56 protein-coding genes (1 of these 56 cut by a window edge) are annotated in these 57523 nt (G+C 66.6%); 19 read left to right on the forward strand and 37 right to left on the reverse strand.

Annotated elements, in window-relative coordinates:
- Positions 1-326: 326 nt before the first annotated feature.
- The 6 genes from hisH to ACIBW7_RS26730 form a co-directional block, all read right to left on the reverse strand.
- On the reverse strand, positions 327-962 hold the full coding sequence (gene hisH, locus ACIBW7_RS26705; protein ID WP_397050849.1) for an imidazole glycerol phosphate synthase subunit HisH: 636 nt from the start codon (positions 960-962) through the stop codon (positions 327-329).
- Entirely contained in the window at positions 959-1573 is a 615-nt protein-coding gene (hisB, locus tag ACIBW7_RS26710; RefSeq protein ID WP_397050852.1) for an imidazoleglycerol-phosphate dehydratase HisB, read from the reverse strand. Before hisB ends, hisH begins: the two co-directional genes overlap by 4 nt.
- A gap of 23 nt (positions 1574-1596) precedes the next feature.
- On the reverse strand, positions 1597-2730 hold the full coding sequence (locus tag ACIBW7_RS26715; protein WP_397050854.1) for a histidinol-phosphate transaminase: 1134 nt from the start codon (positions 2728-2730) through the stop codon (positions 1597-1599).
- A complete protein-coding gene (gene hisD, locus ACIBW7_RS26720) occupies positions 2727-4064 on the reverse strand; it encodes a histidinol dehydrogenase (RefSeq protein ID WP_397050856.1) in 1338 nt (445 codons plus the stop codon). The genes ACIBW7_RS26715 and hisD overlap by 4 nt, the downstream gene beginning before the upstream one ends.
- Positions 4065-4253: 189 nt before the next feature.
- Entirely contained in the window at positions 4254-4541 is a 288-nt protein-coding gene (locus ACIBW7_RS26725) for a putative quinol monooxygenase (protein WP_327096948.1), read from the reverse strand.
- 16 nt (positions 4542-4557) lie between these two features.
- Complete coding sequence (locus tag ACIBW7_RS26730; protein ID WP_397050859.1) at positions 4558-5598, reverse strand: aldo/keto reductase; 1041 nt, start codon at positions 5596-5598, stop codon at positions 4558-4560.
- 143 nt (positions 5599-5741) lie between these two features.
- Here ACIBW7_RS26730 and ACIBW7_RS26735 point away from each other — a divergent pair, with 143 nt between their 5' ends.
- Positions 5742-6599 (forward strand): helix-turn-helix transcriptional regulator, encoded by an 858-nt coding sequence (locus ACIBW7_RS26735; RefSeq protein ID WP_397050861.1) that lies wholly within the window; start codon positions 5742-5744, stop codon positions 6597-6599.
- 22 nt (positions 6600-6621) lie between these two features.
- Here the strand turns inward: ACIBW7_RS26735 and ACIBW7_RS26740 are convergent, their stop codons facing one another.
- The 5 genes from ACIBW7_RS26740 to ACIBW7_RS26760 all read right to left on the reverse strand — a co-directional run bounded on the left by ACIBW7_RS26740 (position 6622) and on the right by ACIBW7_RS26760 (position 13337).
- Entirely contained in the window at positions 6622-8274 is a 1653-nt protein-coding gene (locus ACIBW7_RS26740; protein WP_397050863.1) for a protein kinase, read from the reverse strand.
- Positions 8275-8389: 115 nt separating this feature from the next.
- Entirely contained in the window at positions 8390-10132 is a 1743-nt protein-coding gene (locus ACIBW7_RS26745) for a penicillin-binding transpeptidase domain-containing protein (protein WP_397050865.1), read from the reverse strand.
- Positions 10133-10191: 59 nt separating this feature from the next.
- The gene (locus ACIBW7_RS26750; RefSeq protein ID WP_397050867.1) at positions 10192-11049 is read right to left on the reverse strand and encodes an arylamine N-acetyltransferase; all 858 of its coding nucleotides are present in this window, start codon (positions 11047-11049) and stop codon (positions 10192-10194) included.
- A 60-nt stretch (positions 11050-11109) separates the two neighbouring features.
- Positions 11110-12105, reverse strand: a complete 996-nt coding sequence (locus ACIBW7_RS26755; protein WP_397050869.1) for an alpha/beta hydrolase family protein — start codon at positions 12103-12105, stop codon at positions 11110-11112.
- A 20-nt stretch (positions 12106-12125) separates the two neighbouring features.
- Positions 12126-13337 carry an MFS transporter gene (locus ACIBW7_RS26760; RefSeq protein ID WP_397050871.1) on the reverse strand — a complete coding sequence of 404 codons (1212 nt, stop codon included), beginning with the start codon at positions 13335-13337 and terminating at the stop codon, positions 12126-12128.
- Positions 13338-13445: 108 nt separating this feature from the next.
- Between ACIBW7_RS26760 and ACIBW7_RS26765 the strand changes: the two genes are divergently transcribed.
- From ACIBW7_RS26765 to ACIBW7_RS26775, 3 genes are all read left to right on the forward strand, one after another.
- Positions 13446-13778: an ArsR/SmtB family transcription factor gene (locus ACIBW7_RS26765; RefSeq protein WP_397050873.1), complete on the forward strand. Its 333-nt coding sequence runs from the start codon at positions 13446-13448 to the stop codon at positions 13776-13778.
- Between the two features lie 163 nt (positions 13779-13941).
- A complete protein-coding gene (locus ACIBW7_RS26770; protein ID WP_397051622.1) occupies positions 13942-14385 on the forward strand; it encodes a tellurite resistance TerB family protein in 444 nt (147 codons plus the stop codon).
- A 16-nt stretch (positions 14386-14401) separates the two neighbouring features.
- Positions 14402-15580 (forward strand): winged helix DNA-binding domain-containing protein, encoded by a 1179-nt coding sequence (locus ACIBW7_RS26775; RefSeq protein ID WP_397050875.1) that lies wholly within the window; start codon positions 14402-14404, stop codon positions 15578-15580.
- A 3-nt stretch (positions 15581-15583) separates the two neighbouring features.
- On the opposite strand, the gene nadC is transcribed toward ACIBW7_RS26775, so the two are convergent.
- From nadC to nadA, 3 genes are all read right to left on the reverse strand, one after another.
- Positions 15584-16444 (reverse strand): carboxylating nicotinate-nucleotide diphosphorylase, encoded by an 861-nt coding sequence (nadC, locus tag ACIBW7_RS26780; RefSeq protein WP_397050877.1) that lies wholly within the window; start codon positions 16442-16444, stop codon positions 15584-15586.
- Between the two features lie 42 nt (positions 16445-16486).
- Positions 16487-18256 (reverse strand): L-aspartate oxidase, encoded by a 1770-nt coding sequence (locus ACIBW7_RS26785; protein ID WP_397050879.1) that lies wholly within the window; start codon positions 18254-18256, stop codon positions 16487-16489.
- A 114-nt stretch (positions 18257-18370) separates the two neighbouring features.
- On the reverse strand, positions 18371-19414 hold the full coding sequence (gene nadA, locus ACIBW7_RS26790; RefSeq protein WP_397050881.1) for a quinolinate synthase NadA: 1044 nt from the start codon (positions 19412-19414) through the stop codon (positions 18371-18373).
- 92 nt (positions 19415-19506) lie between these two features.
- Between nadA and ACIBW7_RS26795 the strand changes: the two genes are divergently transcribed.
- Positions 19507-20265 (forward strand): NrtR DNA-binding winged helix domain-containing protein, encoded by a 759-nt coding sequence (locus ACIBW7_RS26795; RefSeq protein WP_397050883.1) that lies wholly within the window; start codon positions 19507-19509, stop codon positions 20263-20265.
- Positions 20266-20971: 706 nt separating this feature from the next.
- Here the strand turns inward: ACIBW7_RS26795 and ACIBW7_RS26800 are convergent.
- The 5 genes from ACIBW7_RS26800 to bioB form a co-directional block, all read right to left on the reverse strand.
- On the reverse strand, positions 20972-21160 hold the full coding sequence (locus ACIBW7_RS26800; protein ID WP_397050885.1) for a hypothetical protein: 189 nt from the start codon (positions 21158-21160) through the stop codon (positions 20972-20974).
- 598 nt (positions 21161-21758) lie between these two features.
- Positions 21759-22292 carry a DUF1353 domain-containing protein gene (locus ACIBW7_RS26805; RefSeq protein ID WP_397050887.1) on the reverse strand — a complete coding sequence of 178 codons (534 nt, stop codon included), beginning with the start codon at positions 22290-22292 and terminating at the stop codon, positions 21759-21761.
- A gap of 92 nt (positions 22293-22384) precedes the next feature.
- A complete protein-coding gene (locus ACIBW7_RS26810) occupies positions 22385-23107 on the reverse strand; it encodes a DUF2567 domain-containing protein (RefSeq protein WP_397050889.1) in 723 nt (240 codons plus the stop codon).
- Positions 23108-23109: 2 nt separating this feature from the next.
- A complete protein-coding gene (locus ACIBW7_RS26815) occupies positions 23110-23325 on the reverse strand; it encodes a hypothetical protein (protein ID WP_174415049.1) in 216 nt (71 codons plus the stop codon).
- A gap of 37 nt (positions 23326-23362) precedes the next feature.
- Positions 23363-24376, reverse strand: a complete 1014-nt coding sequence (gene bioB / locus ACIBW7_RS26820) for a biotin synthase BioB (RefSeq protein ID WP_397050891.1) — start codon at positions 24374-24376, stop codon at positions 23363-23365.
- Positions 24377-24481: 105 nt separating this feature from the next.
- Between bioB and ACIBW7_RS26825 the strand changes: the two genes are divergently transcribed.
- Together ACIBW7_RS26825 and ACIBW7_RS26830 are read left to right on the forward strand one after the other, a co-directional pair.
- On the forward strand, positions 24482-25066 hold the full coding sequence (locus ACIBW7_RS26825) for a TetR/AcrR family transcriptional regulator C-terminal domain-containing protein (protein ID WP_397050893.1): 585 nt from the start codon (positions 24482-24484) through the stop codon (positions 25064-25066).
- A gap of 38 nt (positions 25067-25104) precedes the next feature.
- The gene (locus ACIBW7_RS26830) at positions 25105-25764 is read left to right on the forward strand and encodes a nucleotidyltransferase domain-containing protein (protein WP_397050895.1); all 660 of its coding nucleotides are present in this window, start codon (positions 25105-25107) and stop codon (positions 25762-25764) included.
- Positions 25765-25779: 15 nt separating this feature from the next.
- On the opposite strand, the gene ACIBW7_RS26835 is transcribed toward ACIBW7_RS26830, so the two are convergent.
- Entirely contained in the window at positions 25780-27198 is a 1419-nt protein-coding gene (locus ACIBW7_RS26835; protein ID WP_397050897.1) for a DHA2 family efflux MFS transporter permease subunit, read from the reverse strand.
- Between the two features lie 157 nt (positions 27199-27355).
- On the opposite strand from ACIBW7_RS26835, the gene ACIBW7_RS26840 reads away from it, so the two are divergent.
- The 3 genes from ACIBW7_RS26840 to ACIBW7_RS26850 are packed head-to-tail and all read left to right on the forward strand — an operon-like array spanning position 27356 to position 29044.
- Positions 27356-28330, forward strand: a complete 975-nt coding sequence (locus tag ACIBW7_RS26840) for a sigma-70 family RNA polymerase sigma factor (protein ID WP_397050899.1) — start codon at positions 27356-27358, stop codon at positions 28328-28330.
- The gene (locus tag ACIBW7_RS26845) at positions 28327-28875 is read left to right on the forward strand and encodes a maleylpyruvate isomerase family mycothiol-dependent enzyme (protein WP_397050901.1); all 549 of its coding nucleotides are present in this window, start codon (positions 28327-28329) and stop codon (positions 28873-28875) included. Before ACIBW7_RS26840 ends, ACIBW7_RS26845 begins: the two co-directional genes overlap by 4 nt.
- Before the next feature lies 1 nt (position 28876).
- Positions 28877-29044 carry a hypothetical protein gene (locus ACIBW7_RS26850; RefSeq protein ID WP_397050903.1) on the forward strand — a complete coding sequence of 56 codons (168 nt, stop codon included), beginning with the start codon at positions 28877-28879 and terminating at the stop codon, positions 29042-29044.
- A gap of 67 nt (positions 29045-29111) precedes the next feature.
- On the opposite strand, the gene ACIBW7_RS26855 is transcribed toward ACIBW7_RS26850, so the two are convergent.
- The 11 genes from ACIBW7_RS26855 to ACIBW7_RS26905 all read right to left on the reverse strand — a co-directional run bounded on the left by ACIBW7_RS26855 (position 29112) and on the right by ACIBW7_RS26905 (position 39163).
- Positions 29112-30341 (reverse strand): MFS transporter, encoded by a 1230-nt coding sequence (locus tag ACIBW7_RS26855; RefSeq protein ID WP_397050905.1) that lies wholly within the window; start codon positions 30339-30341, stop codon positions 29112-29114.
- A 247-nt stretch (positions 30342-30588) separates the two neighbouring features.
- Complete coding sequence (locus ACIBW7_RS26860; RefSeq protein ID WP_397050907.1) at positions 30589-30729, reverse strand: ATP-binding cassette domain-containing protein; 141 nt, start codon at positions 30727-30729, stop codon at positions 30589-30591.
- Positions 30730-32073 carry an LLM class flavin-dependent oxidoreductase gene (locus tag ACIBW7_RS26865; protein ID WP_397050909.1) on the reverse strand — a complete coding sequence of 448 codons (1344 nt, stop codon included), beginning with the start codon at positions 32071-32073 and terminating at the stop codon, positions 30730-30732. It abuts the gene before it with no gap.
- Positions 32070-32819: an ABC transporter ATP-binding protein gene (locus ACIBW7_RS26870; RefSeq protein WP_397050911.1), complete on the reverse strand. Its 750-nt coding sequence runs from the start codon at positions 32817-32819 to the stop codon at positions 32070-32072. The genes ACIBW7_RS26865 and ACIBW7_RS26870 overlap by 4 nt, the downstream gene beginning before the upstream one ends.
- Positions 32795-33661, reverse strand: a complete 867-nt coding sequence (locus ACIBW7_RS26875) for an ABC transporter permease (RefSeq protein WP_397050913.1) — start codon at positions 33659-33661, stop codon at positions 32795-32797. Before ACIBW7_RS26875 ends, ACIBW7_RS26870 begins: the two co-directional genes overlap by 25 nt.
- A 2-nt stretch (positions 33662-33663) precedes the next feature.
- Positions 33664-34752, reverse strand: a complete 1089-nt coding sequence (locus tag ACIBW7_RS26880; protein WP_397050915.1) for an ABC transporter substrate-binding protein — start codon at positions 34750-34752, stop codon at positions 33664-33666.
- 111 nt (positions 34753-34863) lie between these two features.
- Positions 34864-36030, reverse strand: coding sequence for an alpha/beta fold hydrolase (locus tag ACIBW7_RS26885; protein ID WP_397051624.1), 1167 nt, complete (start codon positions 36028-36030; stop codon positions 34864-34866).
- 116 nt (positions 36031-36146) lie between these two features.
- Positions 36147-36758: a helix-turn-helix domain-containing protein gene (locus tag ACIBW7_RS26890; protein ID WP_397051626.1), complete on the reverse strand. Its 612-nt coding sequence runs from the start codon at positions 36756-36758 to the stop codon at positions 36147-36149.
- Complete coding sequence (locus tag ACIBW7_RS26895; protein WP_397050917.1) at positions 36701-37168, reverse strand: SRPBCC family protein; 468 nt, start codon at positions 37166-37168, stop codon at positions 36701-36703. Before ACIBW7_RS26895 ends, ACIBW7_RS26890 begins: the two co-directional genes overlap by 58 nt.
- A 172-nt stretch (positions 37169-37340) precedes the next feature.
- Positions 37341-38018, reverse strand: a complete 678-nt coding sequence (gene bioD, locus ACIBW7_RS26900; RefSeq protein ID WP_397050919.1) for a dethiobiotin synthase — start codon at positions 38016-38018, stop codon at positions 37341-37343.
- Positions 38015-39163 (reverse strand): 8-amino-7-oxononanoate synthase, encoded by a 1149-nt coding sequence (locus tag ACIBW7_RS26905; protein WP_397050921.1) that lies wholly within the window; start codon positions 39161-39163, stop codon positions 38015-38017. The genes bioD and ACIBW7_RS26905 overlap by 4 nt, the downstream gene beginning before the upstream one ends.
- A 133-nt stretch (positions 39164-39296) precedes the next feature.
- Here ACIBW7_RS26905 and ACIBW7_RS26910 point away from each other — a divergent pair, with 133 nt between their 5' ends.
- Positions 39297-39617, forward strand: coding sequence for a hypothetical protein (locus ACIBW7_RS26910; protein ID WP_397050923.1), 321 nt, complete (start codon positions 39297-39299; stop codon positions 39615-39617).
- Between the two features lie 4 nt (positions 39618-39621).
- Here ACIBW7_RS26910 and ACIBW7_RS26915 read toward each other — a convergent pair whose 3' ends face one another.
- Positions 39622-40932: an adenosylmethionine--8-amino-7-oxononanoate transaminase gene (locus tag ACIBW7_RS26915; protein WP_397050925.1), complete on the reverse strand. Its 1311-nt coding sequence runs from the start codon at positions 40930-40932 to the stop codon at positions 39622-39624.
- 150 nt (positions 40933-41082) lie between these two features.
- Between ACIBW7_RS26915 and ACIBW7_RS26920 the strand changes: the two genes are divergently transcribed.
- Entirely contained in the window at positions 41083-42015 is a 933-nt protein-coding gene (locus ACIBW7_RS26920; RefSeq protein ID WP_397050927.1) for a GNAT family N-acetyltransferase, read from the forward strand.
- Positions 42016-42055: 40 nt separating this feature from the next.
- On the opposite strand, the gene ACIBW7_RS26925 is transcribed toward ACIBW7_RS26920, so the two are convergent.
- Positions 42056-42499 (reverse strand): MarR family winged helix-turn-helix transcriptional regulator, encoded by a 444-nt coding sequence (locus ACIBW7_RS26925; protein WP_397050929.1) that lies wholly within the window; start codon positions 42497-42499, stop codon positions 42056-42058.
- A 30-nt stretch (positions 42500-42529) separates the two neighbouring features.
- Between ACIBW7_RS26925 and ACIBW7_RS26930 the strand changes: the two genes are divergently transcribed.
- The 3 genes from ACIBW7_RS26930 to treY are packed head-to-tail and all read left to right on the forward strand — an operon-like array spanning position 42530 to position 47721.
- Positions 42530-43075, forward strand: a complete 546-nt coding sequence (locus ACIBW7_RS26930; RefSeq protein WP_397050931.1) for a cupin domain-containing protein — start codon at positions 42530-42532, stop codon at positions 43073-43075.
- 59 nt (positions 43076-43134) lie between these two features.
- Positions 43135-45255, forward strand: a complete 2121-nt coding sequence (gene glgX / locus ACIBW7_RS26935; RefSeq protein ID WP_397050933.1) for a glycogen debranching protein GlgX — start codon at positions 43135-43137, stop codon at positions 45253-45255.
- 51 nt (positions 45256-45306) lie between these two features.
- Positions 45307-47721, forward strand: coding sequence for a malto-oligosyltrehalose synthase (gene treY / locus ACIBW7_RS26940; RefSeq protein ID WP_397051629.1), 2415 nt, complete (start codon positions 45307-45309; stop codon positions 47719-47721).
- Here treY and ACIBW7_RS26945 read toward each other — a convergent pair.
- Positions 47707-48891, reverse strand: a complete 1185-nt coding sequence (locus ACIBW7_RS26945; RefSeq protein ID WP_397050935.1) for a DUF2235 domain-containing protein — start codon at positions 48889-48891, stop codon at positions 47707-47709. The genes treY and ACIBW7_RS26945 overlap by 15 nt on opposite strands.
- Before the next feature lie 193 nt (positions 48892-49084).
- On the opposite strand from ACIBW7_RS26945, the gene ACIBW7_RS26950 reads away from it, so the two are divergent.
- Positions 49085-51826, forward strand: coding sequence for an ATP-binding protein (locus tag ACIBW7_RS26950; RefSeq protein WP_397050937.1), 2742 nt, complete (start codon positions 49085-49087; stop codon positions 51824-51826).
- A 164-nt stretch (positions 51827-51990) separates the two neighbouring features.
- On the opposite strand, the gene ACIBW7_RS26955 is transcribed toward ACIBW7_RS26950, so the two are convergent.
- The gene (locus tag ACIBW7_RS26955; RefSeq protein WP_397050939.1) at positions 51991-52206 is read right to left on the reverse strand and encodes a hypothetical protein; all 216 of its coding nucleotides are present in this window, start codon (positions 52204-52206) and stop codon (positions 51991-51993) included.
- A gap of 85 nt (positions 52207-52291) precedes the next feature.
- Between ACIBW7_RS26955 and ACIBW7_RS26960 the strand changes: the two genes are divergently transcribed.
- Positions 52292-52726 (forward strand): nitroreductase family deazaflavin-dependent oxidoreductase, encoded by a 435-nt coding sequence (locus ACIBW7_RS26960; protein WP_397050941.1) that lies wholly within the window; start codon positions 52292-52294, stop codon positions 52724-52726.
- 75 nt (positions 52727-52801) lie between these two features.
- Complete coding sequence (gene ilvA / locus ACIBW7_RS26965) at positions 52802-54160, forward strand: threonine ammonia-lyase IlvA (protein WP_397050943.1); 1359 nt, start codon at positions 52802-52804, stop codon at positions 54158-54160.
- 59 nt (positions 54161-54219) lie between these two features.
- On the opposite strand, the gene ACIBW7_RS26970 is transcribed toward ilvA, so the two are convergent.
- Positions 54220-55470, reverse strand: a complete 1251-nt coding sequence (locus tag ACIBW7_RS26970) for a serine hydrolase domain-containing protein (RefSeq protein ID WP_397050945.1) — start codon at positions 55468-55470, stop codon at positions 54220-54222.
- Between the two features lie 99 nt (positions 55471-55569).
- Entirely contained in the window at positions 55570-57294 is a 1725-nt protein-coding gene (gene treZ / locus ACIBW7_RS26975) for a malto-oligosyltrehalose trehalohydrolase (protein ID WP_397050947.1), read from the reverse strand.
- Between the two features lie 108 nt (positions 57295-57402).
- Here treZ and ACIBW7_RS26980 point away from each other — a divergent pair, with 108 nt between their 5' ends.
- Positions 57403-57523: the 5' portion of a class I SAM-dependent methyltransferase gene (locus tag ACIBW7_RS26980; protein ID WP_397051631.1), read on the forward strand. 494 nt of this gene lie beyond the right edge of the window; 121 of the gene's 615 nt are visible here — the first part of the coding sequence; its start codon is at positions 57403-57405; its stop codon lies beyond the right edge, outside the window.

Consider the following 57523-nt stretch of genomic DNA (forward strand, 5'->3'; position numbering starts at 1 on the left):
ACCCAAACGGGGGTTTGAGGAGCCGGAACCAAAATAATATTTGGCACTGACATTCATCGACACACTATTGAGTTCTCAAAGAACACACGCACACACATTCACTCCGGAGTAAATCCGGGGCTTCAGTGAGGCAACTTGGTGAAGCTTAGCCCAGCCGACTCCCGACACAAAATCAGGAACCTTCCGAACCAGTGTGATCGCCAGGCGCTCCTCGTACTACCTCGTTTCCCAGGCCTTTCGGCTCCGGGTCGGTGTCCGTGTCGCTCTGACTTGGATAAAGTTACTTACCGCCGTGCACGATGTCAAATCGCCTGGCCAGCGGGTGTTTACAGCGAGTTCACCCAATTGCGGAGCAGCTGCGCCCCCGCATCACCGGACTTTTCGGGATGAAACTGCGTCGCCGACAGCGGACCGTTCTCGACGGCCGCCAGGAATGGGACTCCGTGTTCGGCCCAAGTGAGCTTCGGCGCGGCGAAGTGTTCGCTCGGTGGCAGGTCCCAGGTCTGTGCGGCATAGGAGTGCACGAAATAGAAACGGGTATCGCTGGCCATTCCGGCGAACAAGACACTGTCGGTAGGAGCCGACACCGTGTTCCAGCCCATGTGCGGGAGCACAGGTGCGGACAGGCGCTCGACCACGCCCGGCCATTCCGCGCACCCGTCGGTTTCCACACCGAATTCCACCCCGCGCTCGAACAGGATCTGCATGCCGACGCATATGCCGAGCACCGGACGACCGCCGGCCAGCCGCTGACCGATGATGCGCTCCCCTTTCACCTCGCGCAGCCCGGCCATACACGCGGCGAACGCACCGACGCCGGGAACGACGAGGCCATCGGCGGCAAGCGCGGTATCGGCATCGGCGGTCACCTCGACGTTCGCGCCTGCGCGAATCAGCGCGCGGTGCGCGGAGTGCAGATTGCCGGAGCCGTAGTCGAGCAGAGCGACGGATTTCGTTGTCACAACGTCCCCTTCGTCGACGGCACACCGCTCACCCGCGGATCCAGTTCGACGGCGCCGCGCAATGCCCGCGCGACCGCCTTGAATTCGGCCTCGGTGATGTGGTGCTGGTCGCGGCCGTACAGCACGCGCACGTGCAGGGCGATACGGGCGTTCAGCGCGATCGACTCGAAGACATGCCGGTTGAGCACTGTCGAATACGGGGCACCAGGTCCGGAACCCGGAATCACCGCGTGCAGCAGGTGATCAGGTTCGCCGGTGTGCACGCAGTACGGGCGGCCGGAGACATCTACCGCAGCGTGCGCCATGGTCTCGTCCATCGGAATGAACGCATCGCCGAAGCGACGGATGCCGGACTTGTCGCCCAATGCCTTACCCAGTGCCTGGCCGAAGACGATGGCGGTGTCCTCGACGGTGTGGTGCGCCTCGATCTCGATATCGCCCTCGGCGCGCACCGTCAGATCGAAGCTCGCGTGTGCGCCGAGCGCGGTCAGCATGTGGTCGTAGAACGGGACACCGGTGGAGATGTCGGTCTTGCCGGTGCCGTCGAGGTCCAGTTCGACGACGATATTCGATTCCTTGGTGACGCGCTCCACCCGCGCGGTGCGATTCATCTTTGCTTCCTCCACAGGCGGATTCATCGGATGGTGAGGTCGGTGTCGGCCAATATGCCGCTGACGCGCAGGAATTCGTCGTTCTCGGCGGCGAGACCGATGGTGGCGCGCAGATATCCCGGAATGCCGACATCGCGGATCAGCACGCCGCGGTCCAGATAGTGCTGCCAGGCGCGGGGGGCGTCGGTGAAGCGACCGAAGAGCAGGAAGTTGGCGTCGCTGGGGATCACCTCGAAACCCATGGCGGCCAGCGCTTCCGCGACCCGGTCCCGCTGTGCCGCAAGTTCGGCGACGCTGCCGAGGGTTTCGTCGGCGTGGCGCAGGGCCGCCCGGGCGGCGGCCTGGGTGACCACCGACAGGTGATACGGCAGTCGCACCAGCAGCATCGCGTCGATCACCGCGGGGGCGGCGACCAGATAGCCGAGGCGGCCGCCCGCGAAGGCGAAGGCCTTGCTCATGGTGCGGCTGACCACGAGTTTCGTCGGAAACCGATCGATCAGGGCGATCGCGCTCGGCTCGGCGGAGAATTCGCCGTATGCCTCGTCGACGACCACGATGCCCGGTGCGGCGGCCAGGATCCGGGCCAGGTCGGCCTGCGGAATGCTGTGTCCGGTCGGGTTGTTGGGGCTGGTCACGAAGACCACATCGGGTCGGCGCTCGGCGATGACGGTGAGCGCGTAGTCGATATCGAGGGAGAAGTCGGCATTGCGCTTGGCCTCGACCCATTCGGTATCGATGCCCTCGGAGATGATCGGGTGCATCGAGTACGACGGCACGAAACCCAGTGCGCTGCGGCCGGGTCCGCCGAAGGCCTGCAGCAGTTGCTGCAGGATTTCGTTGGAGCCGTTGGCCGCCCAGACATTGGCGGTGTGCACCGCGGTGCCGGTCTGGCGAGTCAGGTATTCGGCCAGGTCGCTGCGCAGGGCGACGGCGTCGCGGTCCGGGTAGCGGTGCAGGTCGGTGGCGGCGGCGCGAATGGATTCGGCGACGTCGTCGACGAGGGCCCGGCTCGGCGGGTGCGGGTTCTCATTGGTGTTCAGCTGCACCGGCACCGTCAATTGTGGTGCGCCGTAAGGCTTTTTGCCGCGCAGATTCTCGCGCAGCGGCAGGTCGTCCAGGCTGACGCCGGAGCCGGGCACGGTGATCTCGGGGGTCATGCCAGTGCCTCGAATCGCGCTTGTACGGCCTGGCCGTGTGCGGGCAGGTCCTCGGCATTGGCCAGTGCGACCACGTGACCGGCGACATCTTTGAGTGCGGCCTCGGTGTATTCGACGACGTGGATCCCGCGCAGGAAGGTCTGCACGCTGAGGCCCGAGGAGTGTCGCGCGCAACCTGCGGTCGGGAGTACGTGGTTGGAGCCCGCGCAGTAGTCGCCCAGGCTGACCGGGGCGTACGCACCGACGAAGATCGCGCCGGCACTGCGCACTCGGGCCGCGACGGCAGGCGCATCGGCGGTCTGGATCTCCAGGTGTTCGGCGGCATAGGCATTCACCACCCGCAGGCCCTGCTCGAGATCGTCGACGAGCACGGTGCCGGATTGCTTACCGGACAATGCCTCTCGCACCCGGTGCGCGTGCTTGACCACCGTCATCTGGGTGGTGAGCGCGGCGTCCACCGCATCGGCGAGTTCGACGCTGTCGGTGACGAGCACGCTGGCGGCGAGCACATCGTGTTCGGCCTGGCTGATCAGATCGGCGGCGACGTGGACCGGATCGGCGGTGGCGTCGGCCAGGATCGCGATCTCGGTGGGGCCCGCCTCGGCATCGATGCCGACCAGGCCGCGGCACAGACGCTTGGCGGCGGTCACGAAGATATTGCCGGGACCGGTGATCAGGTCGACCGGCTCGAGCTGCGCTCCATCGGTATCGATACCGCCGTAGGACAGCAGCGCGACAGCCTGCGCACCACCGACGGCCCACACTTCCTCGACCCCGAGCAGCTTCGCGGCAGCCAGGATGGTCGGGTGCGGCAGCCCGCCGTGCTGCGCCTGCGGCGGCGAGGCCACCACCAGCGAGTCGACACCGGCCGCCTGGGCGGGCACCACATTCATCACGACGCTCGACGGGTAGACGGCATTGCCACCGGGCACGTAGAGCCCCACCCGCTCGACCGGAACCCACCGCTCGGTCACCGTGCCGCCGGGCACGACCTCGGTGGTGGTATCGGTGCGTCGCTGATCGGCGTGGACCTTGCGAGTCCGTTCGATCGCGACCTCGAGTGCGCTACGCACGGCCGGATCCAACTTCTCCAATGCGGCTTCCAACTCGGCCGCGGGCACTCGCACGCTCGCCGGAATCACGCCGTCGAACTGCTCGCTGAACTCCAGCGCCGCGGCGACCCCGCGATCCCGGATCGCCTCCACGACCGGTCGCACCTGATGCAGCACCGAGTCCACGTCGACTCCCCCGCGCGGCAGCGCGGTGCGCAGCTCGGCAGCGGAGGGAGTACGGCCGCGCAGATCGACGCGGGCGAGCTCGATGCGGGATGTCATGAGGTCTGCGATCCTGTCTGTCCTGATCCTTGGACGCCGTGCCCGACGCCGAGCGGTCGGTATTCTCCGCTCCGCTCCAGCTACCAGCCTATCGGTCCGGTGCCACCCGTTATCCGCTGCGGTCGCCGGATGTGGCGCGGAGTACGGCCGCCTGCCCCGGTCCGATAGTGAACCGGGGCGGGGCGGGTGTCAGGCCGAGACGAGTCGCTTGATGATCATCGGTTCGGCGAGGATCTGGTCGAGTACGTCGCGCACATGGAAGAAATGTGGCGTCGTGAAATGTTCGTCGAGTGCTTCCGGAGTGGTCCACTCCTCGACGAGCACCATGTGGGAAGGGTCGTTGGGGTCGGTGTAGGGGTGGTAGGTCAGGCAGCCGGGCTCGGCCAGGGACGGTTCGATCATTGCCTCGAGCGCCGTGCGTAGGCGGTCTTCGCGGCCCGAGTCGGCGCGGAATTCGGCGACGACGTGCAGTGTCATGGTGGTTCCTCAGAAATTACGCGCGGGCGGGGCCGATGCCCGCGCCGGTCGTGGTGATGGCGATCTCGATTGCGGCGAGATCATCGGTGCTGAGCGCCAGGTCACGGGCGCCGAGCCAGCCGTCGATCTGCGTGGCGTTACGTGCGCCGACGATCGCGCCGGTGATGCCGGGCCATGCGGTCGCCCAGGCCAGGGCCACCTCGGCGACGGTCACGCCGTGGCGGGCCGCGATCGGGCGCATGGCTTCGACGAGGGCGAGCTTGGCGGACAGGCCGGTGGTGAAGTCCGGATGCGAACCGCGCCAGTCCTCGTCGGGCAGATTGCGCAGGCGTTCCTCGGTGAATGTGCCGGTGAGCAGGCCTGATTGCAGTGGTGAGTAGACGATCACGCCGGTGCCGTTCTCGTGTGCCCAGGCGATATCGGCCGCGGCCGAGCGATTGATCGCCGAGAATGGCGGCTGGATCGCATCGACATGGGCGATGGATTCGGCGACCGCCAGTTGGGCCGCGTCGTGGTTGGACAGGCCGATGGCGCGGACCTTGCCTTCCTTCTTCAGATCGGCCATGACCTGCCAGTACTCCGCGAGCGGAGTCGCCTGGTCATTGGCTTCACCCTCGGCGCCGTAGACGAACACGGCACCGGTGTCCGGCCAGTGCACCAGGTAGAGGTCGATCTGCTCGGCGCGCAGCCGACGCAACGAATCCTCGATTTCCTTGCGCACCACATCCGGGCGCATGATCCGACGCGGCGGCCCGGCACGGTCGTCGCCTTCTTCCCAGATCAGGCCGGTTTTGGTGACGAGGAAGGGCCGCTCGGCTTCCGGGATGTCGGCGAGCGCGCGGCCGACCAGATCCTCGGCGTGGCCGACGCCGTAGGCGGCTGCCGTATCGATCCAGTTGATTCCGCCGTGCACTGCATGCCGAATAGCGGCGATCGAGTCGGCGTCATCGGTGGCGCCCCATGAGTACTGCCAACCGGATCCGCCGAAGATCCAGGTGCCGAAGCCGAGCGGGGAGATGTCCATGCCGGTGTCGCCGAGCGGGCGGGTGTTGCTCATTGTGTCCGTCTCCGTTCACTGCCGGAACTGTTCCGGCGGTGATCACTACTTTCGGCGCGGACAGCGGCGGTAGACAGCGCCGCGCGAGCCTGGGCACAGCATGACCAGGATGCGCCCCGGCAACCGCCTGGATACTGGACGACGTGAGTCTGGATCGACGTGCCGAACTCGGCGAATTCCTGCGTTCCCGGCGGGCGCGACTGAGCCCGGAGGAGGTCGGCCTGCCCGACTACGGCAGCCGCCGCCGGGTACCCGGTCTGCGGCGCGAGGAGCTGGCCATGGTGGCCGGGGTCAGTGTCGATCACTATGTGCGTCTGGAACAGGGCCGCACCCTGCACTTCTCGGAGTCGGTGCTGGATGCCGTCGCGCAGGCGCTGCGGCTGAACCCGGTGGAACGCGCGCATCTGTATCGACTGGCGCGGCCGTGGTCCGGCGAGGAGCCGCCGGCCGAACAGGAAGTTCGTCCCGGATTGCGCAGGCTGCTCGACGCGGCCGCAGACGTACCCGCCTACATCGTGGGCCGCGGCACCAATGTGCTCGCCTGGAATTCCCTTGCCGCCGCGCTCATCACCGATTTCGGCGCTCTACCGCCTCGTGAACGCAATCTCGCTCGACTGGTCTTCCTCGACGAGGGGATGCGCGAACTGTACGAGGATTGGACGGCCAAGGCCGCCGATGTCGTCGCGTATCTGCGCCTGGATATGGCGCGCAATCCCGGCGATGCCGGAATCGCTTCGCTCATCGAGGAATTGAGCGCGAACTCCGCCGACTTCGGCGCCATGTGGCAGCGTCACGAACTCAAGGACAAGACGCACGGGCGGTACATATACCTGCACCCGGCGGTCGGCCGACTCGATCTGGGCTTCGAAACGCTACGCCTACCCGACGATCCGGATCAGGCGCTGATCATGCACACCACCGAACCGGATTCGCCGAGCGCCACCGCCCTTGCGCTGCTTGCGAATTGGGCGCAGACCTCGGTGCGGTCCGTTGCCCGGTAGCGCACCGCCCCCGCCGCCGTGACTAGCGCGCGTCGCCGCTGCGGGTGTCGCTGTCAATAAGTGGGGCGCCGCTGCCAGGGTTGATCAATCGCAGCGTCACCGACCTGTTCCGGCCCGCATAGGTCACGCTGGCCACATTGATATCCACCGAACCGTCTGGGTTGGTGCCTGTACCACCACCGGCCGCATCAACCGTGTTGAAGGCCGTGACCCGATTCTGCGTCCAGTAATCCTGGAAGGCTGACTGACTGCCGTAGACGCGCTGGGCAGCGGGAGTCAACTGTTTCCATGCAGCCGCGAAACTCATATAGGTGAGGTTGTTGTAGAAGTCCACCACTTGATCGATGGATTGCCGCGAGTCTGTCGTGCCGACGCTCTTCGTTTGCCCCGGCGAGCCCGCGGCAGCCGTGGAAGTGGTCCCCTTGGACACGGACGACGAAGGCGGACTCGCTTGCACCGACGGCGTATTGGTGCCCGACTGATTCAGCGCACCGATCAGGATGGCCGCGACGGCCACCACCGCACCGATGGTCGCACCGACCAGTACGGCCTTGCGCTTACCACCGGATTTGCGCGGCGCCGGACGCGGCTGCGTCGCGGTCCGCGGATGCGCTGCGGTTGTCGGATGCGACGCACTGGAGTTGGCGGGACGGACGGAGTTTCGCGGCGGCGGCGTCGGACGTGGTTGCCGCGCGGTCGGCTGGTGCTCCGGTGTCGGATTCGCGGGTGGCCGCAGCGCACGGGTCGCGGATTCGCCACGGCGACCGAAAGCCTCACTGGCCGGGACGAATCCGGCGGGCACCGGTCCGGAATCGGCGAGTGCGGAAAGATGTTCGCGGGCCGCACGCATGGTCGGCCGGTCGGCCGGGTCCGGGCTGAGCAGATCCAGCAGGAAGTCGGTCGCTGGCCCGGCGTGGCGAGGTTCGCTCACTTGGCCGTTCGCCGCGGCGTAGAGCACGGCGAGCGGGTTGGCGCTGGCACCGTACGGCGGTTCACCCTCGAGGGCGTGGAAAAGCGTTGCGCCCAAGGCGAATACGTCGGCGGCCGGTGTCGGGTCGGCGCCGCGCGCGACCTCCGGCGCGAGATAGGCGGCGGTACCGCAGATCAGACCGGTCTCGGTGAGGGTGACGTCACCGGTGGCGCGGGAGATGCCGAAGTCGGTGATCTTCACCGTGCCGGTGTCGTCGAGCAGGATATTGCCCGGCTTGACATCGCGGTGCACGATTCCGGCGTGATGTGCGGCGATGAGCGCCGCGGCAACCTGTTCGCCGATCCGCGCGACCTGGGTCAGCGGCAGCATCCCCTGCGCGGAGATCACTCCCGCCAGACTCTTCGACTTCAGATACTCCATCACCAGGCACGGGTCGCCGTTGTGCTCGGTGATATCGAAGACGACGATCGCATTCGGGTGCTGGAAACGCGCCGCATTGCGGGCCTCGCGGATCGCGCGCTGTCGCACCACATCGCGCTCGGCTTCGGGCAGGCTGGGCTTGATGTGGATCTGCTTCACCGCGACCGAGCGCTGCAGGCGTTCGTCGACGGCACGCCAGACCACACCCGTGCCGCCGCTACCAATCCGCTCGACCAGGCGGTAGTGCTCCGCGATCAATTGACCGGTATCGATGGCGCCTACTCCGAACCTTCTCGAAATCGTGACATCACGCGTATTGACCATCAACGCGTTCCGCCGACGAGTGTAGCGGGGCACAATCCTCGGCACGCGGCTGCGGGGGTATATTCGCCGCCCACACGCGCCGAAGGCTAGTACCGTGCTGATTCGACAGTGTCGCTCAATGTCGTGCACGCAGCATACGGCCTGCGGCCTCCACGGCCGGACCCGAGCTGTTCGCATCGCTGACGAAGACGGCGAAGGCCAGGTCACCGTCGATTCCGACGAACCAGCCATGGGCGTGCTTGTCATCGATGTACTCGGCGGTGCCGGTTTTGCCGATCAGTCCCGGGATGTCACGCAACGCGGTGGCGGTGCCGCCGGTAATGGTTTCGCGCATCATGGTTTTCAGCTGCTCGTCGGTGGTCGGCGGCAGCGGCGCCGGGGTGTGATCGGCCACGCCGGGCTGCCCGTCGACGACCATCGGCAGCGGCATCGATCCGCGCGCGATGGATGCGGCGACCAGCGCCATACCGAACGGTGAGGCCGTCACCTTGCCCTGGCCGATGCCGGACTCCACCCGCTGTGCCGGGGTGTCCGCGGTCGGCACCTTGCCGGTGACGGTGGTCAGACCGGGTGTGACGAAGTCGATGCCGAGGCCGAGTTGTGCCGCGGCATCGGTCAGGCCGTTCGGTGCGAGATTCACCGCGAGTTGCCCCATGGTGGTGTTGCAGGACTGAGCGAAGGCGGTGTGCAGGGCGACGTTGCCGAGGTCGAAGTTGTTGTCGTTGGGGATGCGGCGACCCTCGATATTCGCGGTGGCCGGGCACGGCAGCACGGTGTCGGGTGTCACCGTGCCGGATTGCAGAGCGGCCGAGACCGTGACGGTCTTGAAGGTCGACCCCGGCGGATACAGGCCGGTGAGCGCGATCGGTCCCTGGGCGTCGGCGGCCGCGTTCTGCGCGACGGCGAGCACCTTTCCGGTGGAGGGTTGCATTGCGACGATCGCGGCGGGCTGGGTGATCGGCGTCAATGCCCTCTCCGCGTAGCGCAGCAGATCGGTGTCGAGTGTGGTCACGATATCCGCGGTGGGTTTCGGATCCTGACCGGCGACGCGTTCGGTGCCGTCGGCGGTCTGCGCCCGCACCGCCCAGCCTGCCGCAGCGTCGGCGGAGCTCTGCCACCGGTCGGCGAGGCCGGACAGCACCGGTGACGCGAGGGATTTGTCGGTGGCGAGCAGGCGGGTCTGCGGCGCGAGGGTGACGCCCGGGACTGCGGCCAACGCCGTTTGGATCGGGGCGATATCGGCGTCGCGCAGGGTGACCGCCGTGATCGGCTTGCCCTGGGCCGCAGCCAGATCCGATTGCAGCGACTGTGCGGTGATGTCGGCGGCGACGGGGGCGAGCACCGCGGCGAGCGCGGCGGTATCGGCACCGGGCGCGACGTTCACCAGGGTGACCACCTGCTCGGTCATCAACTCACCGCCCGATGACTCCAGAATCCGCGCGGGCTTCGGATAGGTGCTGGCATAGCTCAGTGGGCCGAGGGCGAGACCGGGCGCGATGGCATCGGGGTCCCATTTGATCTTCCAGCCGTCGCCGGAATCGCCGGCGGAACCGTTGGTGGTGTAGCTCCACTCGTTCTTACCGAACTTCCAGGTGGCGGCGAGGGTGAAGGAGTTCTTATCCGCGCTGCGGACCTCGTATTTCACATCCTTGCCGAGCCCGTCGTAGAGCTTGCCCAGCACATTCGATGCCGTGGTCGGGTCGTCGGTGAGTGCGGCGGCCGCGGCGATATCGTCGCGGCTGAGCGCATCGGCGAACTGCCCGGCGACGGTGTCGGGCTGGTCCGGCCCTGAGCTGCAACCACTCAGGGCCAGGGCGGAGGCTGCGAACAGAACGAGAAGATTCCGGTAAGCACGCACCCGGCCGACTCTAGTGCGGGACGGCAACGAGCCTGGGTAAACCGCACGGAGAGCGGATTTCAGGCGAGCCAGGGCCCCTGGGCGAGGGCGGTGGCGTCGGGTTCGGACAGGTCGATGTCGAAGACCTCGGTGAGGATTTTCGGAAGTTCGGCGAGTTCGAGTTCGCGGGTTTCGCTGGAGCCGTTCGGATATTCGGTGATGAGGGTGAGGTTGTCCAGTACGTGGTGGACGTCCGGGAGGAAGCGCTGCACGAACGGCCGGGCGGTGAACGGTGAGCGCGGCGAGGTGGAGACGAAGTGGTTGCCGACCGCGAAATCGATACGGTACTGCGGATTCAGCGTGAAGGTGTAGCGGTCGATCCAGCCGTCGCGGCCGAATTGGTGCAGCACCCACAGGTCGCTGTCGAGTTCGCCGGTGGTGTGTTCGAGCCGGAAGCGCCAGTCACCGAGGGTGAATTCACCGCCCTCGACCAGTTCATAGGGCGCGAGCGGTCCGGAGCCGAAGCCGACATCGCAGATCCAGACGCGATCGTCATCGCTGGTGGTGACGCGCAGCAGGGCGTGGGTGGCCGGGCGCAGACCGTCGGACACGCCCATGGTGACCCGGCCGCTGAGACCGGTCACCCCGAAGCCGAGCTGTTCCAGCGCGGCGGCGAACAGGCCGACGTTCTCATAGCAGTAGCCGCCGCGCCGGTGCCGGATCATCTTGTCCTGCAACGATTCCAGATCCAGCGGAACGGGGCGCCCGAGAATGGACTCCAGATTCTCGAACGGGATCGTGGTGGTGTGGGCATAGACGAGGGCACTCAGGGTGGCCGGCGTCGGGGTGCGGTCGCCGGTGTAGCCGATGCGGGCCAAGTACGCGTCGAGGTCCAATTCCGCGCCGCTCCAGTGGTAAGCGGGGTCATTCGGCTTCATCGCACCTCTCCTTCTGTCCGGTCTTGCCCGAATGAACCACACCGCACCGACAGGTGTTCCCTAGGCGGCGCATTTGGCGGTCGGCGGGGCCGGGGGCGCGGTCACGATGCCGCGGGCGACGTCGACCAGATAGTCGCGGTCGGGTCCGTCGACGGGCTCGGTGCCGAGCAGCAGGCGCTCGACCACGCAGCCGCCCTCGAAATACGCGGGACCGACGCTGTGATCGCCGGGGACCACGGCGCCGTTCAGGTCGCGGCCGGTGACGATGGTGTACATCGAGGTGGGTTTGCCCGCGGCGAGCAGCCCGGCTCGCATTTCCAGGGTCGCCGGGTACGGCACCACATCGTCACCGGTGCCGTGGATCAGGAAGGCGCGTTTCATGCTCATCCGGGCGGCAAGGAGAACGGGCGAACGTTCGGCATAGGCCTGCAGGCAGACCGTCGGGGCGCAGCCGCCCGCATCGCGTTCGATCTGAGCGGGCAGTGCGGGATCGACGCCCGCCGACGCGAGCCACATGGTGAAATCGTCCGCGGGACCGTAATTGTCGACCCAGTAGTCGAACAGCCCTTGCGGACCATGCGCCACCGCGAGTCCGCTCATGGTGCCGCCCTGACTCCAGCCCCACAGCACGGTTCGGCCGATCGTCGGATGCTCGTTCTTGTACCACTGGGTGGCGGTGATGATATCGCGCCGGCCAGCCCACAGATTCCAGTCGCCGGTGCGCCAGACGCTGGTCGCGCTGCGGGCGTCCATGGACAGGATCGGGGTCGCGGTGCGGCGGGCGATCGAGGTCAGATATCCGGCGTAATCGGCGGAGGTGCCGTCGTGGCCGTGAACCGCGACGACCAGATCACGCGGCGCCGGATCGCCCGCCGCGCAGCGATACGGTTCGTATACCCGGCCGGTGGCGTCCTCGCCGTCTACTGTCAGGGTCACGGGCCGCACGTCGACTTGGACCGCGCATTCCGGTTCGGCCGAAACAGGCGGTGCGACAAGACTTGTCGTCGACACCGCGGCGAACAGCGCACAGCCGAGCGTCAGCAGTAGGTGTCTCATGCCGGAATGATGACATGCGGCTATCGCAGTCCGGTCGCGGTGCCGAGGCGAGTCGCGACGAATACCGCGCCGAGCACCGCGGCGGCGCCGACGGTGCCGGCGAAGGTGGTCGCGCCCGCTGGCAAACCGATTGCGTCACTGAGGAATCCGGCCGACAGCGGGAGTACTGCGGCGGGCAGGTATCCGCCGATGTTCTGGGCGGCATTGGCCTCGGCGAGCCGATCGGCGGGCACGCTAGTGCTGATGGCCGTGAGACCGCCGAACTGGCCCATGCCCTGGCCGATGCCCGCGAGGATCGCCGCGGCGGCGAAGAACGCGATCGATGACAGTCGCAGCGCCGCGACCAGAGTGATCATGCTGAGCAGGGTGGCCGCCGTACCGCCCAGCAGGATCGTGCGCAAGCGCATCCGCCGCACCGCGAATTGAATGCCGGTGGCGCCGAGGAACATGACGAAGGCCAAGCCGCCCGCGAGCACTCGGTTGGTGGCGCCCAAGAGATTCGACAGCAGCGAGGGGCCGAGCGAGAGCACGAATGATGTCGCGGTGATACCTGGCGCGAACACCGCGATGCCGAGCAGCACGGCCGTGCGTCCGCCCGGTGCGACCGCGGGGATGCGAATCCACGGGCCACGTCCGCGAGCGCCCTTGGGCAGGTCGAGCCGCGCGACGACCGCGAAAGCCGTAGCAAGCAAGACGATTTCGACGACGAAAATAGTGACGGTCGGGCCGGGAACGAGCTGTGACAGCAGACCGGCCAGCAACGGACCGAAGCCCGCCCCGAGCACCATGGCCGATGAGGCCGCGAGTGCGGCAAGGCGTTTGCGCTCCGGGCCGCCTATATCGGTTACCGCCGCCATCCCCGCCGAGACGGCCGCACCGACCGCTATTCCGGTGAGCAGACGCGCGATCGCCAGCATCGCGACCGAATTCGCGGTGGCGAAAAGGACGCAGGCGAGCATCGCGAGGAGCACCGCGGGTAGCAGTACCGGCTTGCGGCCGATGCGGTCCGAGACCACGCCCGCGACCAGCAGCGCGCCGAGCAATCCGGCTATGTAGCAGGCGAATACGGCGGTCAGTGTGCCCGAGGAGAAGCCCAGCCGGTGCTGCCACACGATATAGAGCGGGGTCGGCGCATTCGAGAGCACGAATACCGCGAGCACCGGCCAGGCCGCCAGCCACACCGCACCGTCGCGTCGCGTCGCGGTTTCCGGTTTCGCCAAGAGCGTCGTCATGCCAACCTCCATAGTTCGAACTAACTCGTACTGGTACGACGAGAGTCGAACTTAACATCTAGTACGATAGAAGTCGAACTAAGGATTGGCTGATCCGCAGGAGACCCGATGCCATCGACCGACACCCCGGCAACGCTGCCCGAGCCGACGCGCGCCGAACTGCGGCTCGAGGATGTGCTCGGCGTGCTCAGCGATCCGCTGCGGCTGAGCATGGTGCAGAAACTGCTGCTCGAATCCCCGGAGACCGATCGCTCCTGCGGCTGGTTCGATATCGATCGGCCGAAATCGACACTGACACACCATTTCCGGGTGCTGCGCGAGGCCGGCGTCACCCGTCAGCGGCAGTACGGACTGGAGCGCCGCAGCCGGGTGCGGATCGACGATCTCGACGCGCGTTTTCCGGGGTTGCTCGATCTGGTTCGCGCCTGGCAGCCGACGTAATTCGGCGGTGTTTCGGGGGCAGGCGTGTCTCGGTGGGTTCTGCTACCGTCCGCGATAGTCGATCCAGAGTTCGGGCCCGTCTGTCGTCCGAACCTCGTTCCGGGGAGTTTCCATGGCCTTCTTGAACCGTCTCATCAGCAATGCGACCAATATCAGCCGCCTGATGGATCTGATGGACAAGGCCCCGCAGTGGCGAGCGCAATTGCTGGCCAAGAAGAACGAGCTGCGCGGCGGCACATTCCGGGATGCGAGCATGGGCATGTGCGCGCTCGTCGCGGCGGCCGACGGCACCATCGATCCGGCCGAGCGCATGCGGGTGGCCGGACTCATCGGCTCCGATCCGGTGCTGCAGAACTTCCCGACCGATGAATTGCGCGACCTGTTCGAGAACAACTGCAACCGGCTGGTCGGCGATCCGGCATTCGGGCGGGCATATGTGCTGCAGCAGATCGGCAAGGCGGCGGGGAAGCCGACCGAGGCGCACGCGGTCGTCCAGATCGGCATCATGATCGGCAATGCGGACGGGAATTTCGATCAGAACGAGATCGCCGCGGTACGGGAGGCATGCCAGGCGCTAGGGGTGGATCCGCAGCAGTTCGGCATCTGACCGCTACTATTCGCATATGCGTTCGATTGATGCGGCGGAGCGGCGGGCCCGGCTGGCGCGGCGACATCGGCTGACACCAGCGTGTCGCACCGATGACGTTGCCGATATCGTCCGATCCCTAGTGGTACTGCATGCGACCGATCCGGCGACGGTGTACCTGTCGGTGGGCGCGCGCAGTCTCACCGCTGAGCCCGCACATGTCGAGAAGGCACTGTACGAGGATCGGACGCTGCTGCGCCTGCTGGCGATGCGGCGCACGATGTTCATCGCACCGGTCGAATTGCTGCCGGTATTGCAGGCATCGTGCGCGGATGCGTTGGCGGAGAAGCAACGTCGCACCTACGGCAGGTTCATCGAGCAGGCCGGTGTTGTCGACGGGGATGTGCGCGCGTGGCTGGCCGACGTCGAAGACGAAACGCACAAGGCGCTGATGGCGCGTGGGGCGGCGACCGGCGCACAGCTGAGCAAGGACGTGCCCCGGCTGCGCACGCAGGTGAATACCGCTCCGGACAAGGCATATTCGCGTCCCAACAGCATCACCACCTGGGTGCTTGTGATCCTCGGTGTGGAGGGGCGCATCGTGCGCGGTCGACCGAACGGAAGCTGGACGAGCAGCCAATACACCTGGTCCCCGGTCGAAACCTGGCTGCCGCAAGGTGTTCCGACCATGCCCGCCGATGCGGCCCGCGCCGAACTCGTCCGGCAGTGGCTCTACGCCTTCGGCCCCGCGCCCGTCACCGATATCAAGTGGTGGACCGGCTGGACGCTCGCGGAGGTTCGCAAGGCCCTCGCCCAACTCGATGTGGTGGAGGTCGATCTCGACGGCACCACCGGTCTGCTACTCGCCGACGATCAGGACCCGACCCCCGAGCCCGAACCCTGGGCCGCCCTACTCCCCGCACTCGACCCGACCCCCATGGGCTGGCAGTCTCGCGACTGGTACCTCGGCCCCCACGCTTCAACCCTGTTCGATCGCAACGGAAACGTCGGTCCCACCATCTGGTGGAACGGGCGCATAGTCGGCGGCTGGGCCCAGCGCAAAGACGGCGAAATCGTCTACCGCCTACTGGAAGACATCGGCTCCGAACCGGAATCTCTCATCGAAGCCGAAGCCGCCCGCAGCGCCACCTGGTACGGCGAAGTTCGCGCCATCCCCCGATTCCGCACGCCGTTGGAACGCGAACTCACTGCCTGACGATTACATGTCCAGGCCGAGGTCGAGGACGCGCACCGAGTGGGTCAGTGCGCCGACGGCCAGGTAGTCGACGCCGGTACGAGCGTAGTCGGCTGCGTCGGCGAGGGCCAGGCCGCCGGAGGATTCGAGTTCGGTGGTGGGGGCCTGGGCATTGCGGCGTTGGACGGCGGCTTGGGTTTGCCAAAGAGGGAAGTTGTCGAGCAGGACCAGTTCGACGTTTTCGGCCAGGACGGCGTCTAGTTGTTCGAGGCTGTCCACTTCGACCTCGCAGGCGATATCGGGGGCCAGCTCGCGCACCGCGCGCAGGGCCGCGACCACCGAACCCGCGGCTACCACGTGATTGTCCTTGATCAAGGCGGCGTCGCCGAGACCCATGCGGTGGTTGACGCCACCGCCGACGCGGACCGCGTATTTCTGCAGGGCACGCAGGCCGGGCAAGGTTTTGCGGCTGTCGCGGATGCGGCAGTCGGTGCCCGCGACCTCGTCGACCCAGGCGGCAGTCGCGGTCGCGATGCCGGACAGGTGGCAGACCAGGTTGAGCATGGTGCGTTCGGCGGTGAGCAGACCGCGAGTCGGCGCGACCAGCCCGAGCACGGACTGCCCCGGCTCGACCCGGGTGCCGTCGGCGACCCGATCGGTGATTTCGTAGTTGCCCGCACCGATCACCTCGTCGAGCACGAGCAGACCGATATCGAGTCCGGCCACCGTGCCCGGCTGACGCGAAACCACCGATGCCTTCACCGCCGCATCGGCGGGAACCGTTGCCGCCGTGGTGATATCGGGGCCGTAGCGCAGATCCTCATCCAGCGCGGTGCGAATCAGGGCCAGCACCTCGTCACGATCCAGGCCGGTATCCAGTCCCATCAGTGCACTCCTTCGTCCTACTGTTCTCGTGCATTGCCGCGGTCATGAGGCGCTGGGAATGACGTCCTGGGTCCAGGTGGTGAGGTCGAGGCCGTCGGGGGCGGGGACGGGGTGACCCTCTGGGCCCAGACGTACTGCGCGACTGCGGCGTTGGTGGTCGTCGGGGGTCGGGTAGTCGGAGCGGGTGTGCGAGCCGCGGCTTTCCGTGCGGGCTGCGGCGGAGAGCAGGAGGACCTGAGCGGTGAGGGTGAGAGCCGCGTCCTCGAACGCGGTGATGCGTTGTGCCGCAGCCGCGGCCGCACCGTTGAGATCTGCGGTCTCCTCCGATGCCCCACCCGTATTCACCGCCCCGCTGCCGTTCAGTGCGCCGCTCAGCTCCGAGAGCTCGATCGCCGCGTCCGTCGATCCCGCGAATCGCTGATTGGCCCTGGTCAACTCGGCACGCAAGCGACTTGCGGCACTGTGCGACACCGCATCACGCAACCGCGCGGCCGCCTCCACAAGCCCGACGGCATCGCGTACCACGGAGGCATGCAGTGTCATCGACTGCTGCACCAGGGCGCGGGCCGCGCGCGGAATGGTGTGGAAGGACACGTCCGTGACGTGCGCTTCCTCGTCGAGACGTTCGGCGGCGGCCACCCCGGCGCGCTCACCGACCACCAAGCCCTCGAGCAGACTGTTCGAGGCCAGCCGGTTGGCACCGTGCAGCCCGGTCCGCGCCACCTCACCCGCGGCATACAGACCGGGAACCGCGGTCCGGCCGTGGGTGTCGGTGACGACCCCGCCGCATTGGTAGTGCGCGGCGGGTGCGACCGGAATGAGATCGGTATGCGGATCGATCCCGGCGGCCAGGCAGGATGCGGTGATCGTCGGAAAACGTTGCGGGAAGCTGTCGATCGCGCGGGCATCGAGATAGACGTGATCGGCGCCGAGGGCGCGCATCCGTGCGGCGATTGCACGTGACACCACATCGCGCGGTGCCAGATCACCACGCGGGTGCACACCCGCGGTGACCGAATTCCCTTCGGAATCAACCAGTATCGCGCCTTCGCCGCGGACGGCCTCGCTGATCAAGGGCCGTCTGCCGAGTCCACCGGGGGTGTAGAGCACCGTCGGATGGAACTGCACGAATTCGAGATCGGCCACCGTCGCACCGGCCCACAGCGCAAGGGCGATACCGTCGGCGGTCGCGCCCGGCGGATTCGTGCTCAACGCGTACAGCTGACCGAGTCCGCCAGTGGCCAGCAGCACCGCAGGCGCGTGCACGACCCCGAATCCGTTCTCGGACACCGCGATCACGCCCTGGACTCCGGTCCGCCCGGTGACAACTTCCAGTGCCGCGGCACCGAACAGGACCGGCAGTCCGGCCGCGTTCAGCGCGCGCTGCACCTCGGCACCCGTGGCGTCACCTCCGGCATGGATGATCCGCCGCGTGCTGTGCCCGCCTTCGCGGGTGCGCGAGATCTGACCGTCGCGCGCGAGATCGAAGACCGCACCCAGATCGGTCAGCGCGGCGACGGCGGCCTGACCGCCCTCGACGATCGACCGCACCGCCGCCTCGTCACACAGTCCGGCACCGGCCTCGACCGTGTCACGCACATGTGATTCCACCGAATCCTCATGCGGCGCAACAACAGCGATACCACCCTGGGCGTACTGGGTCGCGGTATCGGTCGGGCCGCCCTTGCTGAGGATAAGCACTCGCAGACCGCGCAGCGATGCCGTGCGTGCCGCGGTCAACCCGGCGACGCCGCCGCCGATCACGACCAGATCGGCGGCGGCTTCCCAGTCGATCCGCGGCGCGATGCTCATGCGCCCCTGCCCTTCTCGACCGGGTCGGCAGCGCAACCGCTACCGACCGCCCCGGCGATCATTCCGCACCGCCACTCCGGACGAGCGCGCACATTGCGCTCCGATCGCAGCGGTTCATTCGCCACCGCCCGGATTGCCGATTTCGATCATGCGCTGCACCGAATTGCGGGCCAGTGCGGCGGTTTCCAGGTCGACGTGCACCTCATCGGTGTTCTCCACGAGCGAGCGCAGCAATGCCGCCGGGGTGATCATCTTCATGTACTTGCAGGACGCACGGTCGTTCACGGCTTGGAAGTCGATGCCGGGGGCGGCCTTGCGCAGCTGGTGCAGCATGCCGACCTCGGTGGCGACCAGGACCTGATTCGACTTCGCGGCCTTGGCGGCGTCGATCATCCCGCCGGTCGAGAGAATGTGCACCCGGTCGGCCGGGAACGAGCCCTCGCCCGCGAGGTACAACGCCGAAGTGGCACAACCGCATTCGGGGTGCACGAACAGTTCGGCATCGGGGTGGGTGCGGGCCTGTTCGGTCAGCTCGTCACCGTTGATCCCGGCGTGCACGTGGCATTCGCCCGCCCAGATGTGCATATTCTCGCGCCCGGTGACCCGCTTGACGTGCGCGCCGAGGAACTGATCCGGCAGGAACAGCACCTCGCGGTCGGGATCGATGGAGGCGACCACATCGACGGCATTCGAGGAGGTGCAGCAGATATCGGTGAGCGCCTTCACCGCGGCGGTGGTGTTCACATACGAGACGACCACCGCATTCGGGAATTCGGCCTTCCAGGCCCCCAATTCGTCGGCGGTGATGGAATCGGCCAGGGAACAGCCCGCCCGCTGGTCCGGAATGAGCACGGTCTTCTCGGGGCTGAGGATCTTGGCCGTTTCGGCCATGAAGTGCACTCCGCAGAACACGATGGTGTCCTCGGGCGCCTCGGCCGCGATACGGGACAGCGCCAGCGAGTCACCGACATGGTCGGCCACGTCCTGGATCTCGGGCAACTGGTAGTTGTGCGCGAGAATCGTCGCGTTGCGCTCCCTGGCGAGGCGCTTGACCTCGGCTGCCCACTCCGGTGTGGCCTCGACACCGGCGAATCCGGTCGGACCATCGACTACCTGTCCCATCAGCGGGGGCGCCAGCTTCACACCCATCGTCGCCATGATGGCTCCTCTCCTCGTGCGATCGGAGCTTGTGCCTATTCACATGGCAGCCGATTCACACCTAACCAGGTTTTCGACTTATAATCGAAAACGTGCCCCATAGTAACACCATCCACGAAACGCTCACCGCGGTGTTCCAGGTTCGGCGCTTCCCTCACGACATCACCGCAGGTAGCAGCCCTGCACGCATGACAGATGAGCTGATTCGGCCATGTCCGCCCGGTCAGCGGACCGAACTCGCGGTGCTGCTGTGGGAGCGCGCACTCGACCCGCAGAAGGACACCTGGTCGCTACCCGGCGGACGACTGCGCGACGACGAAGACCTCAATGTCTCGGCCCGGCGCCAGCTCGCCGAGAAGGTCGATGTGCGTGAGCTGGCGCATCTGGAGCAGCTGTCGGTATTCAGCAATCCGGACCGGGTGCCCGCGCCGCGGCGGATCGCCTCGGCCTATCTGGGGCTGGTGCCGTTGACCGCGGACCCGCAACTGCCCTCGGACACCACGTGGCATCCGGTTTCCCACCTGCCGCGCATGTCGTTCGATCACGGTACGGTCGTCGAACACGCGCGCACCCGGCTCGCCGCGAAGCTCTCCTACACCAATATCGCCTTCGCGCTGGCACCCGAGCGGTTCACCATGTCCACGCTGCGCGAAATCTATTGCGCCGCACTCGGTTACGAGGTCGACACAACGAATCTGCAGCGAGTTCTCACACGCCGCAAGGTGATCACGCCGACCGGCGCGACCGCATCCCCCGGCCGGGCGGGCGGGCGCCCCGCGGCGGTCTATCGGTTCACCGACTCCGAAATCCGAGTCACCGACGAATTCGCCGCGCTGCGCCCACCCACCTGACCTCCCGCGATCGCCTGCCCCACGATCGCCCCTCCCAGTTCGGCAACCGCACCCCCGAAGCGATCGCCGAGCTCGAAATGGACTGTGCCGTGGCCACTGCCGTAGGGGCCACGGCATCCGAGCGTGCCCTCGTCACCATCGACCAGGGCACTCCCCTTCTACTCGGACAGCCCGCCGGGCACACCCAGGTGCCCGGAGCTCACAACGCACACCGGCCAGAGGCACGCCGAACGCGGACTCGGCTCCCGCCGACACCCGATACACCGATTTCCAGGACATTGCTCTCCCCTCCGAATCGCTGAATCCTTCCGGTGATTCGCGGAGTCGAGACCGAAATCCGGCTCCACAGTTCGAACAACTCACACGGTAGGGATCGATCGCTCCGAGCGGTACGAAGCAGTGCGCAGAGTCGCCGAATATGGCTGGTCACAGTCGGATACGAGTCATCCGGACCGGACGCCGGTCGCCTGTTCATCGTTCCGGAGTGGATGGATGCTCGTGCCGATGGGCAGCGAAAGACCTGTGGCAGAACTACTTTCGTACCTATCGATGCCCTCGCCAGGAACCGGTTGCTCACCGGATGCGCACGGCCGGTATCGGACTCCGAGAGGCATCATCTCGTCCGATCCGTGTTCCCGCCAACAACAGAAAAACCCCGCCTCCACATGCCTTGGCACGTGAAAACGGGGTCACACGGGACGCGACCTCAATCCCGCTCCCGCCCCTTATGTTTCGCTTTCCGCCGATACCGCCGCGCACTGGGAATCGGCTGCGCAGCACTGGACCGGCGCAACGCATCCCGCCGCCGCCACGCCACCAGATCCGCCCGCTCCGACTTCCCGGCCTCCGGAACCAGCACCGTCTGCCCATGCCTGGTCAACACATCCTCGCTCATCGCCACCTCCTTCCCATCGCTCGGCTCGACCTTGTGCGCCAACGGTATCCGCGCGATCGGCAGCGCGACTACTGATTTTCCGCCAGCTATTCGCACGTCTGCTGATATGGCAGCCCGCCAGGTGTTCCTGCCACACTTCCCGACTCAGCATCGGCTGGACTACGTCGCAGACGCGGTCGATCGCCTGGTGTGGATCCAGATCCCACAGCCGGGAGTCCTCCCCCACCCGCCGCGGCCAGGTACTCGCCGCTTCGAATCGCGCGGGCACGTTGCGTCCGGATTTCCAGTCGCTGATGCGCTGGACCGAGGCTCCGCTCTTCTGGCCGGCCGCGCCGCCCGCATCCGCGCCTGCGCTGCGATCGCCACCCGACGCAACGTCGGATTGCCCGCGGCCTCGAACAGCGCGGCGAATTGTTGTGCGAAAACGGTTCTCGGTGACGGTCGCAGACGCGATTCCATCTGTCCTCCTGCACGTTCCGATCGCGGGAGCGACCCCCCCGGCGGGCAACGAGATTAAGCCGGGTCGCGAACGCAAACCTCGATCAGGACATACGAATACACAGGTGGGACGGGAGAAAGAGGGTTACGGACCGGACGGTCAGGCGGTCTTCATCTGAGGTTGTGGTGGTGGTGCCTCAGTGCGCTGTCCCACGCGTGCCGCGGCCCAGAACACCAACTCCATCACCCAGAACAGCCACAGGAATACCTGCACCACGACGACGGGGATCGCCAGGAACAGGATCGAGGGGATCGCGACGAGTAGAAAGCGTGCGATATCGCCCAGTGTGGCGCCGCGCAGCCCGCTGCCCAAACGCACTGCGGCCCACATCATCCACCGACGCGGTACCGATACCGCGAACTCGTGCAGGCAGCGGCGGAACAGGCCGTCCGCGTCGGCGGTGCTCACCTCGTGCGAGCTCCGCAAATAGTCGTGCAGGATGGCGGCGCGAGTGTAGGCGCCGTACCGGGGTATCAGCCAGACCAATGCCCGTGGCACCGACGCGAAGTCGGTGCGGAAGCCCGCTGGGATGACGAATTCCTGTGTGGCACCGTGATAGACGAGCGGCTCGACGACCCGCCAGAATTTCGCGTCGAGTTCTTCGACCACTGGTCCGCTACCGACGAACGCCATGATCCGTTCCTCTCTGAACGCACAGCGTGTCCCACAATTCTAGGCCGTTCTGGGACGTCTGTGCCGCCGCGCGGGCAACGGTTCGGATAACGTCAGCGCGGGCTACCCGAACCGGGCGGCCCGAAGCCGCCATACGGCACACCGTAGGGCACCGGCCCGCCGTTCGCAGCGCCACGATACGAATCTGCATGGTCGACGGACGCGAATCCGCTTGCCGCAGTGAAGTATGGCCGCGAATCGCCGAGCGGTCCGCTGAAGCCGGTGCCGAGATCCTCTGTCGGACTGAGCGCAGCGAGGAACAGCACCATCAGTGCGGCGAGCAGCGGCTGCACGATCAACGCCAGCCAACTGCCGACCTCCACCGGCAGCCGAACGATCTGGCCGACCGCGGGATCGTAGGGCATCGGATGCTGCCACTGCATGATCTGCTCGCCGACCTTCGACATCACGTAAGCGCCTGCGCCGGAACCGATCAGCAGCCCCAGTTGCAGCAGAGGTCCGCGCACGCGACGCCAACGCCATGCGCCGATCGCCGTCAGCACACCCAGCACCGCGCCGATACAGACGAAGATCGCCAGCGCGTCGAACTGGTGCACACTCTCCCCGGTCAGGGCCGCGCCCTTGGCCGGTACCGCGTCGGCGCGCGCCTTGACCACCAGATACTGCTCGATGGGCGCGACGAAGGCCCACACCACACCGCCGAGCACACTGAGCAGCATCACCCCGACCGCGATCAGCGCGGACGCCCGCAGCTCACGCCGCACGCCCACCAGCCGCCCGGCCGGCGCGGTGACGACGTCGCCGTATTCGGCCACCACTAGCGGTGTTCCAGATTCTTCGAATCCAGCACCCCGTGCCGCGAGCACTTCGCCCACCAGCCGTCCGGGCTGACCTGCACGATCATGCGCCGGCCGCACTGCTCGCAGAAGCGCGGCGGCTCCAGTCCCAGTGCCGCGGCGGCCGGGACCGGATCGTCGAGCCCCGGCACGATGCGTTTTCCGGTGAACGGGTTGTAGCGCTCGTCCATATCCATGACAGTACTCACGGCGCCAGCCTCTTTCGTGACCGATTCAGAGTGTTTCGTTGAGCGCCTTGATCGGCATCTTCAGCTCACCGAGCAGATCCAGGTCCGCTTCGGCGGGCCGACCGAGCGTGGTCAGGTAGTTGCCGACGATGACGGCGTTGATACCGCCGAGGATGCCCTGCTTGGCGCCGAGGTCGCCGAGGGTGATCTCGCGACCGCCCGCGAAACGCAGGATGGTGCGGGGCAGCGCGAGCCGGAATGCGGCGACGGCACGCAGTGCGTCGGCGGCGGGCAGCACCTCGAGGTCGCCGAACGGGGTGCCGGGACGCGGGTTGAGGAAGTTCAGCGGCACCTCGTCCGGCTCGAGCTCGGCCAGGTTCGCCGCGAATTCCGCACGCTGCTCCAGGGTTTCGCCCATGCCGAGGATGCCGCCGCAGCAGACCTCCATACCGGCCTCGCGCACCATGCGCAGGGTGTCCCAGCGCTCTTCCCAGGTGTGCGTGGTGACGACGTTCGGGAAGTGCGAACGGGAGGTCTCCAGGTTGTGGTTGTAGCGGTGCACGCCCATGGCGGCGAGCTGGTCGACCTGCTCCTGGGTGAGCATGCCGAGCGAACACGCGACCTGGATGTCGACCTCGTTGCGGATGGCCTCGACACCGGCGGCGACCTGCGCCATCAGCCGCTCGTCCGGACCGCGCACGGCCGCGACGATGCAGAACTCGGTGGCGCCGGTCTTGGCGGTCTGCTTGGCGGCTTCGACCAGACTGGGGATATCGAGCCAGGCGGCGCGCACCGGCGACTGGAACAGACCCGACTGCGAGCAGAAGTGGCAGTCCTCGGGGCAGCCGCCGGTTTTGAGGCTGATGATGCCCTCGACCTCGACCTCGGGACCGCACCACTTCATGCGCACCTCGTGCGCGAGGGCGAGCAGATCCTCCAGCCGGTCGTCGCCGAGCCGGAGCACCTCTAGGGTCTGTTCCTGCGTCAGGCCTTCACCACGCTCGAGCACCTGCTCGCGGGCGGTCGCCAGAATGTCGGTTTGGACGGGTGCCTGGGTCACTGCACGAATCCCTTCGTCCGGCCGAGGTGGCCGTGCAACTTGAACGGTGTTCAGGCTAGGGTAGCGGTAACAAGTGAGTCAAAACACCTCGGGGAAGGAAACAGCGTGCAGCTGCACCGCGCGGACGTGGTCGACGGCGCCATCGCCATTCTCGACCAGTACGGTCTCGCCGACCTGACCATGCGCAGGCTCGCCGGTTCACTGCAGGTCCAGCCCGGTGCGCTGTACTGGCACTTCCCCAATAAGCAGGCACTGCTCGGCGCGGTCGCCGACCGGATTCTGGCCCCGATGGAGGATCCGATCGAGGCCGAGGACTGGTCGGGCCAGATCACCGAATTGGCGCATCGGTTGCGCAGTTGCCTGCTCGCCTATCGTGACGGCGCCGAATTGGTCTCGGCGACCTATGCCTCCCGACTCACCACGAGCAAGGGCCGGGAACGACTCGTGGGCGCGGCGATCCGAGGCGGGATGCCGCGGCCGGAAGCGGAACTCGCGGCGTACACGCTGCTGTACTACGTGCTCGGACAAACCGTGGACGAACAGTCCAGGATGCAGATGGATTCGGCCGGTGCGCTGACCGACGACGCCTCACCACTCGACGAAACCCCGGACGCGACAGCACGTTTCGACTTCGGTCTACAACTGTTCGTCGGCGGCGTGCGTCACCTGCTCGGCACCCGCGTACGCTGAATCCTTCATCGGCGCACACGCCTGGAAGGAGCATCCCGATGCCCATCTCCGATCCCGATGCGGCAGGGTCATCCGAGGTGGCCGGGCGTGTGGTTTCGGCGGAGGAATGCGAAAAGCTGTGGGCGGCGTGGACGCCCGCTGAAGTCGCGGAGCGGTTGTCGGATGTCACGGTTCCGTGGTGCGTCACCGCGGGGTGGGCGCTGGATCTGTTCACCGGAGGCGGGGCCCGGGAACACGGCGACCTCGAAATCGGCATCCCGCAAGGCAGATTCAGCGAGTTGGCCGCTGCTTTCCCCGGCTTCGAGTGGGATGTCATCGGTGACGAACGAATCTGGCCGTTTCCGGCGAAGTCCGCAGAGTTCCATCAGACCTGGCTTCGCGAACCCGCGACCGGGCGCTATCGGCTCGACGTGTTCCGCGAACCGCACGTCGGTGATCGATGGGTGTGCCGCCGCGACCCATCGATCACCCTGCCCTACGAAGATCTGATTCGCCATACCAGCGAGGGCATTCCATACGCGACTCCCGAGGTCGCACTCCTGTTCAAGGCAAAGGCGCGCCGCGACAAGGACGAAGCCGATTTCCGTCGTGCGCTACCCATGATGGACCGCTCCCAAAGGTCCCGGCTGTCCGAGTGGCTGTCGCGGGTGCACCCCGATCACCCATGGCTGGAAAGCGTTTCGACCCACCACGATTGAGGGGTTCGTCAGGACTCAGATGGATACTGTCGCCGCCTCGAGATCTACTGCCGCGGCCGCCCTGCGCCCGGGCAGTGCGAGTGCGACAACCGCGCCCAACAGGGCGAGTGCCGCACCGACTTCGATCGCCGGACCGAATCCGGCGGTGAATTCAGCTACTGAACCGTATCCGCCGGTTGCGGCGAAAATCGCTGCCGCGATGGCGATTCCGAAGACGCCGCCCAGCTCGCGCATCATGCTGTTGGCACCGGCCGCCTTGCCGAGCATCGCGTGTTCGACTGCGCCGACCACCGAACTCTGTGCCGATGGCAGCACCATCGAGGTGCCGACGCCGGAGACGATGAACGGAACGACGAAGGAGCCGTATGTCATCGCCGGGTCGGCGATGACGGCAATCCAGAGCATGCCGCCCGCCATCAGGGCCAGCCCGCTCACCATCAGAGGCCGCTCCCCTATCCGGTCGGCCAGCGCACCGGCGACCGGCGCGCAGAAGAACAGCGTGAGGGTCCATGGCAGCAGCCGCAATCCGGCGCCGAGTGGGCCGTAGTGCAGGACCGCCTGCAGGAACTGCGCGTAGAAGAACACCTCACCGAACAAGGCGGCGAAGGTAAGGAATATGGCGGTATTTCCCGCCGCGAAACCGCGATTCACGAAAAGCCGCATCGGGAACATCGGTTCGCGTGTGCGCGCTTCCCAGACCGCGAAGGCGATCAGCAATGCGATCCCGCCGACCAATGCGATCAGCACCTCCGAACTCGACCAGCCCGCGATATTGCCGCGCACCAAACCCCACACCACACCGAATGCACCGCCGGTGACCAGCGCCAATCCGGTGCCGTCCACCGCGGTGTCGGGGCCGAAGCCCTCCGGAACGCGGGCCGCCACCAGTGGCAGCGCCAGCAGCCCGATCGGCACGTTCAGCCAGAAGATCCATTGCCAGGACAATCCCTCCGCGACGGCCCCGCCGACCAGCGGACCACATGCGACGGCGAGACCGGTGATGCCCTGTAGCAGCCCCATGGCCATACCGCGCTTCTCCGGTGGAAACGCCGCGCTGACCAGTGCCAAAGCCAGGCTCATGATCAACGCCGCGCCGATGCCCTGCACCACGCGGGCGGCGATGAGGGGCGCGACCGTGGTCGATATCGCGCAGGCCGCAGACGCTGCGACGAATATGCCGAGCCCGACCATGAACATCCGCTTGCGTCCGAAGCGGTCGCCGAGCACCGCCGCGGTCATCAGCAAGACGGCGAAGCTGAGGTTGTAGCCGTTGACGGTCCATTCGAGCGTCTGTAGTGACGCCCCGAGGTCGTGCCGGATGGTGCTGAGTGCGGTCGCGACAACCAGGGTGTCCAGTGCCGCCATCAGCGACGCGACCGCGCCGAGTACCAGTACCCAGCGCTGTGTCACCGCCGAAACGATTGGTGTGCTCACGGTGATCCTTCCTTTGGTTTCGGCGCGCCCAATGGTTCGGGCACGCACAGATACCGACCGAGCACCGCCCGAAACTCATCGCACCGATGAGTTCTGGGCGACACAGCGGTCGATATTTCAGAGGGACAACCATTCGGGGCACCCGGAAGGACTGAACATGACCGACAGCGACGAATTCGCCGCCCGTACCGCGCCGTATCGGCGCGAACTGCTCGCCCACTGCTACCGGATGCTGGGTTCGGTCGACGATGCCGAGGATCTGGTGCAGGAGACGCTGCTGCGAGCCTGGCGCGGATACGGCGATTTCGAGGGGCGCGCTTCGATGCGGACCTGGCTGTACCGGATCGCCACCAATGCCTGTCTCAATGCGCTCGAGCATCGACGCCGCGTGCTGCCCACCGGATTGTCCGAGCCCACCGCGGACCCCACGCGCCCGGTGAACTTCTCGCCCGAGATTCCATGGCTGCAACCGATGCCGGATGTGCTTGTCGCACCCGAGACCTCGGATCCGGCCGCCATCGTCGCGGCGCGCGAGGGTATGCGGCTGGCATTGATCGCCGCTTGGCAGCATCTGCCGCCGCGTCAGCGTGCGGTGTTGATACTGCGAGATGTGTTGCACTGGAAGGCCGCAGAGGTCGCCGAGCTGATCGGGGCCAGCGTGGCCGCGGTCAACAGCATGCTGCAGCGCGCACACGCCGCGCTCGCGGAGCTGGAGCCGGACACGCCGGTGGCCGAGCCGGACGACCCCGAAATCCGCGCACTGCTGGACCGCTATGCCGCCGCATTCGAAGCCGCCGATATGGATACGCTCGTGACACTGTTGCGGTCGGATGCGGTGTGGGAAATGCCGCCGATCGAGGAATGGTTCCGCGGCAATACCACGATCGTGGAGCTCGTTCGGGCGAAGTGCCCGTATCACGCGGGCGAGGTCCGGATGGTGCCGATCGCTGCGAACGGTCAGCCCGGATTCGCGTTCTACCTGCGCGGTCTGGCGCAATCACTGCAGATCCTGACGGCGACCCCGACCGGGGTCGCGCACGTCGTCTCGTATCACGACAGCTCGATGTTCGCGACATTCGGACTGCCCACGTCGTTGGCGACGAATACGTCGCCCGAGCCCGCACTGCCATGAGCGATGATCTGCTCGAGCGGGCGGTCGCGTATCTGCTGTCGGTACTGCCCGGCATCGGTTCCGATCTGTCAGCGCCCACGCCGTGTCGGGGCTGGAATACGCGCATGCTGCTCGCGCATGTGAACGAGTCGATTGCCGCGTTGCGGGAAGGTTTGGCGGGTGGTCAGGTTCGGGTCACACCGGGTGCACCGCTGCCGAATTGTGCGGGGACGCCGCATATTCGAAGTCGAGCCGTGGCGCTGCTCGGCGACTGGGCGAATGAGCGCCCCGGGTCGGTGGTCGTCTTCGGGAGGCCGGTGTCCGCCCAGGTTCTCGGGACCGTCGGTGCTCTCGAATTGACGGTCCACGCTTGGGATCTCGCCGCCACCGATCGCAAAGCCCCGCCGATCCCGGACAATCTCGCTCGCGAATTACTTACGGTCGCAGCGGAACTCGTCCCGGTCGCGGACCGGTGGCCGCTGTTCGGTCCGCCGATCGAACCGCCGACCACCGCCCCGGGCGACCGGCTGCTCGCCTACCTCGGCCGAGCTCGACCGGTGTCCTGAAGTGCCCGGCACCAGCGCGGCGCAGGCCCTCGCCTACACCGCGAACACCTCGCACAAGGCGCAACCTATGCGCGGCACACTGGGTGTGCGCCACAAACCGGCCGAGCGTGCCGAATGGCGCGAAGGAGCCACCACCGAGCATCCAGACATGACCGCGCATACCCAATGAGCGCCTCGCACAAGGCGCAACCTATGCGCGGCACGCACCAGGTGTGCGCCACAAACGGGCCGAGCGCTCAGTCGGTGGCCCGGGTTTCGGGACCGGGTGCGGCTGCGAACAGGGCGGGATACGCACCGGGGAACCAGCGGTGTATAGCGACCGCGCCTGAGAATACCGCTGCGGCGATGGCGAGCGCCGAGGCATCGAGAACTGTTGCGGCACTGATCAAGCCGACGGCTATCGGGCCGGCGAACATGCCTATGTCATGGGTCAGACGCCAGGCACCGAGGAATTCCGCACGTTGCCCCGGTGGCGCGACGCCCGCGCCGACGGTCATGATGATGCCATTGCTCACACCATTGGCGAGCCCGAGCAGTACTGCGGCACCGGTGAGCTCGAGCGCCGTCGAGGTGAGTGGCAGCGCCGCGAAGCCGAGGGCGAACAACAACATCGACGGGACGCCGGTGGCTCGGCTGCCGTACCGATCGAGCAGTATGCCGCCCGGATAGGACAGCAGTACGTCCATTGCCCCGGCGATGCCGAAGATCAAGCTCGTGGCGGCCGCGCTCACGCCGATATGCGCGGCCCACAGTGGGAGCAGCGCGATGCGGGTTGCGCGGGCACCACCCATCAACAGCGCCGCCAGACCAAGCGTGCCCAGCACCCTGCGGTTTTCGACGACCACCGAACGTAGGGTGTGGTCGGCGGCATCCGTATCGTCGGCGTCGGCCGAACGAATGGCGAGCATCGCCGCTCCCGATACGACCGTGGTACCGAACTGCAACCACAGCGCGCCGCTCGGTCCCATCGTGTAGACCATTCCGGCCCCGACGAACGGCCCGCAGAACGAGCCGAGGCGCGAGGCACCAGCCAGGGCCGAGAACGCACGACCCCGCTCGTCTGGTGGCACCACGGCCACGATGTAGGACTGTCGCGCCAAACCCCATACCGCACTGGCAGTCCCATTGAGCAGCACGCCGACCGCCAGCACCCCGGTGTGCGGGGCGAAGATCGCGCACAGAACTCCGACCAGGCCGAGGCTCGAACCGACGGCGATCGCCCAGCGCTCCCCGATGCGCGCAACCACTCGCCCCGCGGGCAGATCCGCCAGCACCATCCCCAATCCACTCAGCGCGACGACGATTCCGGCGACACCGGCCGACGCACCCAGATCCAACGCGCGTAACGCGTACATCGGTGATGCCGCGCCGGATCCGATGCCGTAGAGCACCACGGGCACGAAGACCGTCCACACCAACGCACGCAGTCGAACGGATTCCGTTGTGGCGCCAACCCGCGCGCTCACAGTGCCCGCTCAGTGCGAAGTCTGCACCGGTGCGTCGGCTGAACCCCGATATGAACAAGAAGAAGCCGCTGCTCGTGTGGTTCGACAAGCTGATCACGATGAGCGATCCGCAGCGTCCGCACATGAGTATGCCGCTGGGCACCCAGTGGCAGCCGTTCGAGATATGGGTTGCTGCCGATATGCGCGAGCCCGGCGTGCGGATGGTCCTCGGCCCGACGGCGGAGGCCGGGTCGCTCGAGCCGAAAGCTCATGCAGTACCCGCCCTCCCACGTCGACGCGCCCCTGCCACGGCCGTCCGGATTCCGGTCGAAGGAGTGGTCTTGCCGGTGCCATTGCGCCCGACCATGCCGACCGTCTCGCCGGGCTCGATGCGGACTGATACAGCCACTCACTGCGCGAGCGCCGGTCGCCGGGCGTGCCGGCTCTCCGGTCGCGGCAGACCGAAGTGGTCGCGCAATGTGGTTCCGGTGTATTCGGTGCGGAACAGGCCGCGCCGCTGCAGGATCGGGACGACCTGCTCGGCGAAGACCTCCAGACCACCCGGGTAGTAGGGCGGCATCACATTGAAACCGTCGGCGGCGCCACTGCGGAACCATTCCTCGATGGTGTCCGCGACCTGCTCCGGCGTACCGGCGAAGACCCGATGTCCGCGCGCACCGGCGAGACGATGCAGCAGCCCGCGCACGGTGGGCCGTTCCCGCTGCACGATCCCGGCGACCACCTGCCGGCGGCTGCGCTCGTTATCGGTGACATCGCCAGCGTCGCTGAACAATTCGAGTGGCACCGGTTCATCCAGCGGCAGGTTCCGCAAGCTCTCACCCGCGATGCCCTCCAACTGCTTCAGCCCGTATTCGGGCACCGTCAGCTCGTTGAACTCTCGCTCCAACTGTTTGGCCGCCGCCTCGGTATCGCCGATGAACGGGCTGATACCGGGCAGGATCTTGATCTGCTCGGCGTCCCGGCCGAATTCGGCGGCCTTGGCCTTGATATCGGCATAGAACGCCTGCGCGTCCTCCAGCCGCTGGTGCGCGGTGAAGATCGCCTCGGCGTACTGGCCCGCGAACGCCCGGCCGTCATTCGACGCACCGGCCTGTACGAGCACCGGATGTCCCTGCGGGGTGCGCGGCGCGTTGAACGGCCCACGCACGCTGAGGTATTCGCCGACGAAGTCGATCGGGTGGATCTTGTCCGGATCGGCGTATATGCCCTCCTTCTGGTCCAGCAGGATGGCATCGTCCTCCCAGCTGTCCCAGAGCGCGACGACCGCATCGACGAATTCCCGCGCCCGCGCATATCGCGTTGCGTGATCGGGATGTTTGTCGAGACCGAAATTCGCTGCGGCGAGATCGGTTCCGGTGGTGACGATATTCCAGCCCGCCCGGCCACCGGAGATGTGATCGAGCGTGGAGAACAGCCTGGCCAGGTTGTAGGGCTCGTAGTAGGTGGTGGACGCGGTGGCGATCAGCCCGAGATGGGTTGTGGCCGTGGCGATCGCGGTGAGCAGGGTGATCGGTTCCAGACCAGAGGCCGCATTGTGCTTGACATTGGTGCGCAGCGCGGGCCCGTCGGCGAAGAACACCGCGTCGAGTTTCGCGGCTTCGGCCGTGCGGCCGATCTCCTGGTAGTAGGCGACATCGTAGATCCGGTCGGGTCGGCTCTGCGGATGCCGCCAGGCCGCCTCATGATGTCCGGAGGGATAGATGAACGCATTGAGACTGAGCTGGCGGGTCATGAGGCCTTCTTCTCATTGTGTAGGGCCGCGACGTCGACACCGAGGCTGGAAAGCAGCAGCTCACGCAGGCGGTTGAAGTCCGGATCGGTGTGGCGGCGTGGTCGTTCCAGATCAATGCGCTGGTCGACGGCGATGCGTCCCTCGTCGAGGACGAGTACGCGGTCGGCGAGCAGCACCGCCTCATCGACATCGTGGGTCACCAGCAAGACGGCTGGCTTGTGCTTGGCGCAGAGATCCTGCAGCAGCACGTGCATTTTGATGCGGGTGAGCGCATCCAGTGCACCGAAGGGCTCATCGGCCAGCAGCAACTCCGGTTCCCGGACCAGGGATCGTGCCAAGGCGACGCGCTGCTGTTCACCTCCGGAAAGCTCCTTGGGCCAGGCCTTTTCCCGCCCGGCAAGTCCGACTTCCGCCAAAGCGGTACGACCGCGCTCGGCGGCGTCGGCACCCTTCAAACCGAGAGTCACATTGTCCAGTACCCGATTCCACGGCAGCAGCCGCGAATCCTGGAACACCACCGCACGTTCCGTGGGCACCCGCAACTCACCCGAGCCGAGCACATCGCGATCCAGCTCGGCCAGCGCCCGCAACAAGGTGCTCTTACCCGAACCGCTGCGCCCGAGCAGTGCGACGAATTCGCCGCGGGCGATATCGAGATCGATACCGTGCAACACCACGCGGTCACCGAACCCCCTGCGCAGCCCGCGAGTTCGGACCACATTCAGTCCGCGATCGTCTGTCGCCACGACAGCGCCCTCCGTTCCGTCGCGCGCACGGCAAGATCGCCGAACAGTCCGAGCAGGCCGTAGATCACCAGGCCGACCACGATGACATCGATCTGGCCGTAGGTACGCGCCTGCGTCATCAGATAGCCGATGCCGCTGGTGGCATTCACCTGCTCGACCACGACCAGGGCCAGCCAAGAAATGGTTACCGCCAGCCGCAGCCCGGTGAAGAATCCGGGCAGCGAACCAGGCAGCGCGATCCGGCGAATGAAACCCCACCGCGAAAGACCGACCGTCGCAGCCAATTCCACATACCGGCTGTCGACGCCGCGCAATTGCGCGTGGGTATTGATGTAGATCGGAATCGCCACACTGGTCGTGATGACGATCAGCTTCATGTCCTCACCGATGCCGAACCACACGATGAACAGCGGGATCAGCGCCAGCGTCGGAATCGAGCGTTTGATCTGAATCGGCCCGTCCAGCAGGGCTTCACCTACGCGGCTCAATCCGGCGATCAAGGCGAGCACCACACCGATCACCACGCCGAGCCCGAGGCCCCAGGCCGCGCGCTTCAGCGAGGTCAGCAGGTTCGACTGCAGTCTGCCGTCGGCGAGCAAATCGCGTGCGGTCTCGGCGACCGTCCACGGCGCGGGCAGTGTCTGCTCATCCAGTGCGCCCGAGGCGGATCCGAGCACCCATGCCGCGATCAGCAGTACGGGGCCGATGGCGATGCCGAACGGAATCGGGCGGCCCGGTCCGAGCCGAGGCCGAGTCGGCTTGCGGCGGGCCAATACCGGCTCCGCGGCGGTGCGTGAACTTCGTCCGATCCGGCCGAGTACACCGGCATCCAAGGTAGCCATCGCTATTTCGCCTTCGGTTCGAACGCGGCGCCGCTCTCGGTGACTGCCTGGGTGATGACGGCGTCGAAGCGCAGATCGAAATCGTCTGCGGCGCGCACCTTCTTGGGTAGTTCACCCGCGTTGTCGATCGCGTCGATGGTGCCCTGCTGGCGATCGATGAGCTGCTGATCCAGATGCGGGAAGGTGTAGGTACCGAACGAGTCGACGATGCGTTTGGCATCATCGGCGCTGACCTTCTGGTTCTCGACGTAGTACTTGCGCGCCCACTCCTCCTGGTGGGTATTGACCCACTGGTAGGCGCGAATATAGGCGGCGACCACCGCGCGAGTCGCCGCTGCCTTGGCCGGATCGGTCACCGCGGCGCGGCGCGCGTACAGGTAGCCGACACCGCCGTAGATGCCGGTGGTCTCCGAATCCGGGATCAGCGAGGCGCCCGGGGTACGCAACAGCCGGGTGACGTTCGGTTCGGCCAGCGGCGCGATATCGACCTGGCCGGTGCGCACCGCGTCCAGGAATTCCGCGAGCTGCAGCCGAACCAGTTGCACATCAGTGGGTTTCAGCCCAGCCTTGGCGATCGCCCGCAGCACCGCGGCCTGTTGGGCGGTGCCCTCCGCGTAGGCGATCTTCTTGCCCTTCAGATCGGCGAGCGTTGTGGCCGTTTTACCCGGCGCCACCGCGAGTTTCAGTGCGTTGGGATTGGATTGGTAGGCTGCGACGATCGGCACGTCCTGCCCGGCGACCTGTGCGTGGATCGGCGGGACATCGCCGACGGTCGCGACATCGGCGGCGCCGGCCCGGAATGCCTCCAGGATGGCCGGTCCACCGATGAAATTGGCGAACTCCACCTTGAACGGCAGCTTGTCGAGTTCGCCGGAGAACTGGAGTACCGACTTGAACCGCTCTTGTTGATCGGCGAGCACGAGCTTTGTGCCCGCGGGGATTTCGGTGGGCAGCGGGGCGTCGGTTTTACCGACCGGCTTGTCGTCGCTCGCGCAGCCGGTCAGCCCCAGGCTCGCAACGGTCGCCGCAGCGAGCAACGCGGCAATAGTGCGGCCGCGCAGGCCGGTCAGGAACGTACGTGGTCGGAACATGCGGTGATTGAATCAAGATGAAACCGGCACGCATACGGTTTGCCTTAGCCTGATTCCAACGCAGCGCCCGATGCCAGCTGTATTCACCCACCCCGCCGGCTGCCATCCCCCTCAGCGCGGCGCCGCCGCGGAGATCGTCGCGCGGACCTGTTCCTGATATCGCTGGATGAACGGCAGGATCTGCTGGTCGATGATCCGGTTGTACTCCTCGGGGCGCTGCATCGGATTGGCGTGCCCGGTATTTCGCGGCATGACAACCAGCAGCGAGCCGTCGACGCCGCCCGCCCGCTCGATGAGCACCTGATGGGAGTACTCGACATCCACCACCCGGTCGTTGTCCGAATTCCGCGGACGGATGAAGACGATGGCCGGGCGCGGTTTGCCGTCGGCGGGCCGAGACAGCGCACGCAGATCGTTGATCGCACCGCCCGCCACGATCGCCAGGAACTGCGTCTCGATCAGGCCGTTGCTGGCCGCGTCTTTGGAGAAGACCTTCTCGCGCAACACCTCTTCGACGACATCGCGCAATGGCTCGAGCCGGACCCCGGGCACCCCATTGGCGCCGCGATCGACGAATCGGTCACGGCGCGCGTAGGTTTCGACCGCCAGGCGCAGCGTGCGGCTCTCCCGCGCCCCGGGCAGCCAACCCATCCAGCGCACCATATCCTCGCCCGCGCCGCGACTTTCCGGACGCACCGCGTTCAAATCCACCGGTGTGCAGTCCAGGATCACGCCCACCAGCCGCAGGTCGCTGTCGAGGTGGATATGCCGCGCGACCTCGAGCGCGATGACCCCGCCCATACTGTGTCCGACCAAAACGATGTTCTTCAGCCCCGACATCTGGGCGGCGCGGATGATCAGATCCGCGATCACCTTGGTGTCTATACCTTGATTGTCGTATTTGATGGCCCAGACCACTCCCATATCGCTGAGGGCGGGCAGCGCGGCCGCGGTATTGCTGGCATTGAGTCCACCGAGACCGACCATATCGACGACGACCGTGTCCCAGTCGCGATCGTGCGCGGGGGTGGCGATCGGCAGGACGGCGGGTTCGGTGCGCGCGAGCCGATCGCGTTCCGGGGTGACGTCGTGCACCCAGTACTGGGCGAACACGATGAGCCCAGCGAGCAATACCAAGGCGACCCGCAGCAGCGCCAACCTGGTACGGCGCAACGTCTGCCACCCGTGCCCGAGACGAGTCTCCCGAAGCCGAGCCCTCCGTCGCGCGTCGTCCCAGTCCGAGACGGTGGACGGGTGCCGATCGTCCAACGGCGACATCTTCTCCACTTTGGCATGCTCCCGGCCCAATGGCCAGGGATTCCTACTGGAGCCTTGCGGCTCCCTCGATGGGTTCCTGTTTCACCGCGCTGTGCCGACATCCCTGCCGGGCTTACCTACACTCCACAGGCGTTTTGCCTTTCCGCCTGCCCGGCGGCGAGAATATTGATTGCAGCATTACGGTCACGGTCCAGGACTGCCCCGCACCCGCAGATCCAAACGCGAACCTCCAATGGCTTCTTCCCACTTGCCATCCCGCACCGCGAGCATAATTCCGTATTCAGATCGGCCAGTGCCTGCTGCAAAACCACGCTCGACACATCGCACAGCCACGCCCGCTCAGGTGAGTTCTTCATTCGAGTGAGCGCACGCGACAGCTCTGCATCGGTGATGTACTGTCCGCTCTCGAATGCACCCTTTCGCGCGGCGAGTGCATCGTTGAATACCACACGCGCACAACCGAATGCCCTCGACAACGACTGCTGCTGCCCGGGTGTCGGGTACAGACGAAAGTTTCCTCGGTCATCGAGCCGTCGCCGTGCAGGATCTCCGGACCCGCGGACCCTGAATCCACGCAGCTCAGCAGATCTGCAAACAGATGAAGCGCTGGAATCTGGTGCCCGCCTCCAATATCGAGCCGCGCGCGGAGGACGTGGTGCGGTAGCTGCGCTCAGGGCAGTTCGCCGGTTTCGGCGAGGGTGGCGAGCTTGCCGAGCGAGATGCTCCAGCCGAGTTCGTTCTGGTCGAGCGGGACACCTTCGGGCAGTCCGTCGTGGACGGCGTTGATCTGGGTGCCGCCGTCGGAGTCGGCGAGGTCGATGGTGATGGTCATCTCGCCGGTCACCGACGGATCGTCGGTCTCGAATTCGACGATCTGGACCACCTGCTCATCAGGTACCAGCCGCACGAACCGGCCGTGGAAGGTATCGGTCTGCGCGGTGGTCTTGCCGGTGTCGGCCGGCTCGTCGTAGGTGAGCGATATTCGGAAGGGCCCGCCCTCGCGCGGGTCGAATTCGTGCACCTCGCTGGTCATCCCGGTCGGCACCTGCCAGGCCGCCACCGCGTCCGGGTCCAGCAGCAGTCGATATACGGTCGCCCGCGGCGCTTTCACATACCAGCCGATCCGAGTGGAAGCCACGGGTCGGACGATAGTCGTGCCGAGTCCGGTTCGGGTCGGTCCGCAGAATCGCCGCCGTTCACAGCTCACCGGGCCGTCGCTCATCCAACAGTCGCGCTGCGCTCGCTACCCAGCCAGCGCTCTCAGTTGCCGTTCGACGCAGCTCACCGAGGCAGCGGGCGGCAGCGGAAACCTACTGGTCGAGCGCAGACCAACCGGGACTGAACCAACCGGATGCAGCGGCGGAGAACGGCTCGCGATCCCACGCACCCGCCCCCGCCGGTACAGCGCCGACCAATTCGACTCCGGTGACCCGGGCCAGATCAGTGCGATTGCACTCCTCCGCCAACCCGGGCTCGTCAGGCCAGGAACCGATCACCAGACCCGCGCAGCGGACACCGGCTGATGACAGTGCGCGGATCGTCAATTCGCTGTGGTTGAGGGTCCCGAGCCCAGCCGCGGCAACAACGAGCACTGGAGCGTCGAGCTTCTGCGCCAGCTCGAGCAGCGTGAATTCGCCGAGGCGGACCAGCAATCCGCCTGCGCCTTCGACCAGGGTCAGATCCGTATCGGCGAGTGAGTCGATGGCGGCGGCGGTTTCACTCAGCGTCAACAGCGGCTGCCCGCACCGACGCGCTGCGGTATCCGGAGCCAACGGATCGGGATACCGTGCGATCTCGACCGTTCTCGTAACGCCGGTGAGGCGTTCGACTTCGGCGAGATCACCGGGTTCGCCCGGCGCCACACCGGTTTGGGCCGGTTTGCACACCGCCACCGACCGACCGGCGGCCAGCGCGGCAGCGGCGAGCGCGGCGGTCACCACGGTCTTGCCGACCTCCGTCGAAGTACCGGTCACGAACAGCACGCTCATGCGGTCACCAATCCACGCGCCTGCGTCAGCACTTCGCCGAGGACCGTTGCGATGGTGTCGAGTTCGCCGGAAGTCAGATTCGCCCGTGCGGTGAGCCGCAGCCGCGATGTCCCCTCGGGCACCGTCGGCGGACGGAAGCATCCGACATCGAGTCCACGTGCGCGGCATGCCTGCGCGGCGTCATACGCGACCTGCGCCTCACCGAGCACCACCGAGACAACCGCCGAATCCGGTTCCGCCACACCGGCAATGCGCGCGATATCGGCGGCCCGCTCCAACACGCGACCCGCTATCTCGGGCTCACGGCGCAACAACCGCAGCGCCGCCCGGGCCGCACCGACCGCGGCGGGTGCGAGTCCGGTATCGAAGATGAACGTGCGCGCCGCATCGATCAGATGCGCACGCACCCGCTCGCCGGCCAACACCACACCCCCCTGTGCGGCAAGGGCTTTCGACAGGGTCGCGGTCACGACAAGATCCGGTTCCCCGGCCAAACCGACCTCGTGCACCAGCCCGCGCCCACCCGCCCCGCGCACACCGAGCCCGTGTGCCTCGTCCACGATCAGTACCGCGCCATTCGCCCGGGTGACCCTGTGCAACTCGGCCAGCGGAGCCATATCACCGTCGGCGCTGAATACCGAATCGGTAAGTACCAGTGCCCGTTCCTCACTACGCTCGGCAAGCAACTGCTCGACCGCCTCGACATCGCAATGCGCGGCGATCTCCACGCGCGAACGCGACAGCCGGCAGGCATCGACCAGCGAAGCGTGGCTGGCCGCATCGGAGACGACCAGCGCACCCCGCCCGGCGAGCGCGGTCACCACTCCGAGATTGGCGGCGTAGCCGGAGGCGAAGACCAAACCGGCCTCGGCGCCGACGAATTCGGCGAGTTCGGTCTCGAGCTGCTCGTGTTCGGCGGTGGTGCCGGTGACGAGCCGTGATCCGGTGGACCCGGTGCCCCAGCGTCGCACGGCCTCGATCGCGCCCACGATGACCTCCGGATGACGTACCAGCCCGAGGTAGTCATTGGAGGCGAGGTCGATCGATGGCGACTGGGCCGCACGGGGTCTCAGCTCACGGCGCAACCCGACGCGCACGCGCTCGGCGGCGCGTTCGTCAAGCCAGCCCAACGGATCGGTAGTCACAGCTCCGCAGCATACTTGAACACCGTTCAAGCCGCATGGGCGGGGTCTGGTGCTGGTACCGTTGGAGCCAATCGTTGAAGGTCGCCACCGACCGGCGGTGGCGCGGCATTTCCGCCAGAGGGAGCAGGGCCGAATGCCACGGTGGGCGATAGTCGTCGAAGAGACAACAGGTTCCGGCGATCAGAAGCGTTGGTCGCCGCGGGTTCTCGCGGAGGTGGTCGGCACGCGCGAGCAGGCCATGGCCAAATTGCACTCGCTCGTGCCCACCTTCACCCCGCAGCATCCGAGACTTCCGGGTCGCCGTGTCCTGCTGCGCGACGGCGACACCTACCTACTGATCGCCTCCGGCTGGGCCGACGACTACCACTGTGTCTTCCGGGTCTGGGAGATCGTCTCCGACACCGACCGTCCCGAGAACGCGGGCACCGTGCACGACACCCGCAAACGCGCCTGACGCGTCAGGCCTGGGCGGCGGCGACCATACCGGCGGTAATGCGTTCGATGTCCTCGGTCGTGCTGATGAAGGGCGGCATGGTGTAGATCAGATCGCGGAAGGGGCGCAGCCAAACGCCCGCTTCGACCGCGGCGTGGGTGGCCTTGCGCATATCCACCGGATGATCGAGTTGCACGACGCCGATCGCCCCCAGCACCCGCACATCCGCCACTCCGGGCAGCGAACGCGCCGGGGCCAGACCGGCTTTCAGCTCCGATTCGATACGGGTCACCTCGGCGCGCCAATCCCGTTGCAGCAGTAACTCGATCGATGCCACCGCGACCGCACAGGCCAGCGGATTACCCATGAAGGTGGGACCGTGCATGAGCCCGCCGTGCTCGACGCTGATGGTCTCCGCGATCCGGGTGGTGCACAGCGCGGCGGCCAAGGTCAGATACCCGCCGGTGAGCGACTTGCCGACACACATGACATCCGGACTCACCCCGACGTGATCAGCCGCGAAAAGCGCTCCGGTACGCCCGAATCCGGTCGCGATCTCATCGAAGACCAGCAGCACCCCGTACTCGTTGCTCAGGCGCCGCAGATCGGTCAGATATCGCGGATCGTGCCAGCGCATCCCGCCCGCGCCCTGCACGACCGGCTCCACGATGACGGCCGCGAGTTCCCCCGCATGCGCGGCCAGCAACCGTTCGAACTCGGCCACATATTCGGCCGAATATCCACGCGGCGGCGCCGGTGCGAAGATCTGCTCGGAGAGCACATCGGTCCACAGCGCGTGCATGCCGCCCTGCGGATCGCACACGCTCATCGGCGTGAAGGTATCGCCGTGATACCCGCCGCGCCAGGTGAGCAGCCGCCGCTTCTCCGGCTTACCCGCGGCGCGCCAGTACTGTAGGCACATCTTCACCGCGACCTCGACCGATACCGAACCGGAGTCGCACAGGAATACCTTGTCCAGACCGGCGGGCGTCAGCTCGACGAGCAACTCGGCGAGTCTGGCTGCCGGTTCATGGGTGAGCCCGCCGAACATCACATGACTCATCCGCTGCGACTGCGCCACCAGCGCGGCATCCAGTACCGGATGCCGATAACCGTGGATGGCGGCCCACCACGAACTCATCCCGTCGACCAATTCCCGACCGTCGGCGAGGGTGAGCCGGGTTCCGGAAGCACCGGAAACCACCAGCGGCTCGGTCGTCGCCGGAAATCCGCCGTAGGGATGCCAGACATGTTCGGCGTCGATGGCGGTGATTTCGTCAGGGGTCAGGGGGACGGCAGCCCGCGCAGCCGGCGGGGTGGGTGAGCTCGGTGCCACAGGATTCCTCGGGTCGCGTGACAGCCCAGGCGGGGCTTGAACGGTGTTCAAGTTACCACTCGAGCTGCGCGCGCACGATCCCCCGCCGAATTCTGCACCGACGCGAGCGTTCCGACGTATTCTTTGACTCAGTCAAAGATTGGAGCCGCCGTGACCACCGTTGCCGCCACCGATATCGACGCAGTTCGCGAATTCAACCGCCGCTACACCCGGGTCATCGGGGTACTGCGGGAGGGCCTGCTGGACAGCGAATATTCACTCACCGAAGCGCGAATCATGTTCGAGCTGGCCGACTCCGGCGCGAGCGAGGTCGTCACGCTGCGCCGCACGCTCGACCTGGACCCCGGCTATCTGAGCCGCATCCTGGCCCGCTTCGAAAAGGACGGACTGGTCCAGCGCAACCGCTCCGAAAGCGATGGCCGGCGCCAAGAGGTTCGGCTGACCGACCGTGGCAGGGAGATCTTCGCCGTGCTCAATCAGCGCTCGAGCGCCGAAGTCGGCTACCTCCTCAATGCGCACAAACCGGCCGAGCGCGCGCGATTGATCACCTCCATGCGCACCATCCAGCGCATTCTCGACGGACCGGGCCTCGGCGAATTGGTGCTCCGCCCGCCGAAACCCGGCGACTACGGCTGGGTCATCCAGCGCAATGCCGCGCTCTATGCCGCCGAATACGGGTGGGACACCAGCTACGAAGCTCTCGTGGCTCGCATTGTCGCCGACTATCTGGACGACCACGACGAGCATCGCGAATACGCCTGGATCGCGGAATACGACGGCGAGCCGGTGGGCTGCGTTTTCTGTGTCGCGGAGAACGAGACCACGGCCCGACTTCGGCTACTGCTGGTCGAGCCGACCGCCCGCGGCCTCGGCGTCGGCTCCGCACTGGTCGAGCGCTGCGTGCGATTCGCCACCGAGGTGGGCTACCGCGACATGGTGCTGTGGACCAACGACATCCTCAACTCGGCGCGGCGCATCTATCAGCGCGCGGGTTTCGAACTCGTGGAATCGAATCCGCACCACAGCTTCGGCCACGATCTGGTGGGCCAGACATGGCGGCTGCGGCTGGCACCGCCGAACTGAGCGCCGCGCCCATCCGCAGCGAACGCCCGCCGGACGCGACTCAGCCGCCGTCGCCCAGCACCTCGTGCACGCGACTCAGCGATCGCCGCAATTCGGTCAACCTCCGCTCGCCCAGATCGGCCACCAGGATCCGCTCGATCCGCCCGATCCGCTCCGCTGCCACGCCGAGCGCCGCATGTCCCTCGGCAGTCAGCACGACGAGCCGTGCCCGCCGGTCCTCCGGATCGATCTTCCGCTCCACATACCCGCACCGCTCCATATGCGTCACCAGCTCCCCCATCGACTGCTGGGTCATGCCCGCCTCCTCGGCCAACGCACTGATCCGCGACCCCGTCGGCGCCAGATAGCGGAACACCGCGTAATGCGCGGGGCGCAGATCGTCACGCAGCGCCGCCCGCAATTCCCGATTCAGCCCGCGTTCGAAGGCATGCGTCGCCTGACCGAGCAGCTTCAGCAACGTGGTGTGGGGTTCGACCGTTGACACATTACAAAGGTTACCTTTATATCTGGAGATATGCGACACACACTCACCTTCCGCAACGGCCACCGCATCACCCTCGTCGAACGCGGCGAGGACGAGCGCGGCCCCTACCTACGGCTGGAACATCAACTGCCGGAAGCGGACCGGCAAGCGGGCCGCCATTGGCATCCGGTGCTCAGCGAATCGTGGACCCTGCGTGGCGGACGGCTCCGCTTCAAGATCGATGGCACGGAAACCGTTGTGCATCCGGGTGATTCGCTCACCGCGCCCCCGCGCGCGGTACACGAGTTCTGGAGCGAGGCGCCAGATACCCTCTTCGATCACGAGATCCGCCCGCCGCTGCGGCACTGGGAGATGTTCCAGCTCTGGCACAACCTCGACGCCGCGCACAAGACCACCGTCCGCTCCCGGATGCCGCGCGACCCGTTGGCGCTGGCATTGCTGTGGGATTACCAGGACGGCTATCTCGCGGGCATCCCGGTCTGGCTGCAGCATGCGGTGTTCGGCGGACTCGCCCGGCTGGCCACCCGGATCGGCTACCGACGGCGCTGGCTCGAAACCGGCCCCGACCAGGACTGACTCGCCCGGCCGCAACCACCCGCACGGAGCGCGATCCGGCTGGCGCTAGTGTCGTTGACATGGCTCAGCCCGATGCAGCGCCCGGTGAGGTGACACCCCTCGGTGTCTGGCCCGGAACCGCCTACCCACTGGGCGCGACCTACGACGGCGCAGGCACCAATTTCTCGGTGTTCTCCGAGGTTGCCGACGCGGTCGAACTGTGCCTTATCGCCAGGGACGGCACCGAAACCAGAGTGCCGCTGGAAGAGGTCGACACCTACGTCTGGCACGCCTATCTCCCGACCATCGGACCGGGCCAGCGCTACGGCTTCCGGGTGCACGGGCCCTATGATCCCGAACACGGATTGCGCTGCGATCCAAGCAAATTGCTGCTCGATCCCTACGGCAAGGCCTTCGACGGCGAATTCGACAACGACTCCTCGCTCTACACCTACGGCGAGGATTCGCTGGGGCACACCATGACCGGCGTGGTTATCAACCCGTTCTTCGACTGGGGCGCCGACCGGCCACCGAATCGGCCCTACCACGAGACGGTCATCTACGAGGCGCACGTCAAGGGCATGACGATGACGCATCCCGATATTCCGGAGGAATTGCGCGGGACCTACGCCGGTATCGCGCATCCGGCGATCGTGGAACATCTGAAAGAACTCGGCATCACCGCGATCGAGCTGATGCCGGTGCACCAATTCCTGCACGACCGCGTCCTTTTGGATCAGGGCCTGCGAAACTACTGGGGCTACAACAGCTTCGGCTACCTCGCTCCGCACAACGAATACGCGGCCAGCCCACGCGGCGGTGCGGCGGTCACCGAATTCAAGGCCATGGTGCGCGCACTGCATGCCGAGGGCATCGAGGTGATCCTCGATGTCGTCTACAACCACACCGGCGAGGGCAATCACCTCGGGCCGACCCTGGCCTTCCGTGGGATCGACAATGCGGCCTACTATCGGCTGGTCGACGAGGACCCGTCGCACTACATGGACTACACCGGCACCGGTAACAGCCTGAACGTGCGCCACCCACATACGCTGCAGCTGATCATGGACTCGCTGCGCTACTGGATCCTGGATATGCACGTCGACGGGTTCCGCTTCGACCTCGCCGCCACGCTGGCCCGGGAACTGCACGATGTGGACCGGCTCTCGACCTTCTTCGATCTGGTGCAACAGGATCCGGTGGTCAGCCAGGTGAAGCTCATCGCGGAGCCCTGGGACGTCGGCGAGGGCGGCTACCAGGTCGGCAATTTCCCCGGCCAGTGGACCGAATGGAACGGCAAGTACCGCGACACCGTCCGCGACTACTGGCGCGGTGAACCCGCCACGCTCGGCGAATTCGCCTCCCGGCTCACCGGATCCTCGGATCTGTACGAGGCCACCGGGCGCAGGCCCAGCGCGAGCATCAACTTCATCACCGCGCACGACGGCTTCACGCTGCGGGATCTGGTGTCCTACAACGAGAAGCACAACCAGGCCAATGGCGAGGGCAACCGCGACGGCGAGAGCTACAACCGCTCGTGGAACTGCGGGATGGAGGGTCCCACCGACGATCCGGAGATACTCGCATTGCGCGCCAGGCAGAGTCGCAATCTGCTGGCCACGCTGGTGCTCAGCCAGGGCACCCCGATGCTCGCCCACGGCGACGAGATGGGCCGCACCCAGCAGGGCAACAACAATGTCTACTGCCAGGATTCACCGCTGGCCTGGATGGATTGGTCGCTGATGCAGACGAATTCGGACCTGTTCGAATTCACCAAGCGGGTGATCGCGCTGCGCACGGCGCACCCGATATTCCGACGCCGCCGCTTCCTGGCGGGCCGGCCGATCCGCTCGAAAGAGCACGCCCGCGATATCGCCTGGCTCACCCCGGCGGGGGAGCAGATGACACCCGCCGACTGGGACAGCGGTTTCGGCAAATCGCTGACGGTATATCTCAACGGCCTCGGCATCAACGAACCCGGCCCGCGCGGCGAGCGCATCACCGACGATTCGTTCCTGCTGTGCTTCAACGCCCACGACAGCGGCCTCGACTTCGTACTGCCCGATCCGGATTACGGCGCCGAATGGGCTGTCGCACTGGATTGTTCGGTGCCCGACGGCGTCGCCGATGCCACGTATCCGGCGGCGAGCACCGTCGCCGTCCCCGCCCGTTGTCTGCTCGTCCTCCACTGCCCCGCATAACCGAAACCGCCGATGCCCGAGAAGCCGAAGATCGAGACGCCCAAGTCCGATATGCAGACTCACCACACCGATCCCATCTCCCGCGGCCGCACCCCGGCCCGGCAGACGACGGTCCGCAGCACCTACCGACTCCAGCTGCGCCCCGACGCGTTGACCTTCACCGATGCCCGCGCGATCGCGGAATACCTACAACAGCTGGGTATTTCGCATCTGTACCTGTCACCGATCCTCACCGCGACGGTCGGTTCGACGCACGGGTACGACGTCACCGATCCCACCACGGTTTCGGCGGCCCTCGGCGGCCCGGCCGGACTCAAGGCACTCGCGGACGAAGTGCGCAGCCGCGGTATGGGTTTGATCGTCGATCTGGTGCCCAACCACGTCGGCGTGGCCGATCCCCGGCAGAACCCGTGGTGGTGGGATGTGCTGCGCAACGGCCGGGAATCACAGTTCGCGCATTTCTTCGATATCGACTGGAGTGCGGGCAATGGCGCGGGCGGCCGGCTGGCGCTGCCGGTACTGCAGAGCGAAAACGATCCGGCCGCACTGACGGTGGACCGGTCCGGTTCGGAACCGATGCTGGCACTGCACGATCTGCGCTTCCCCATCGCGGCGGGCACCGATGGCGACAACGCGCTGCGCATCCACGACAAACAGCACTACCGGCTGGTCAGCTGGAAGGCCGGGCTGTGCACCTACCGGCGGTTCTTCGCGGTCGGCAGCCTGGCCGCGGTGCGCCAGGAGGATCCCGAGGTCTTCGAGATCACCCACCGCGAGCTGGCCGCATGGTGCGAACACGATCTGATCGACGGCGTCCGGGTCGACCATCCGGACGGATTGTCCTATCCCACCGCGTATCTGACGAAGCTGCGTCGGCTCATCGGCCCGCACCGGCTACTACTCGTGGAAAAGATCCTCGCCAACCGCGAACCACTGGACGCGACGCTGCCGGTCGACGGCACCACCGGCTACGACGCCCTGTCCGACTACGGTGGCGTACTGATCGACCCCGATGGGGAACAGACGCTGACCGAACTGTCGCGCAAACTCGCCGGGCACGGCAGCGACCGCGCCTGGATCGGCGAAACCGAACACCGCATCAAACGTGCGGTGGCCGAGAACATCCTGGCCCCGGAGATCCGGCGCCTGGTCGCCGCGATCAAGCGCGACGCGCATGCCGAAAGCTTCGACACCATGGCATTGACCAACGCCACCATCGAGGTGTTGGCCTTCATGCCGGTCTACCGAGTGGATTACGCGCCGCTGGCGGGTATGACCGGCGCGGTGGTCGCCGAGGTGGAGAAGCGCAACAGCGAACTGACCGTGCCGCTGAGCGTGCTGGTGGCGGCGCTGGCGTCCGACGGCGAGGCGGCCGTTCGATTCAGCCAGGTCTGCGGTGCGATCACCGCGAAGGCCGTCGAGGACACCATGTTCTACCAGGCGGCGCGGCTGGTATCGCTGCAGGAAGTGGGCGGCAATCCGGCCCGATTCGGCCACTCGCTCAACGAATTCCACCTGTCCAATAGCGAACGCGCGCAACGCTGGCCCGCCACCATGACCACACTGTCGACGCACGACACCAAGCGCGGCGAGGATGTGCGCGCCCGGATCGGGTTGCTGTCCCAGGCCGCGGAGACCTGGGCGCGCGCCGTCGCATCCTGGCAGGAGATCACCCCCGGTCCCGACGGTGCGACGACATTGTTCCTGCTGCAGAACATGTTCGGCGTCTGGCCCGCCGACGGCCGCCCGGCCTCGTCCGTGGCCGGACTGCGCGAGCGACTGCATCTGTTCGCGGAGAAGGCGATTCGCGAAGCCGGTGTCCATACCTCCTGGGAGGAACCGGATGTCGAATTCGAGAAGAAGGTGCACGGCTGGCTGGATGCGGTGATCGACGGGCCGGTCGGCTCCGAAATCGGTGATCTGGTGCACGAACTCGCCCCGCACGCCTGGTCGGATTCGCTGTCACAGAAGCTGCTGCAGCTGTGCGGGCCCGGAATTCCCGATATCTATCAGGGCTGCGAACTGTGGGAGGACACGCTCGTCGATCCGGACAACCGCCGCCCAGTGGATTTCGCGGCCCGTGCCGGACTGCTGCAATCACTCACCGGTACACCGGCTTTGGATACCACCGGCGCGGCCAAGATGTGGATCGTCGCCTATGCGCTGTGGTTGCGCCGCGAACGTCCGGACTGTTTCGTCGGCGGCACCTACCTGCCGCTGTTCGCCACCGGCGAGCAGGAGAGCAGGCTGGTCGCCTACGCGCGCGGCCGGGCCGGTGAGACGCCCGAGGTGATCGTGGCCGCCACCCGGCACAGCCTCGGTCTGACCGAAACCGGGTGGACCGATACCACATTGGAGCTGCCGCAGGGCAACTGGACCGACCGGCTGACCGGCCACACTTTCCAGGGCCGGGCCCGATTGGAAAAGCTGTTCGCCCGGCTGCCGGTGGCGCTACTCGTGCGCTGAGGGCTCCTCCGGGGTGATGGTCGTTACCGTGCCGGTCTTCTCGATCAGCGTCTCGGGCACCATCCCGTCGTTGTCCGTCAGCCAGCGCCGCAGATTCGCGGGTCGGTAGTCGGTGGCGTCGTGCGCGGTGGAAGCCAGGCGCACGCCGCGGTCTCCGTCGGTGTACAGCCGCCGCCAGGAATCCCAGTAGAATCGCGGGTTCCTCGGCTGGCGAATGGTGCGCAACACGTTGAGGATTCGGTATCCGATGCCGAGCGAGCGATGCAATTCCATATGCTTCGCGCCCGCTGCCGCGCACCGCTGGGACAGCCCCTCCAGCCGGTCGCGGTCGAAGACGAGTCCGACCGCTTCGGCCTGTTCGACCATCCAGCGCAGCGTGATATCGGAGAGTCCGCATTCCTTGTAGCCGCCGCCGATATCGCTGTGCACGCCCTCGAACCAGACCTGCTTCACCCGGTCGTAGTGGTGGGAGTACTTCACATCCGGTTCGATCGGCACCTCCCAGAGGCACGGTTCGAAATTGCGCCGCCGCTCATCGAGTGCCAGAGCCTGCCGCGCGCAGAAGACATTGCGCCCGAGCTTCACATCGTGGAACCGGTGTCGCAGCGAGGTCAGTCCGGGCACGCCGAGTGCGCCGACGGTATCGAAGACCCCGATGAAGTCGATCTTGGCCGGAGCATCCCAGCAGTTCGCCTTGCGGAAGTCGATCCACTCCTGCGGCTCCTTCGGATCCGGATTCTGCGGGGTCCGCTGCGGCGCGGGCTGATGGTGAATCCGCAAGGCGTCCGGGTACTTTCCCTCGATCATCGCATCGGGTGTCATGATTCCGATGCGACCGATCAGACCGGCCAGGCTACGGGCGGTGAACGCACCGCGGCTGAAACCGAAGATGTAGATCTCATCCCCCGGCTGCCAGTTCAGTGCCAGATGCCAGTACGCCGAGGACAGATTCGCCTCGAGTCCAAGTCCGAACGCACCACCCATCAGGCGGTCGGCCAGGAAGCCACGCGCGCCCGGCCCGGATACGTAGCTGACCCACTGCGGGATCGACTCCCCCGACGGTCCCGGCGCCTCGTACCGGATCGTCTGCGCGATCTTGATGATATTCGATACCGTGTTGCTGGATTCGGCCTTCCAGGTGCCGTCGCAGCAGACCACCAGTCGTTTCATGAGTAGATCCTCCGCCCCGATTGCCGTCGAAACCTGCGTACTCGACTACCCGAATCATCGACGGGTCAGTACGGGATGTTAATGAAAATGTTGTCTTTCAACGCAAAAGACTCGCGCCGAAGGGGATTCTCGCGAGTATTCTCACGCGGCTACAGCCCTGTATCCGATCGGTTTCCATCGAAGCGTCGACGCAATGGGTCTCGGTCACTCGGGTTCGGTCGGCGGTTACGGTGAGCAGATGCTCCACGGAAGAGAAGTCGAACAAGCTCGGATCGATCGACTTCTGGTGGCGGCTCGCGCCGGACGCAGCGGGGCGCTCGTGGTGCGCGGCGAGCCGGGGATCGGAAAGACGGCGCTGTTGGATTATGCGGCGGCGCAGGGGATTCCGGCGGTGCGCGGTGCCGGAATCGAGTCCGAGGCGGAGTTGCCGTTCGCGGGACTGCATCTGCTGATCAAGCCGGCAATGGCACTGGTGGACGGGTTGCCCGCACCGCAGCGGGATGCGCTGCGCGGCGCGTTCGGTCTGGCCCAGCATGATCCGGCGGATCGGATGTTGATCGGGTTGGCGGTGCTGTCCCTGCTGGCCGAGGAGGCGGCCGAGGGGCCGCTGCTGTGTTTGATCGATGACGCGCACTGGCTGGATCGGGCGACGGCGGAGACGCTGCTGTTCGCGGCGCGTCGACTCGATGCCGAGGGCGTGGTGATCATCTTCGCGACGCGGACCGGCGAGCAGGATTTTCCCGCGCCCGGCCTGCCCGAACTCGCGCTGACCGGCCTGGCGCAGGAGTCGGCGGCCGCGCTGGTGGACAGTCGCGGTCCGGATCTTTCGCCCGCCATTCGATACCGATTGCTCGCCGAGGCGGGCGGCAATCCGCTGGCCCTGCTGGAGTTGCCCGCAGTTCTGGCCGCCGAGGGCAACGATTCCGGTCACGGACCGAATCCCCTGCCGCTGACACAGCGGCTCCAGGTGGCATTTCACGGCCAAGTGTCCAGGCTGCCTTCAGCGACCCGGATGTTGCTGCTGATTGCGGCCGCGGCGGGCACCAACGATCTCACCACGGTGCTGCATGCGGCCGGCGAGCTCGGGGCACAGCTATCGGACCTACAGCCCGCCGCGGACGCCGGGTTGGTCGGTAGTGACGGCGTGAGCGTGAGTTTCCGGCATCCTCTGCTGCGATCGGCGGTCTACCAGGGTGCGCCTCTGACACAACGGCTCGCCGCGCACGCCGCCCTCGCCGCCGCACTGACCGAACCCGAGAACGCCGACCTGCGCGCCTGGCACCTGGCCTCGGCGGCGACCGGACCGGATGAGACCACCGCAGCAGCGCTAGAGGACACCGCCGATCGCGCACGTCGGCGCAGCGGCTATTCCGGTGCCGTCGCCGCGTACGAACGCGCCGCGAGTTTGAGTACCGACGCGTTTGCCCGCGTTCGACGGCTGGTGGGCGCCGCCGAAACCGCCGGTGAGGCGGGACAATTGGACCGTGCGGGCCGACTGGCCGATCGCGCGGCCGGTTTGAGCACCGATCGAATGCTCGGGGCTCGACTGGATCTGGTTCGCGCCACCGCGGAATTCGGTGCGGGCAAACCACTCTCGGCACATCAACTGCTGCTCGCGGGCGCCGATCTGGTGCGCACCGACGATCCGGCCCGCGCCGCGCGCATCCTCATGCAGGCGGTGCACACGGCCTGGTACCTCGGCGCACCGGAACTCGCCGAGATCGCCGCGCACATCAACGCATTGGACCTGCCCGACGCCGAACCGATGACACCCATCGCCCGCTACACGGTCGCGGGCATCGACGGCCGATTCACCATCGATCTGCGCGACGCGGCCGCCGTCGCCCGCCGCAACGGTGCGGACAGCCCCCGCGATCTGGTGCAGATGTGCGGCGTCGGGCTGATCGTCGGCCAGGACGAACAGGCCGCGGAGCTGGCCCAGACCCTGATCGCCGAATGCCGCGACCAGGGCCGCATCGCACTCCTGCCGACCCTGCTGTTCTTCCGCGCCGAAACCGAACTGTTCCTCGGGCGACCGCGCGAGGGTCGCATCGCCGCGCTCGAAGGGCTGCGGATCGCCGAGGATATCGGGCAGCAGCATTGGGTCAGCCAGATGTCGAGCTATCTCGCCTATCTGGCCGCATTGGAGGGGCGCGAACAGGATTGCCGAGAGTTGGTCGACCGTGCCCTGGCCGAGGAATTCGGCGGTGCGGCCGCGCCCGGCGCACCGTGGACGCGGGCGGCGCTCGGCGTGCTCGATCTCGGCCTCGGCAGAGTCGACAGCGCACTGTCCCGGCTGGAGCTGTTGACCGTGGAACCCACCCGCCACCACGTGATCGGTTTGCGCGCCCTGCCAGATCTGATCGAGGCGGCGGTGCGCATGGGCAGCCTGGAGCGAACGGGTGACGCGCTGGATCGGCTTCACGGCTGGGCGAAAGCCTCGCAACAAGAGTGGGTCACCGCGCTCGTCGAGCGCTGCCTGGCATTGACCGGGCCCGAAGCCAAGGCGGAGGACCACTTTCAAGCCGCACTGGAACACGGCGGGCGGCCCTTCGAACAGGCCAGAACCCAATTGCTTTTCGGTGAATGGCTACGGCGCAACCGTCGAAAGTCCGAGGCGCGCAACCAACTTCAGCCCGCCCTGGAAACCTTCGACCGCCTCGACGCCGCACCGTGGGCCGAACGCACCCGCACCGAACTCGCCGCCCTCGGCATCGGCACCACCAGCCGCCCCACCACGGGCGTCCTCGCCCGCCTCACGCCGCAAGAACTCCAGATCGTCCGCCTCGCCGCCCAAGGAATGTCCAACCGCGACATCGCCGCCCAACTCTTCCTCAGCCCCCGCACCGTAGGCCACCACCTCTACAAGGCCTACCCCAAACTCGGCGTCCTCTCCCGCACCGAACTCCCCGACCTCCCCCTCGACGTCGCCTAGGTCTCGATCAAGATCAGGTGGAGCTGGTGGCGGTGCCTTCTCGGGCGATGCCGCCATAGATTCCACCTGATCTTGAAATGCGGCACTGTCGATGGCCACGCTGAGTGGTTGTGGTCGCGTTTCGAGCAACCGTGGGTTCGGCTCGATGGGCCGAGCCGCCCTGCCTACGCTCGGCGATGCGCGCCGACCTGGCCGACAACCCAGCGGCCGGTTCCGACCCCGGCGGCGGCCAGCACCGCGAACTGCAGCGACCCGGTGATCAGCGCGAGGACCAGGCAGATGACCAGCCCGAGGGCGATCGCCTCGAGTTTGTACATCGGCCACGCGCTGCCGGCGATATCCACCGCCGTGGGGCGAGTCTGAAGGGGGACCACTGCCATGTCGTCAGGCTACACGGATAGCGAAGTTCGGACCACCTAACATTTCGGCGGGAACAGAGGTGGGCGCTGCGTTGTTGCGGATGTCATGCCATTGACAGGTGAGTACGCACCGAGCACATCCGATTGGGCCCGTGAACAGGCCGAGCTGATCGAGAATTCCGGAGGCACCGAGGGCCTGACTCTGCAGGGCAAGCCAGTCATCGTCCTGACCACCAAGGGCGCGAAGACCGGGCTGCTGCGCAAGACCGCGCTGATGCGGGTAGAGCACGACGGCGAGTACGCGGTCGTCGCCTCGCTGGGCGGCGCGCCGAAGCATCCCGTCTGGTACTGGAATATCAAGGCCGAGCCGCATGTCGAGCTGCGTGACGGCGCCGTGAACAAGGACTACACCGCGCGCGAGGTCTCCGGCGAGGAGAAGGCGCTGTGGTGGGAGCGGGCGATCGAGGTGTGGCCCGATTACGCGAACTACCAGACCAAGACGACCCGCGAGATTCCGGTTTTCGTCCTGACTCCGCGGTAGCTCCGGCCGGGAAACCGATCGTCCGACGCCCACCCGACGCGTCCGCCCGACGCGGCGGGTGGCACCATATTTCGAGTGTCCAATCCGCTTGAACTTCTCGACGACCAGTCCACATCTCGTCCCGCGCTGACCGCAGACGAGATCGACGCCGCCGCCAAGCGAATTGCCGACATTATCGAGCCCACCCCGCTGCAGCACAGTCCCCGGCTATCCGCGCTGACCGGGGCGCAGGTCTACCTCAAGCGCGAAGACCTCACCGCCGTCCGTTCGTACAAGCTGCGCGGCGCCTACAACCTGATCGTGCAGCTCACCGACTCCGAGCGAGCCGCGGGCGTGGTCGCGGCCAGCGCCGGTAATCACGCCCAGGGCGTGGCCTTCGCCTGCAATGCGATGGGCATCAAGGGCCGCATCTATGTGCCGACCACTACACCGAAGCAGAAGCGTGACCGCATCCGGGTGCACGGCGGCGAGTACGTCGAGCTGATCGCGGTCGGAGAAACCTATGACGCCGCCGCCGCGGCCGCCGCCGAGGATGTCGAGCGCACCGGCGCGACCATGGTGCCGCCGTTCGACGATCCGCGCACCGCGGCGGGACAGGGCACCATCGCCCCCGAATTCCTGGAACAGCTCGGCGGTCGGACCCCCGATCTGGTGGTGATCCCGGTCGGCGGCGGCGGTTGCCTGGCGGGCATCGGCACCTACCTGCGGGAGCGCTCACCGAGCACCGGCATCCTCGGTGTGGAACCGGCGGGCGCGGCCTCGATGACCGCGGCGCTGGTCGCGGGCGGCCCGGTGACGCTGCCGGAGATCGATCCGTTCGTCGACGGCGCCGCGGTGCGCCGGATCGGCCGCCTGCCCTATGCGGCGATCGCCGCATTCGGCGGCCGGGTGGTATCGCACGGCTCGCTGCCGCTGCTGACCGCGACCGAATCACCAAGTGGTGCAGGCGCTTTTCGCCTGATGCAGGTCGACGAGGGCGCGATCTGCACCACTATGCTCGAGCTGTATCAGAACGAGGGCATCATCGCCGAACCCGCGGGCGCGCTGTCGGTGACGGCGCTGGCCGAGATCACGATCGAACCCGGTTCGACGGTGGTGTGCCTGGTCTCCGGCGGCAACAACGATGTGTCGCGCTACGGCGAGATCATCGAGCGCTCGCTGGTGCACCGCGGCCTGAAGCACTATTTCCTGGTGGACTTCCCGCAGGAGCCGGGCGCGCTGCGGCGCTTCCTCAACGAAGTGCTCGGTCCCGACGACGACATCACCCTGTTCGAATACGTCAAGCGCAACAACCGGGAAACCGGTGCCGCGCTGGTCGGTATCGAACTCGGCGCACCGGAGGGGCTCGGCCCACTGCTGGAGCGGATGGAAGACTCGCCGATCCAGTGCGAGCGATTGGATCCGGGCTCCCCGGCCTACCGCTACCTCACCTAGCGAACGCACCCGACCCGAACTGGCCGCGCGGACATCGTCCGTGCGGCCGGTTCCAGCGTCTATGCAGCCTCTGGCGTTTCCACCACGGTTACGGACCGGCGGGTCGTGCGCACACCCGTCATGACCATCGGCAACAGCCAACCGGCCGCGGCCTGGTCGAAGCTCAGCTGCGCGGCCGAGAGGCGATTGTGGACGAATCCGACGGACAGGCCGAGACGGGGCTCGGCCCAGCCGAAGGAGCCACCGAGGCCGATATGACCGAAGCCGCCGTGTGCGCCCGGCATCGGAAGTGAGTGATAGCCAAGGCGCCAGAGCATCGGCGCGTAGAACAGGGTGCGGTCGAGCCGGTAGGTCCGAATGCGACTGAGCGCCTTGATGGTTTGCGGCGTCAGATACTGCACGCCGCCCGCCATGCCGCCATTTGCCAATGCGCCGTACATGGTGGCCAGCGCGGGGGCGGTGCAGACGCCGTTGCCCGCACCGAGTTCGGTATCGAGGATCGGCGGGATTTCACCCTCCAGGATGGTTTCCAGTCCGGGCAGGAACAGGCACCGCGCGGCCGCGCCGAGCGCACCGGGCAGACCATAGCTGCGCCCCAAAACCCTTGTGCTGACCGGCTTTCCGATCATACTGAGCTGGGAGCCCGCCAACGGCGCATAGACGGTCGACGATTGCGCGGACGGCTTGCCCAGGTGCAGACCATCGATGCCGAGTGGTTCGGCGACCTCGGTGCGGAACAGCTCCGCCATCCCCTGGCCGGTAATGGCGCGGGCCAATCCAGCGAGCAGCCAACCGAAAGTGAGCGCGTGATAGGCCGGCGTGCCGAGCAGACGATCGGGTTTCGCGGCGGCGAGACGCTGCTCCATCAGCTGGTGGTCGAGCACATCCTCGAGCCCGGCCGCGATCGGGTTGAGACCACCGAGTCCCGCGCTGTGCGTCATCACCTGACGAATGGTGATACGGCCCTTGCCGTTCTGGCCGAACTCCGGCCAGTACTCGGCCATCGGCGCTTCGTAGTCGAGCAGACCCCGATCGGCCAGCCGGTGGATGACCGTCGCGGTGATGCCCTTGGTGGCGGAGAAGATGATCGCACCGGTGTCCTGGCTCCAGGGTTTGTCACCCGCGCTCCCGGTCCAGATATCGACCAGCGGTTCACCGTGCAGATGGACGGCCAACGCGCCGCCCGCCCCCCGACGGCGCCCGAAGACCTTCGCGAATGCGCGTACCAATGGTGCGAATTCGGCGGCGGCACTGCCACCAACCCCATCGGGGAGATTCGCTAGGTCCCCGGGTGAAGCCACGTTGCTCATATTCCAAAGGTAATGGCGCTGGTCACACTCGGCAATATTGTGTCTCGGACAGTTATCTTCAGGAGGTTTTCGGTAACCGCGAGCCGACCTGGGGTTCCGCTATGCGCCCGCGAGTATCACGAACGAGTGGCCCGGTATCTCCGTCGCGGAGACGCCTTCGGTCGAAGGTTCCCACGACAGCAGCGAAAGACCAGCGATAGGCACGGTGACCTGCTCTTCGGAGAGATTGCAAACCAGCGTCAGCCGGCCTCGGCGCACCGCGATCCAGCGGGCATTCTCGTCATAGTCGACAGATACATGTGTGAGCCACGGGTCCGTTATTTCGGCTCGCTCGCGTCGCAAACCGATCAGCTTTCTATAACAGGACAGCAGCCGTGCATGGCGATCATGTTCGAGTTCGGACCAATTCAGCTTCGACCGCTGGAAGGTTTCGGGGTCCTGCGGGTCCGGAATCTCGTCGCTGTCCCAGCCGTGTTCGGCGAATTCGTCCTTGCGGCCGGTGGCGGTGGCGGCCGCGATCACCGGATCGGTGTGCGAGGTGAAGAACTGGAACGGGGTGCGCGCGCCCCACTCCTCCCCCATGAACAGCATGGGCGTATACGCCGAGAACAGCACCAGCGCGGCCTTGATCGCCAGCTGGCCGTCGGTCAGATAGGCGCTGGGACGGTCCCCGATCGCCCGATTGCCGATCTGATCATGGGTGCAGGTATAGGCGAGCAATGCGCTCGCCGGGATGAGCCGGGTGTCGATCGGGCGACCGTGGATGCGACCGCGGAAGCTGGAATACGTTCCGGTGTGGAAGAATCCGCGCGTCAGTGTCTGGGCCAGACAGCCCAGCGAACCGAAATCGGCGTAGTAGCCCTGATGTTCACCGGAAACCGCGGTGTGCACGGCATGGTGCAGGTCGTCGTTCCATTGACCGGTCAGGCCATAGCCGCCTGCCGCGCGTGGGGTGATGAGCCGCGGATCGTTGAGGTCGCTCTCCGCGATCAATGTCAGCGGCCTACGCACATGTGCGGCAAGCGATTCGGTGCCGGCGGCCAGTTCGGCGAGCAGGTGGGTGGCGGTGCGGTCGACGAGTGCGTGCACCGCATCGAGTCGCAGTGCGTCGATATGGAAATCGCGCAGCCAGCGCAGGGCGTTCTCGATTATGAAGCGGCGCACCGGATCCGAGTACGGACCGTCGAGATTCAGGCTCTGCCCCCAGGTATTGCGACCTTCGGTCAGATAGGGCGCGAAGCGGGGCAGATAGTTGCCGGAGGGTCCGAGATGGTTGTGAACGACATCGAGGGCGACCGCCAAACCCTTTGCATGGCAGGCATTCACGAAGCGCTGCAAACCATCGGGTCCGCCGTAGGGCTCGTGGACCGCATACCAGAGCACACCGTCGTAGCCCCAGTTGTGGATACCGTCGAAGGCATTGACCGGCATCAACTCGACCATGGTGACGCCGAGTTCGACGAGGTGGTCGAGGCGCTCGACGGCGGCATCGAAGGTGCCCTCGGGAGTGAAGGTGCCCAGATGCAGTTCGTAGATGATCGCGCCCGCCAGTGTGCGGCCGGTCCAGTTCGCATCGGTCCATCCCGCCGGATCGAGGGCGTGCAGCGCCGAGCGGCCGTGCACGCCGTCGGGCTGGCGCGCCGAGCGCGGGTCCGGCAGGACGGTCGGGTCGTCGTCGAGCAGGTAGCCGTAGCGCGTGCCCGGTACGGCGTGCACATCTGCCCGCCACCAACCGTCAGGCGACCTTGTCATCGGATGTACGGCGCCATCGACCTCGATGCGCACCCGTTCCGGTCGCGGGGCCCATACCTCGAACAAGGTCACCGAGCCAGCATGGCATGTCGCCGATCATGCGGCTCGCCGACACAGGACGCGCCCTTTCGACCGGCTGACCATTGCCTGCGGCGCGCGGATCCTGACAGAGTGGGTGACGTGGGCATCTACAACGATCAGGTCGTGCCGCGGCTGGTGAATCTGGTCTGCGGAGCCAAGATGAACAATCCACAGCGCGAGCGCGCCTGCGCCGGACTGCACGGGCGGGTGATGGAGATCG

Source organism: Nocardia sp. NPDC049526 (assembly GCF_044465765.1).
In the GTDB taxonomy this organism is placed as follows: domain Bacteria; phylum Actinomycetota; class Actinomycetes; order Mycobacteriales; family Mycobacteriaceae; genus Nocardia.

Coding starts and splice junctions, on each gene's coding strand:
- hisB (WP_397050852.1), bottom strand. CDS start 1,573: ATGAATCGCACCGCGCGGGTGGAGCGCGTCACCAAGGAATCGAATATC.
- ACIBW7_RS26715 (WP_397050854.1), bottom strand. CDS start 2,730: ATGACCCCCGAGATCACCGTGCCCGGCTCCGGCGTCAGCCTGGACGAC.
- hisD (WP_397050856.1), bottom strand. CDS start 4,064: ATGACATCCCGCATCGAGCTCGCCCGCGTCGATCTGCGCGGCCGTACT.
- ACIBW7_RS26725 (WP_327096948.1), bottom strand. CDS start 4,541: ATGACACTGCACGTCGTCGCCGAATTCCGCGCCGACTCGGGCCGCGAA.
- ACIBW7_RS26730 (WP_397050859.1), bottom strand. CDS start 5,598: ATGAGCAACACCCGCCCGCTCGGCGACACCGGCATGGACATCTCCCCG.
- ACIBW7_RS26740 (WP_397050863.1), bottom strand. CDS start 8,274: ATGGTCAATACGCGTGATGTCACGATTTCGAGAAGGTTCGGAGTAGGC.
- ACIBW7_RS26750 (WP_397050867.1), bottom strand. CDS start 11,049: ATGAAGCCGAATGACCCCGCTTACCACTGGAGCGGCGCGGAATTGGAC.
- ACIBW7_RS26755 (WP_397050869.1), bottom strand. CDS start 12,105: ATGAGACACCTACTGCTGACGCTCGGCTGTGCGCTGTTCGCCGCGGTG.
- ACIBW7_RS26760 (WP_397050871.1), bottom strand. CDS start 13,337: ATGACGACGCTCTTGGCGAAACCGGAAACCGCGACGCGACGCGACGGT.
- ACIBW7_RS26765 (WP_397050873.1), top strand. CDS start 13,446: ATGCCATCGACCGACACCCCGGCAACGCTGCCCGAGCCGACGCGCGCC.
- ACIBW7_RS26770 (WP_397051622.1), top strand. CDS start 13,942: ATGGATCTGATGGACAAGGCCCCGCAGTGGCGAGCGCAATTGCTGGCC.
- ACIBW7_RS26775 (WP_397050875.1), top strand. CDS start 14,402: ATGCGTTCGATTGATGCGGCGGAGCGGCGGGCCCGGCTGGCGCGGCGA.
- nadC (WP_397050877.1), bottom strand. CDS start 16,444: ATGGGACTGGATACCGGCCTGGATCGTGACGAGGTGCTGGCCCTGATT.
- ACIBW7_RS26785 (WP_397050879.1), bottom strand. CDS start 18,256: ATGAGCATCGCGCCGCGGATCGACTGGGAAGCCGCCGCCGATCTGGTC.
- nadA (WP_397050881.1), bottom strand. CDS start 19,414: ATGGCGACGATGGGTGTGAAGCTGGCGCCCCCGCTGATGGGACAGGTA.
- ACIBW7_RS26800 (WP_397050885.1), bottom strand. CDS start 21,160: ATGAGCGAGGATGTGTTGACCAGGCATGGGCAGACGGTGCTGGTTCCG.
- ACIBW7_RS26805 (WP_397050887.1), bottom strand. CDS start 22,292: ATGGCGTTCGTCGGTAGCGGACCAGTGGTCGAAGAACTCGACGCGAAA.
- ACIBW7_RS26815 (WP_174415049.1), bottom strand. CDS start 23,325: ATGGATATGGACGAGCGCTACAACCCGTTCACCGGAAAACGCATCGTG.
- ACIBW7_RS26830 (WP_397050895.1), top strand. CDS start 25,105: ATGCCCATCTCCGATCCCGATGCGGCAGGGTCATCCGAGGTGGCCGGG.
- ACIBW7_RS26840 (WP_397050899.1), top strand. CDS start 27,356: ATGACCGACAGCGACGAATTCGCCGCCCGTACCGCGCCGTATCGGCGC.
- ACIBW7_RS26845 (WP_397050901.1), top strand. CDS start 28,327: ATGAGCGATGATCTGCTCGAGCGGGCGGTCGCGTATCTGCTGTCGGTA.
- ACIBW7_RS26865 (WP_397050909.1), bottom strand. CDS start 32,073: ATGACCCGCCAGCTCAGTCTCAATGCGTTCATCTATCCCTCCGGACAT.
- ACIBW7_RS26875 (WP_397050913.1), bottom strand. CDS start 33,661: ATGGCTACCTTGGATGCCGGTGTACTCGGCCGGATCGGACGAAGTTCA.
- ACIBW7_RS26880 (WP_397050915.1), bottom strand. CDS start 34,752: ATGTTCCGACCACGTACGTTCCTGACCGGCCTGCGCGGCCGCACTATT.
- ACIBW7_RS26885 (WP_397051624.1), bottom strand. CDS start 36,030: ATGTCGCCGTTGGACGATCGGCACCCGTCCACCGTCTCGGACTGGGAC.
- bioD (WP_397050919.1), bottom strand. CDS start 38,018: ATGAGCGTGCTGTTCGTGACCGGTACTTCGACGGAGGTCGGCAAGACC.
- ACIBW7_RS26910 (WP_397050923.1), top strand. CDS start 39,297: ATGCCACGGTGGGCGATAGTCGTCGAAGAGACAACAGGTTCCGGCGAT.
- ACIBW7_RS26930 (WP_397050931.1), top strand. CDS start 42,530: ATGCGACACACACTCACCTTCCGCAACGGCCACCGCATCACCCTCGTC.
- glgX (WP_397050933.1), top strand. CDS start 43,135: ATGGCTCAGCCCGATGCAGCGCCCGGTGAGGTGACACCCCTCGGTGTC.
- treY (WP_397051629.1), top strand. CDS start 45,307: ATGCAGACTCACCACACCGATCCCATCTCCCGCGGCCGCACCCCGGCC.
- ACIBW7_RS26945 (WP_397050935.1), bottom strand. CDS start 48,891: ATGAAACGACTGGTGGTCTGCTGCGACGGCACCTGGAAGGCCGAATCC.
- ACIBW7_RS26950 (WP_397050937.1), top strand. CDS start 49,085: ATGGGTCTCGGTCACTCGGGTTCGGTCGGCGGTTACGGTGAGCAGATG.
- ACIBW7_RS26955 (WP_397050939.1), bottom strand. CDS start 52,206: ATGGCAGTGGTCCCCCTTCAGACTCGCCCCACGGCGGTGGATATCGCC.
- ACIBW7_RS26960 (WP_397050941.1), top strand. CDS start 52,292: ATGCCATTGACAGGTGAGTACGCACCGAGCACATCCGATTGGGCCCGT.
- ACIBW7_RS26970 (WP_397050945.1), bottom strand. CDS start 55,470: ATGAGCAACGTGGCTTCACCCGGGGACCTAGCGAATCTCCCCGATGGG.